This window comes from Rhizobium sp. R693, from assembly GCF_002211315.1.
Classification (GTDB): domain Bacteria; phylum Pseudomonadota; class Alphaproteobacteria; order Rhizobiales; family Rhizobiaceae; genus Rhizobium.
This window is the reverse complement of sequence record NZ_LOKY01000007.1, coordinates 1-56,229: the sequence shown is the minus strand read 5'-3', so window position 1 is coordinate 56,229 and position 56,229 is coordinate 1. Positions and strand designations below refer to the sequence as shown.

The 56,229-nt window shown below is 59.7% G+C and carries 50 protein-coding genes and 7 pseudogenes (1 of these 57 only partly in view); 34 read left to right on the top strand and 23 right to left on the bottom strand.

Annotation, left to right across the window (positions count from 1 at the left end; all coding sequences use genetic code 11):
• Nucleotides 1-140: the 3' portion of a hypothetical protein gene (locus tag ATY79_RS08530; RefSeq protein ID WP_088703489.1), read on the top strand. It extends 82 nt beyond the left edge of the window; 140 of the gene's 222 nt are visible here — the last part of the coding sequence; its start codon lies off the left edge, out of view; its stop codon occupies nucleotides 138-140.
• A gap of 67 nt (nucleotides 141-207) precedes the next feature.
• Here ATY79_RS08530 and ATY79_RS30795 read toward each other — a convergent pair whose 3' ends face one another.
• Nucleotides 208-378: a hypothetical protein gene (locus ATY79_RS30795; protein ID WP_189637980.1), complete on the bottom strand. Its 171-nt coding sequence runs from the start codon at nucleotides 376-378 to the stop codon at nucleotides 208-210.
• Between the two features lie 220 nt (nucleotides 379-598).
• On the opposite strand from ATY79_RS30795, the gene ATY79_RS08525 reads away from it, so the two are divergent.
• Both ATY79_RS08525 and ATY79_RS08520 read left to right on the top strand, forming a co-directional pair.
• Nucleotides 599-949 (top strand): lactoylglutathione lyase, encoded by a 351-nt coding sequence (locus ATY79_RS08525; RefSeq protein WP_088703488.1) that lies wholly within the window; start codon nucleotides 599-601, stop codon nucleotides 947-949.
• Between the two features lie 28 nt (nucleotides 950-977).
• Entirely contained in the window at nucleotides 978-1,682 is a 705-nt protein-coding gene (locus tag ATY79_RS08520; RefSeq protein WP_088703487.1) for a DUF899 family protein, read from the top strand.
• A 282-nt stretch (nucleotides 1,683-1,964) separates the two neighbouring features.
• On the opposite strand, the gene ATY79_RS08515 is transcribed toward ATY79_RS08520, so the two are convergent.
• Complete coding sequence (locus ATY79_RS08515) at nucleotides 1,965-2,828, bottom strand: class I SAM-dependent methyltransferase (protein WP_088703486.1); 864 nt, start codon at nucleotides 2,826-2,828, stop codon at nucleotides 1,965-1,967.
• A 32-nt stretch (nucleotides 2,829-2,860) separates the two neighbouring features.
• Entirely contained in the window at nucleotides 2,861-3,508 is a 648-nt protein-coding gene (locus tag ATY79_RS08510) for a TetR/AcrR family transcriptional regulator (protein WP_210421399.1), read from the bottom strand.
• A 204-nt stretch (nucleotides 3,509-3,712) separates the two neighbouring features.
• Between ATY79_RS08510 and ATY79_RS08505 the strand changes: the two genes are divergently transcribed.
• A complete protein-coding gene (locus ATY79_RS08505) occupies nucleotides 3,713-4,606 on the top strand; it encodes an NAD(P)/FAD-dependent oxidoreductase (RefSeq protein WP_088703484.1) in 894 nt (297 codons plus the stop codon).
• A 21-nt stretch (nucleotides 4,607-4,627) separates the two neighbouring features.
• Nucleotides 4,628-5,101 (top strand): isoprenylcysteine carboxylmethyltransferase family protein, encoded by a 474-nt coding sequence (locus ATY79_RS08500; protein ID WP_088703483.1) that lies wholly within the window; start codon nucleotides 4,628-4,630, stop codon nucleotides 5,099-5,101.
• On the opposite strand, the gene ATY79_RS08495 is transcribed toward ATY79_RS08500, so the two are convergent.
• The gene (locus ATY79_RS08495) at nucleotides 5,102-5,362 is read right to left on the bottom strand and encodes a hypothetical protein (protein ID WP_141105710.1); all 261 of its coding nucleotides are present in this window, start codon (nucleotides 5,360-5,362) and stop codon (nucleotides 5,102-5,104) included. It abuts the gene before it with no gap.
• A 152-nt stretch (nucleotides 5,363-5,514) separates the two neighbouring features.
• Between ATY79_RS08495 and ATY79_RS08490 the strand changes: the two genes are divergently transcribed.
• Nucleotides 5,515-6,504, top strand: a complete 990-nt coding sequence (locus tag ATY79_RS08490; protein ID WP_189637979.1) for an AraC family transcriptional regulator — start codon at nucleotides 5,515-5,517, stop codon at nucleotides 6,502-6,504.
• A 59-nt stretch (nucleotides 6,505-6,563) separates the two neighbouring features.
• Nucleotides 6,564-7,772: an MFS transporter gene (locus ATY79_RS08485; protein ID WP_088703480.1), complete on the top strand. Its 1,209-nt coding sequence runs from the start codon at nucleotides 6,564-6,566 to the stop codon at nucleotides 7,770-7,772.
• 223 nt (nucleotides 7,773-7,995) lie between these two features.
• Here the strand turns inward: ATY79_RS08485 and ATY79_RS08480 are convergent, their stop codons facing one another.
• The 10 genes and pseudogenes from ATY79_RS08480 to ATY79_RS08430 form a co-directional block, all read right to left on the bottom strand.
• Nucleotides 7,996-8,814, bottom strand: coding sequence for an alpha/beta hydrolase (locus tag ATY79_RS08480; protein ID WP_088703479.1), 819 nt, complete (start codon nucleotides 8,812-8,814; stop codon nucleotides 7,996-7,998).
• A gap of 111 nt (nucleotides 8,815-8,925) precedes the next feature.
• Entirely contained in the window at nucleotides 8,926-9,516 is a 591-nt protein-coding gene (locus tag ATY79_RS08475) for a TetR family transcriptional regulator C-terminal domain-containing protein (protein ID WP_088703478.1), read from the bottom strand.
• A gap of 575 nt (nucleotides 9,517-10,091) precedes the next feature.
• Nucleotides 10,092-11,150 carry a GSU2403 family nucleotidyltransferase fold protein gene (locus tag ATY79_RS08465; protein ID WP_245312332.1) on the bottom strand — a complete coding sequence of 353 codons (1,059 nt, stop codon included), beginning with the start codon at nucleotides 11,148-11,150 and terminating at the stop codon, nucleotides 10,092-10,094.
• Nucleotides 11,151-11,796: 646 nt separating this feature from the next.
• Nucleotides 11,797-12,594 carry a hypothetical protein gene (locus tag ATY79_RS08460; RefSeq protein ID WP_088703580.1) on the bottom strand — a complete coding sequence of 266 codons (798 nt, stop codon included), beginning with the start codon at nucleotides 12,592-12,594 and terminating at the stop codon, nucleotides 11,797-11,799.
• 66 nt (nucleotides 12,595-12,660) lie between these two features.
• A pseudogene (locus ATY79_RS30440) lies at nucleotides 12,661-12,810 on the bottom strand (DUF1214 domain-containing protein); the annotation flags it as partial.
• A gap of 151 nt (nucleotides 12,811-12,961) precedes the next feature.
• Nucleotides 12,962-14,071 (bottom strand): sulfite oxidase, encoded by a 1,110-nt coding sequence (locus tag ATY79_RS08450; RefSeq protein WP_280950873.1) that lies wholly within the window; start codon nucleotides 14,069-14,071, stop codon nucleotides 12,962-12,964.
• 209 nt (nucleotides 14,072-14,280) lie between these two features.
• Nucleotides 14,281-14,952: a DUF938 domain-containing protein gene (locus tag ATY79_RS08445; protein ID WP_088703473.1), complete on the bottom strand. Its 672-nt coding sequence runs from the start codon at nucleotides 14,950-14,952 to the stop codon at nucleotides 14,281-14,283.
• Between the two features lie 474 nt (nucleotides 14,953-15,426).
• Nucleotides 15,427-17,646: a xanthine dehydrogenase family protein molybdopterin-binding subunit gene (locus tag ATY79_RS08440; protein ID WP_088703472.1), complete on the bottom strand. Its 2,220-nt coding sequence runs from the start codon at nucleotides 17,644-17,646 to the stop codon at nucleotides 15,427-15,429.
• 3 nt (nucleotides 17,647-17,649) lie between these two features.
• The gene (locus ATY79_RS08435; RefSeq protein ID WP_088703471.1) at nucleotides 17,650-18,108 is read right to left on the bottom strand and encodes a (2Fe-2S)-binding protein; all 459 of its coding nucleotides are present in this window, start codon (nucleotides 18,106-18,108) and stop codon (nucleotides 17,650-17,652) included.
• A 221-nt stretch (nucleotides 18,109-18,329) separates the two neighbouring features.
• A complete protein-coding gene (locus ATY79_RS08430; protein ID WP_189637983.1) occupies nucleotides 18,330-19,277 on the bottom strand; it encodes an AraC family transcriptional regulator in 948 nt (315 codons plus the stop codon).
• Between the two features lie 182 nt (nucleotides 19,278-19,459).
• On the opposite strand from ATY79_RS08430, the gene ATY79_RS30790 reads away from it, so the two are divergent.
• From ATY79_RS30790 to ATY79_RS31340, 4 genes and pseudogenes are all read left to right on the top strand, one after another.
• Nucleotides 19,460-19,621 carry a hypothetical protein gene (locus ATY79_RS30790; RefSeq protein WP_189637978.1) on the top strand — a complete coding sequence of 54 codons (162 nt, stop codon included), beginning with the start codon at nucleotides 19,460-19,462 and terminating at the stop codon, nucleotides 19,619-19,621.
• Between the two features lie 47 nt (nucleotides 19,622-19,668).
• A pseudogene (locus tag ATY79_RS08420) lies at nucleotides 19,669-20,106 on the top strand (transposase); the annotation flags it as partial.
• 260 nt (nucleotides 20,107-20,366) lie between these two features.
• A complete protein-coding gene (locus ATY79_RS08415) occupies nucleotides 20,367-21,173 on the top strand; it encodes a DUF2092 domain-containing protein (RefSeq protein WP_088703468.1) in 807 nt (268 codons plus the stop codon).
• A complete protein-coding gene (locus tag ATY79_RS31340; protein WP_088703467.1) occupies nucleotides 21,170-21,382 on the top strand; it encodes a hypothetical protein in 213 nt (70 codons plus the stop codon). The genes ATY79_RS08415 and ATY79_RS31340 overlap by 4 nt, the downstream gene beginning before the upstream one ends.
• 210 nt (nucleotides 21,383-21,592) lie before the next feature.
• Here ATY79_RS31340 and ATY79_RS08405 read toward each other — a convergent pair.
• A pseudogene (locus tag ATY79_RS08405) lies at nucleotides 21,593-22,009 on the bottom strand (transposase); the annotation flags it as partial.
• A gap of 489 nt (nucleotides 22,010-22,498) precedes the next feature.
• Nucleotides 22,499-23,893, bottom strand: coding sequence for a hypothetical protein (locus tag ATY79_RS30785; RefSeq protein ID WP_189637977.1), 1,395 nt, complete (start codon nucleotides 23,891-23,893; stop codon nucleotides 22,499-22,501).
• A gap of 314 nt (nucleotides 23,894-24,207) precedes the next feature.
• Between ATY79_RS30785 and ATY79_RS08385 the strand changes: the two genes are divergently transcribed.
• The 4 genes and pseudogenes from ATY79_RS08385 to ATY79_RS08365 form a co-directional block, all read left to right on the top strand.
• Nucleotides 24,208-24,498 carry a type II toxin-antitoxin system prevent-host-death family antitoxin gene (locus ATY79_RS08385; protein WP_088703463.1) on the top strand — a complete coding sequence of 97 codons (291 nt, stop codon included), beginning with the start codon at nucleotides 24,208-24,210 and terminating at the stop codon, nucleotides 24,496-24,498.
• Nucleotides 24,495-24,872: a type II toxin-antitoxin system VapC family toxin gene (locus ATY79_RS08380; RefSeq protein WP_088703462.1), complete on the top strand. Its 378-nt coding sequence runs from the start codon at nucleotides 24,495-24,497 to the stop codon at nucleotides 24,870-24,872. The genes ATY79_RS08385 and ATY79_RS08380 overlap by 4 nt, the downstream gene beginning before the upstream one ends.
• A 254-nt stretch (nucleotides 24,873-25,126) precedes the next feature.
• A pseudogene (locus tag ATY79_RS08370) lies at nucleotides 25,127-26,272 on the top strand (tyrosine-type recombinase/integrase).
• Between the two features lie 330 nt (nucleotides 26,273-26,602).
• Nucleotides 26,603-26,839 (top strand): annotated as a pseudogene (locus ATY79_RS08365) (integrase core domain-containing protein); the annotation flags it as partial.
• Nucleotides 26,840-26,874: 35 nt separating this feature from the next.
• Here ATY79_RS08365 and ATY79_RS08360 read toward each other — a convergent pair.
• Nucleotides 26,875-28,170 (bottom strand): MFS transporter, encoded by a 1,296-nt coding sequence (locus ATY79_RS08360; protein ID WP_088703460.1) that lies wholly within the window; start codon nucleotides 28,168-28,170, stop codon nucleotides 26,875-26,877.
• A gap of 310 nt (nucleotides 28,171-28,480) precedes the next feature.
• Here ATY79_RS08360 and ATY79_RS08355 point away from each other — a divergent pair, with 310 nt between their 5' ends.
• Genes ATY79_RS08355 through ATY79_RS08330 form a run of 6 tightly spaced genes read left to right on the top strand, consistent with a single transcriptional unit; the run spans nucleotide 28,481 to nucleotide 33,124 of the window.
• Nucleotides 28,481-28,675, top strand: coding sequence for a nitrate reductase (locus ATY79_RS08355; RefSeq protein ID WP_088703459.1), 195 nt, complete (start codon nucleotides 28,481-28,483; stop codon nucleotides 28,673-28,675).
• Between the two features lie 7 nt (nucleotides 28,676-28,682).
• On the top strand, nucleotides 28,683-29,180 hold the full coding sequence (locus ATY79_RS08350; RefSeq protein ID WP_088703458.1) for a ferredoxin-type protein NapF: 498 nt from the start codon (nucleotides 28,683-28,685) through the stop codon (nucleotides 29,178-29,180).
• Nucleotides 29,173-29,457: a chaperone NapD gene (locus ATY79_RS08345; RefSeq protein WP_088703457.1), complete on the top strand. Its 285-nt coding sequence runs from the start codon at nucleotides 29,173-29,175 to the stop codon at nucleotides 29,455-29,457. Before ATY79_RS08350 ends, ATY79_RS08345 begins: the two co-directional genes overlap by 8 nt.
• Complete coding sequence (gene napA / locus ATY79_RS08340; RefSeq protein WP_088703456.1) at nucleotides 29,432-31,939, top strand: periplasmic nitrate reductase subunit alpha; 2,508 nt, start codon at nucleotides 29,432-29,434, stop codon at nucleotides 31,937-31,939. Before ATY79_RS08345 ends, napA begins: the two co-directional genes overlap by 26 nt.
• A complete protein-coding gene (locus tag ATY79_RS08335) occupies nucleotides 31,906-32,409 on the top strand; it encodes a nitrate reductase cytochrome c-type subunit (RefSeq protein ID WP_088703455.1) in 504 nt (167 codons plus the stop codon). The genes napA and ATY79_RS08335 overlap by 34 nt, the downstream gene beginning before the upstream one ends.
• A gap of 7 nt (nucleotides 32,410-32,416) precedes the next feature.
• The gene (locus tag ATY79_RS08330; RefSeq protein ID WP_088703579.1) at nucleotides 32,417-33,124 is read left to right on the top strand and encodes a NapC/NirT family cytochrome c; all 708 of its coding nucleotides are present in this window, start codon (nucleotides 32,417-32,419) and stop codon (nucleotides 33,122-33,124) included.
• A 319-nt stretch (nucleotides 33,125-33,443) separates the two neighbouring features.
• On the opposite strand, the gene ATY79_RS08325 is transcribed toward ATY79_RS08330, so the two are convergent.
• On the bottom strand, nucleotides 33,444-37,691 hold the full coding sequence (locus tag ATY79_RS08325; RefSeq protein WP_245312328.1) for a hypothetical protein: 4,248 nt from the start codon (nucleotides 37,689-37,691) through the stop codon (nucleotides 33,444-33,446).
• A 793-nt stretch (nucleotides 37,692-38,484) separates the two neighbouring features.
• On the opposite strand from ATY79_RS08325, the gene ATY79_RS08320 reads away from it, so the two are divergent.
• Genes ATY79_RS08320 through glf form a run of 3 tightly spaced genes read left to right on the top strand, consistent with a single transcriptional unit; the run spans nucleotide 38,485 to nucleotide 43,026 of the window.
• Nucleotides 38,485-40,539 carry a hypothetical protein gene (locus tag ATY79_RS08320; RefSeq protein ID WP_088703454.1) on the top strand — a complete coding sequence of 685 codons (2,055 nt, stop codon included), beginning with the start codon at nucleotides 38,485-38,487 and terminating at the stop codon, nucleotides 40,537-40,539.
• A gap of 30 nt (nucleotides 40,540-40,569) precedes the next feature.
• A complete protein-coding gene (locus tag ATY79_RS08315; protein WP_088703453.1) occupies nucleotides 40,570-41,823 on the top strand; it encodes a hypothetical protein in 1,254 nt (417 codons plus the stop codon).
• Nucleotides 41,824-41,868: 45 nt separating this feature from the next.
• Nucleotides 41,869-43,026, top strand: coding sequence for a UDP-galactopyranose mutase (gene glf, locus ATY79_RS08310; protein ID WP_088703452.1), 1,158 nt, complete (start codon nucleotides 41,869-41,871; stop codon nucleotides 43,024-43,026).
• A gap of 345 nt (nucleotides 43,027-43,371) precedes the next feature.
• Here glf and ATY79_RS08305 read toward each other — a convergent pair whose 3' ends face one another.
• On the bottom strand, nucleotides 43,372-43,572 hold the full coding sequence (locus tag ATY79_RS08305) for a hypothetical protein (RefSeq protein WP_088703451.1): 201 nt from the start codon (nucleotides 43,570-43,572) through the stop codon (nucleotides 43,372-43,374).
• 110 nt (nucleotides 43,573-43,682) lie between these two features.
• On the opposite strand from ATY79_RS08305, the pseudogene ATY79_RS08300 reads away from it, so the two are divergent.
• Nucleotides 43,683-43,967 (top strand): annotated as a pseudogene (locus tag ATY79_RS08300) (substrate-binding domain-containing protein); the annotation flags it as partial.
• A 139-nt stretch (nucleotides 43,968-44,106) separates the two neighbouring features.
• On the opposite strand, the gene ATY79_RS08295 reads toward ATY79_RS08300, so the two are convergent.
• A complete protein-coding gene (locus ATY79_RS08295) occupies nucleotides 44,107-44,388 on the bottom strand; it encodes a hypothetical protein (RefSeq protein WP_088703578.1) in 282 nt (93 codons plus the stop codon).
• 318 nt (nucleotides 44,389-44,706) lie between these two features.
• Between ATY79_RS08295 and ATY79_RS08290 the strand changes: the two genes are divergently transcribed.
• From ATY79_RS08290 to ATY79_RS08250, 9 genes are all read left to right on the top strand, one after another.
• Nucleotides 44,707-44,982, top strand: coding sequence for an acylphosphatase (locus tag ATY79_RS08290; protein WP_088703450.1), 276 nt, complete (start codon nucleotides 44,707-44,709; stop codon nucleotides 44,980-44,982).
• A gap of 153 nt (nucleotides 44,983-45,135) precedes the next feature.
• Nucleotides 45,136-45,786, top strand: coding sequence for a Rieske (2Fe-2S) protein (locus ATY79_RS08285; RefSeq protein WP_088703449.1), 651 nt, complete (start codon nucleotides 45,136-45,138; stop codon nucleotides 45,784-45,786).
• Complete coding sequence (locus tag ATY79_RS08280; protein ID WP_088703448.1) at nucleotides 45,786-46,631, top strand: aromatic ring-hydroxylating dioxygenase subunit alpha; 846 nt, start codon at nucleotides 45,786-45,788, stop codon at nucleotides 46,629-46,631. Before ATY79_RS08285 ends, ATY79_RS08280 begins: the two co-directional genes overlap by 1 nt.
• Nucleotides 46,628-47,287 (top strand): glutathione S-transferase family protein, encoded by a 660-nt coding sequence (locus ATY79_RS08275; RefSeq protein ID WP_088703447.1) that lies wholly within the window; start codon nucleotides 46,628-46,630, stop codon nucleotides 47,285-47,287. Before ATY79_RS08280 ends, ATY79_RS08275 begins: the two co-directional genes overlap by 4 nt.
• The gene (locus tag ATY79_RS08270; RefSeq protein WP_088703446.1) at nucleotides 47,288-48,667 is read left to right on the top strand and encodes an amidohydrolase; all 1,380 of its coding nucleotides are present in this window, start codon (nucleotides 47,288-47,290) and stop codon (nucleotides 48,665-48,667) included.
• A 24-nt stretch (nucleotides 48,668-48,691) separates the two neighbouring features.
• Nucleotides 48,692-49,789 (top strand): BMP family ABC transporter substrate-binding protein, encoded by a 1,098-nt coding sequence (locus ATY79_RS08265; RefSeq protein WP_088703445.1) that lies wholly within the window; start codon nucleotides 48,692-48,694, stop codon nucleotides 49,787-49,789.
• A gap of 4 nt (nucleotides 49,790-49,793) precedes the next feature.
• Nucleotides 49,794-51,314 carry an ABC transporter ATP-binding protein gene (locus ATY79_RS08260; protein WP_088703444.1) on the top strand — a complete coding sequence of 507 codons (1,521 nt, stop codon included), beginning with the start codon at nucleotides 49,794-49,796 and terminating at the stop codon, nucleotides 51,312-51,314.
• Nucleotides 51,311-52,408 carry an ABC transporter permease gene (locus tag ATY79_RS08255; protein ID WP_088703443.1) on the top strand — a complete coding sequence of 366 codons (1,098 nt, stop codon included), beginning with the start codon at nucleotides 51,311-51,313 and terminating at the stop codon, nucleotides 52,406-52,408. Before ATY79_RS08260 ends, ATY79_RS08255 begins: the two co-directional genes overlap by 4 nt.
• Nucleotides 52,405-53,322: an ABC transporter permease gene (locus ATY79_RS08250; RefSeq protein ID WP_088703442.1), complete on the top strand. Its 918-nt coding sequence runs from the start codon at nucleotides 52,405-52,407 to the stop codon at nucleotides 53,320-53,322. Before ATY79_RS08255 ends, ATY79_RS08250 begins: the two co-directional genes overlap by 4 nt.
• 92 nt (nucleotides 53,323-53,414) lie before the next feature.
• Here ATY79_RS08250 and ATY79_RS08245 read toward each other — a convergent pair whose 3' ends face one another.
• The 3 genes and pseudogenes from ATY79_RS08245 to ATY79_RS08235 form a co-directional block, all read right to left on the bottom strand.
• Nucleotides 53,415-55,046: a DUF1254 domain-containing protein gene (locus ATY79_RS08245; RefSeq protein WP_088703441.1), complete on the bottom strand. Its 1,632-nt coding sequence runs from the start codon at nucleotides 55,044-55,046 to the stop codon at nucleotides 53,415-53,417.
• Between the two features lie 287 nt (nucleotides 55,047-55,333).
• Nucleotides 55,334-55,822: an ion channel gene (locus ATY79_RS08240; RefSeq protein WP_088703440.1), complete on the bottom strand. Its 489-nt coding sequence runs from the start codon at nucleotides 55,820-55,822 to the stop codon at nucleotides 55,334-55,336.
• Between the two features lie 93 nt (nucleotides 55,823-55,915).
• Nucleotides 55,916-56,229: pseudogene (locus ATY79_RS08235) on the bottom strand (hypothetical protein); the annotation flags it as partial.

The following is a 56,229-nucleotide window of genomic DNA, read 5'->3' as shown; positions in this document are numbered from 1 at the left end:
CCACGATCTTTGGCGAATCCCCTGAGTTCTGGACACTAACGGTTCCGGGATCTGACCAGCATCACATGATCGGCGATTTCGAGATCATCGCCCCGGTTGAGCCGCTCGAAGCCTACCCCTTACGTCACGCCGCAGAATAGCGACCGATTTGCCGGCCATTGATCGTCTGGCGCTCGCGCCTGCAAAAACTGTCAATCGGAAGGTTGATCAGGGAGACAGGCACTCCTCACAGAGCCCGCAGCAATCTTCCTCAATGACGGCGCGACGCCCACAGCAGTCGCATGACGACATCTCAACTCCGCCACAGGTCTTCCGTTCCGGCGGCAGGATTTCCATCATGTCGTCGTCGAAAACGGTCGTGAGAATGAGTTCGTTCATACCGAGGCTCCGGGGGAATTCAAACTCAAGATGGTGATTCCGGCGTTGGAGACAAGATGGGTGTCTTGACGGTTCGAATGCGGACGACATTTCAGTCGTTGCGGATGCTGCACCGGAAGCCTGTGTGAGCTGCCTCCGGATTGCGAAAAAAGTTCTTTCGCCATGTCGGGAACGATCTTCGTCAGACGTCTTTTAAGCGTTGAGGACGAGGAGAGCCGACATGACGACGTCCGTTCAAGGGATTTACGCTGCGGTCGCGATACGCGGCCTTGAGTCTGCACTCGAATGGTATGCAACGTTCATGGGCCGCCCAGCCGACGACCATCCGTTGCCGCACATGGCGCAGTGGCGGGACATGGGGACAGCGGGGCTCCAGCTGTGGGGCGACGACGAACGGGCGGGAAGCGGGATCATGACGATCGTCGTACCCAATCTTGCCGCGGAAAAAGAAAGACTGGCCACCCACGGAATCTCGCCGGCTACCGAGGCAAGTGGAGCGTTCGGCGCGGTCGCAAACTTCTTCGACCGGGAAAACAATCGCATCATCATCGCTGAGCCGCCGAAAGGCTGATCAGCTTGCCGTTCAAGGGAGCGAAGACATGGACATTACCAATCCCAAACCCGCCGTGGATCTGGCCGCGATGCGGTCGTCGAGGTTCAAGAACGAAACCCAGGAATATGCGCAGGCCAGGACGGCCCTACTTGCGGAGGAAATCGAGGCGCGGCGGCATCTCACCCGCCTGGCCGAGCAGCGCCGTCGCCTTCCGCCAGGTCCGGTCGTGGAGAAGGACTATCGCTTCAAGGACGAGAACGGAAGCGAGCTCGGTCTTGCCGATCTGTTCGGTAGGCACGACACACTCGTGACCTACTTCTGGATGTTCGGACCGCAGCGCGAGCGACCCTGCCCGATGTGCACCAACTTCCTCGGTGGCGCAAACGGCAACGGTGCTGACGTCAAGCAACGCGTCGCCTTCAAGATCATCGGACGCAGCCCCGTCGAGCGGCAGCGCGCCTTCGCCATGGAGCGCGGCTGGCGCGATCTCGATTTCGTGCAGACCGTCGGCGACGACTATGCTCGCGATCTCGGGCTTCTGGACGACAAGGGCTATGAGTATCCGGGACTGACCGTCTATCAGAAGGACGGCAGCAAGGTCCGGGTCTTCTACAATGCCGAGATGCCGGTCGCAGCGGCGGATCCGGGACAGGACCCAAGAGGTGCAGTTGACGTCGCGCCGCTCTGGAACATTCTCGATCTGACGCCGGCGGGACGTGGCACGGACTGGTATCCGAAGCTCAACTACTAGGGGCTCTGTGGGCATTACTGCACTAATACCCGCTAAGGGAAATTGATTTGTTTGGATTGAAGTGGTTAGCGCGGATTGGCCTGAATCGTTCGAGGGGTCGGCCAATTTCGTTCCAGAGGTAGTCGCCGATTAGCCAGATATAAACCAATGGCAGCGGTGCAACCTGGGACAAAAGCCCGCCGCCCTACCTCCTCTGCGTTCCGGCCGCAAGCGGTGCGGGTCGATCGCGTCACGGCCGACGCCGAGCCATCGAGACGGGGCGTCTCCCCCTGTTAATCCCTGTCAGCTTGCCGGATTGCGCGCGGTGACGATCCACGCCGCGCCATCGAACAACACCGACCGCTCGCCGGGGCAGCCCGCGAAGGCGGCACGAACCGCGGCCGAGGCGCGGGCGCGGATGTCGTCGGGCTGATCAGCGAGCGCGCGCGACAGCGGGCCGACCTCGAGCGCCATCTCCACCGCGTCGTCGATCGCCGCGTCCCGCGTCCCGCCCTCGCCGAACGGGATGGAGGCATCGAATGGCGCGATAGCGATATCGGTGAAGCCAGCCGCCGTCAGGATACGCGCCACCCGCCCCTGGTCGCCGAACGAGAATGGGCCGGGCGCTTCGGGATCGGGCGGCGCCGTCGGCGGGACGATGCCCTTGATCGCGCCCATCGGCAAGCGCACCCAATCGTTCTCGACCATGCCGCGCCAGCAGACGAAAGCGACCCGCGCGCCCGGCTTGAGCGCACGGCGCATATGAGCGAACGCCGCCGCCGGATCGTCAAAGAACATCACCCCGAAGCGCGAGAACAGGATGTCGAACGCGCCCTCGGGCAACTCGGTGCTGCTGGCGTCGGCCACCTGGAACAGGGTCGGCGTATCCTGCGGCGCTAGAGCGCGCGCTCTGCCGATCAACGGTTCGGATATGTCCACGCCTAGCACATGGCCCCCCGCGCCGACGCGAGCGGCCAGATCCAGACTAGACGCCCCCGCGCCGCAGCCGACGTCCAGCACGCGTTCGCCCGTGGCGGGCGCGGCGGCTTCGATCGCGGCCTCGCCGAACACCGCCATCATGGCATCGAGCCGGACCTGGTAAGCGACCCAGCGCTCCCCGGTTTGGCCATTCCAGTCGGCTACCTGATAAACATTTTTCTCTGCCATGCCATTCCTGTTCTGATCCGTTCTTAACTCGGCTATCCGCCCGCCTGGTCGCTGCCACCGTGCGCGGCGATGAACATGGCGACGGCCGACCGGCAATAGGATTCAATTTCGTTGTCGTCCTCTGCTCGCGCCTCATCGAAGCGTGCGATAATCAGGAGATCGGATCCTTTGAAAAGCGCGGCAAACAAGCGAGCGGACTGGAGAGGATCGGGCACGTTCAGAGCCGCCTTCGCGTGCAACTGACACAACAGGGCCTCGATTTGGGCGATGACATGGGCGGGGCCGGCTTCGTAATGGAGCTTGCTTAACGACTTTTGATTCGTCTTGTCGGCCATAACCATGGCTTCGACACTGCGGACGTCCGGGCTCAACAGCGTGCGAAGGAGGGATGACCCCACCGCCATGAGCTGATCTTCGGCCGAACCGTAGACGCCTTCAAAAAGGGCTTGTGGTGCAAACTGATGGCAGCGGGCGGCGACGGCCGCGCTGAACAGCGCCTCCTTGTTCTCGAAGTGCCGATAGATGCTGAGCTTGGATATCTTCGCTCGCTGGGTGACCTTGTCCAATGTCGTCGCTTGAAAACCCAATTCCACAAAGAGTTCGTATGCTGCGTCGACTATCGTTTGGCCAAGCGCCTCGTTGGCTGGCCGGCCGCGTCGGCCTCGACTATTTTCGGTCACGAGCATTAAGATCCTTGACAGTATCATTATTCATGCTTTACGATACCATGCAGTATCAGAAATATGCAAGCCAAAGAATGGATTTTATCCTGTCCCCCAAATCGAGTTTCTCTAAGCCGCTTGGCCATATCGATGCGTATCGGTGGACGAGACGCGCCAAGGCTCAGCCAATCACATTCCCTCAACAGCACGGAGCTTATCACCATGGATGACGTCATCATCATCGGCGGCAGCTTTGCCGGTCTCGCCGCCGCGCTGCAGCTCGGCCGTGCCCGCCGCAGGGTCACCGTTTTCGATACCAGCCTGCCACGCAATCGCTTCGCCGGCCACTCGCATGGCCTGCTCGGCCACGATCACAAGCCACCGCTGGAGATCCTGGCCGAGGCGCGGAAGCAACTGGCACGCTATCCCACGGTCAGGCTGGTTAATGCCCGGGCCGACAGTATCTCCGGCGCCATCGATGATTTCTCCGTCCTCACTGGCGATGGCGAAAGCCTTGGGGCGCGCCGCCTCATCCTAAGCTATGGCGTCGCCGATCAGATGCCTGATGTTCCCGGCTTTGCCGAAAGCTGGGGCACCTCCATCGTGCCCTGCCCCTATTGCGATGGCTTTGAAGTCGCCGACCAGCATTGGGGCCTCGTCTGGTCCGGCCCGCCGTCGCACAATTATGTCAGGCTGTACCACGACTGGACCGACACCTTGACGGTCTTCGCTGATGGTCACGACATTTCACCCGATATACGCACCGATCTGGCGCGCCGCAACATACCTGTCGTCGATGGCCGGATCGCCGAAATCGCCCATCACCGGGGCCATATCACCACCGTTAATCTCGAAAGCGGCCGCAATGCCGGGGTCGATATCCTGTTCGCGCATCCGCGCAACAAGCCGTCCGCAAGCCTGCATGGGCCACTGGGCCTCGCAACGGTCAATACACCCTTCGGCATCGCCCTCAAGGTCGACGAGCGCCGCGAAACCAGTATGCCCGGAATCTACGCCGCCGGCGATCTCGCAAACCCGGCCATGAACTCGGTCACCACGGCAATATCGCAGGGCGCGACGGCAGGTATCTCCGCCCAGCAGTCGATGCTGGCTTGAGAGCACAGACTGGAGATGAGCATGGCCGTCGAACCGGACAGCGCGGGTGTACGCTTTCGTCCGCCCTTCGTCTATCTGGGAGCGCTGCTGTTGGGGCTGGCGGCGGAGCGATTCGTCACCCTGCGCTCTTTCGGCATCGACTGGCGGTTGCTGGTCGCGACGGGCGCGCTGCTGGTCGTTGCCGGTGCGGCGATGATGCTTGCGGCGGCGGGGTTGTTTCGGCGGCTGGGCACCAACGTTCCGCCATCGCGGCCAACGACCCTCATCGCAACGACCGGCCCTTATCGGTGGACCCGCAATCCAATGTATCTCGGCCTGGCGCTTATCTATGCCGGCCTTGCGATCGGCTTCGACGGGCCGATCGCCTTCGCCTTGCTCCCGTTGGTGCTGATCGCGATCCAGACGCAGGTGATCGCCCGCGAGGAGCGCTATCTCGAAGCGAAGTTCGGCGACGACTACCGCCGCTACAAGACCGAGGTTCGCCGCTGGCTCTGACTATTCCGCTGCTGCCGCCTGCGGGGCCTTCTGATAAACCAGCACCGGCTCCTTGCCGCGAGCTATCATATTCTGAAGGTTGCGGGCCGGTGTCACGGAAAACCGACTGGCCGGCTGACCCCGCAGTACAACCAGCGCCTGACGAGCGCACATATCCAAAACCAGAGACACCGAAGCCAGCATCAGCATCTCTCGTCCGACCGCTCTTGGAGAAGCCTGACACACATGGAGTTCGAACACGTCACCTTCGACCTGCCACACGGCACTTCCACGCGCTGCAGCGTGGATTGGCCGACAGGCATGCGATAGGCCGTTCTGGCTGCGCCAAGCTTGAAATCACGAACGATACGCAAATCAACCGCTTGGCGGGCCATCCTGCTTGAATGCCGGACGTTTGACACCAAATAAGCGAAATGTTCGACCATTCGTCTCGACCGCTGTCACCGGCAAATATCCCAATGGACGCGCTGAGCGAAGTCCTGCAAGACTTTCGCTTGAGTGGAGTCAACTATGGCCGCTGCGAACTCAGACATCCATGGAGCATCGCCTTTCCGCAACAACAGCTGCTTCGTTTTCACTTCGTCAGCCAGGGTCCGTGCTGGATCCATACCGAAGCTCAAGGGTGGCAGGAGTTGAACGATGGAGATCTGGTACTGCTGCCGCAAGGCCTCCCACATCGACTGGCGAGCGCGCCAGATGTTGAGGGCGACTCGTTAAAAAATTGTCAGATCACGAAGTTGGGAAGCAACGTCTGCGACGTGGTGCGCGAAGGAACGGGTGCGAACAGCACCCTTTTTTGCGGGTCCATGACTTTAGGTGCGCATGCGCTTAACCCCTTGATCGCTCTGATGCCACCAATCATCAAGGGCTGCGATGTGGCGGGCAATGACCCGATCGTTGGGCCCCTGCTTGCTGCGATGTCGGCGGAGGCGACACAGCCCCAAATGGGTAGCGCAACCGTGTTGTCGCGAATGGCGGACTTGCTCGCAGCGCGGCTAATCCGCTGTTGGGTCAATTGCAGCGGAGCCTCGACCACCGGGTGGCTCGCCGCCATCCGCGACCCCCACATCGGTCGTGTGTTGGCAGCCATGCACCGAGACCCTGGCCATAACTGGACCCTTGAACGCCTCGCCGGCGTGGCAGGCCAGTCGCGCTCGATTTTTGCCGAGCGCTTCAGCGCTGTCTTGGGAGAAGGCGCGGCACATTATCTCGGCCGTCTTCGAATGCAGCTTGCCCGGGAATTGCTGGGGCAAGGCGGCATGTCGGTTGCCGAAGTCGCTTCCCGCCTCGGTTACGAGTCGGAGGCATCCTTCGCCCGCGCCTTCAAGCGCATCACCAACCTCTCACCAGGTGTTGTGCGTCGCACAAATCCCGGACGAATGGACATGGATTTCGGATTCTAAGAGACATATTGTCCTAAAAAGTTCGTCTATGAAGGTCTCCAAACGTAGGAGATACATCAATGACGGACACAACATCACAGCTTGACGGAACCGCAATTGGCCTGGAGCGGGCAGAGATGTCCACGTGGACCGCGCCGACCTGGTTTGCCGTTCTTTCGATGGCAGCCACGAGCTTCGCTCTGGTCTCGGCTGAGTTCCTGCCGACGGGCCTATTGACGCCAATGGCGCGCGATCTCGGGATCAGCGAGGGGACAGCCGGACAGGTTGTCACCGCTACCGCTTCCGTGGGCGCCGTAACGGCCCTATTGAGCAATGTTCTCATTGGCAGACTGAACCGCAAGGCGGTGCTCGTCAGTCTCAGTGCGTTGGCGGTCGGCTCCAATATTCTTGCATCCTTAGCAACCGATTTTTGGCTGTTGTTGCTGGGCAGGGCTGGGTTGGGCGTCGCGCTTAGTGGCTTCTGGGCACTTTCAGTTGCTGTCGTGGCGAGGCTGGTGGGAGCCAATGCAACTGGTCGAGGCATGGCGATCGTTACACTCGGAGTCTCGCTCGCTACGATCGCTGCACCATCGATGGGTGCTTTGATCAGCGACTGGCTGGGATGGCGCATCGCCATGGCCATGACAGCGGGGCTTGCCGCGCTTGCCATGCTGCTGCAGGTAACCAGCTTGCCAACTTTGCCTGCAAGCACAAGCAACAGTCTCGCCGATGTTTTCGGGCTTACGCGACGGCGTGGCGTGCAACTTGGGATGCTTGCCATCTTTTTGCTGATGACCGGGCATTTTGCTGGATCGGTTTATGTGCGTCCCTTCCTTGAACAAGTGACGCTCCTTGAAACCAGATCGATCGCACTAGCGCTGCTTGGGTTTGGCATCGCTTCTGTGATCGGCAACATTGCTGGTGGCCGAATGGCCGATGCCAGTATCCGCAGAGCACTCGCTGTCACCGCGGCGCTGATGGCCTTCGCGGCGCTCGCCTTGCTGCTTTGGGGCGCTCATTTCGGCATTGCCTTCGCGCTCGTTACGCTATGGGGCTTCGCGTTCGGCATGGCGCCGGTGGTGCTGCCGACCAATCTTTCCCGCGAGGCGTCCGATGCTCTGGAGGCGGCAGGCAGTCTGATGGTCGTCTCTTTCCAGGTCGCCATCAGTATTGGCGCGGTTTTCGGCGGTTATGTCGTCGACAACTACGGCGCTGCAGGGCCCTTGACCCTTACTGCCGTCCTAGCTGCAGCGACGGTCTGCTTGGCGCTGCTGCAACCGCGCAGCTGATCTTTTTTCGGCTTGACAGAACAGGCTGTGGGGCCGCTGCGCAGGTGTAAAGAGGTGGCTCGGTTTGTTTGAACACTGTGGTGCCGATTTCTAAGTGGTTTCCGGGGCTATCGAGGAGGGTTTGAGCTTCTTGTTCGTCCGTCGTCACGACGACGAAACCCGAACCCTCCTCAATTTACAACCCGAAATGTTCACCATGGAAGACGATGGATGAGAGATGTCGTCAAGACCTTATGAACGAGAGCAAGTCGGGGTTGAGGACATCCGCATGTGTGGTTAGCATGCCATGGGGGTAGCCGGGATAAGTCTTCAGCGACCCGTTCTTGAGCAAGTTGACCGCACGCGGCACGGAACTTGCGAACGGGACGACTTGATCAGCCTCGCCATGCATCACCAGCACCGGCACGGTGATTTTCTTGAGGTCCTCGGTGTAATCTTCAAGCCAGGAGGCGACGGTCGCGTAGTGAGCGAGAGCGCCGCCGGCCATGCCTTGGCGCCACCAGTTCGCGATGATTGCCTCCGAAGGCTTGGCCCCATCGACGTTGTAGCCATAGAACGGATTCTCAGGAACGAAACGGTAGAACTCCGACCGGTTGCCCAGCAGGCCTGCCCGGATCGCTTCGAACCACTCCGGCGGTTGACCGGACGGGTTGTCCTCGCTCCGGTACATGTTCGGCGTCAGTGAGGCGACCAGCACCGCCTTCGAGACCCGCTCCTGGTGGCGAGCGACATAGCGAGCCACCTCGCCGCCACCTGTCGAGTGCCCGATATGGATCGCGTCGCGCAGGTTGAGGTGTTCCGTCAGGGCCGCGAGGTCGGCAACCCAGTGGTCCATGTCGTTGCCGTTGCTGGGCTGGTCGGACCGGCCGTGGCCGCGCCGGTCGTGGGCGATCACCCGATACCCGTGATGGAGAAAGAATGTCATCTGGGCATCCCAGTCGTCCGCTGTCAGTGGCCAACCGTGGCTGAAAACGATCGGCTGACCTGATCCCCAGTCCTTGTAGAAGATGTTTACACCGTCTTTAGTTGTGATCGTGGGCATTGTTCAGTTCCTTATGTTAGCCGCGGATTGACGTCATCACTCACTGGCGCGGCGTTCCAGCGAAAAGCTTGCAGAATATATGACCGGTCGTCTATTAACTGGTCAAATTGTTTAGGTCACGAGGGCGGGCAAAACGAAACCCTCGAAGCTGTCGAACGGCGACCGGTTACGTTCGACCTTGGCACGCGTCACCGCCCCTTCGAACGCGTCGATCAACGCCACGGCCACCTGTTCCGGATCCTTCCCAGCCGGCAATTCACCCTGGGCCTGGGCCTCCTGCAGGCATTCGGTGAGCGAGGCCGCCCATTGGCGATAGATCGCCGCCAGCTTCATGCGTACGAGCTCGCTCGATGGCGTGACCTCGAGCGCCATATTCCCGATCAGGCAGCCAACCGCGTAACGGCGGCGCTCGTGAAACTCTGCCAAGCCCGCGAAATAGCGCGTGATACGCGCGAGCGGCGCCATGTCGTGATCGGCCAAGATCGAGCCGTAGGTAGCAACGACCGAATCCCAATACTCGGTCAGTACTTCGGCAGCGAAAGCCTCCTTGCTTTCGAAATAATTGTAAAACGACCCCTTGGGCACACCTGCCACCGCCGTAATCTCCTGCACGCCGGTGGCATTGAAGCCGAGGGTGCTGACCAGGTCTCCCCCCTTTTCCAGGAGACGCGATCGAGTTTCCGGATTGGCTGGTCTAGGCATTATCAGGCTTTCGCGATTGATATGTAAGTTTCAATGATTTATATATGACCAGTCGTCTTTTAATTGTCAAGCGATGAATGCGATTTGCGTGACATTGTTCCAGCGTAGCGCTGCGCTCTTGCGCATGGTGAAAACGACCGTGTTCCGGGTGTCAGTGACAGAAAAGGAAATCCGTGCTGCTAAAGCCCAGCTACACGTCCGGAAATAGTGAGCTGAAATCAAATGTTCGGAAATCGCTGAGCCTCGCCAACGTTCTCGGTCTTGAAGGGATGCGAACCCCCGCCGCGCTTTTTGCTACGAGTAATTAGTTTTATCGCGTTGTATTTTAACGCCAATTGATCGTGCGAAGGTAGAAGAGGAGCGAAAGGCTCAAGGTCGAAATCCGAATGTTCCCGCTCGACCTGTCTCCAGCTGGAAACAGACTGTCGGAACCGTCGAGGTGGCAGAGCAAAAGCGGAAACTGCAGCAGGAGCAAGATGGTAAGTGCGAGGAGGACCAGAAGCCGAAGGGGCCGACACTTTAGCCCGCTCCCCTCCGAAACGAATGAGGCCCGCCTTTTCGAGCGGGCCAACTCTTTATTTCTTGAGAATGCCAACCATCCGATTGACAGCGCCCCAATAATCCTTGTGCATGGTTTCGGCTGCCTTCGAGATCGCCAGCTTCCAGGCAGGCCCGCGATCCCATGCCTCTTCCAGGGAGTCAGCCAGTGAAGACCCATGACCTGTGACCGGCAAGGCGTCGAATAGCATTCCTGCCTGCCTCAGGTCTTTATCCCGTTTGGCCTGGCCACCAGCGTCATTTTGGCGGCGACCGGCAATGATGAGCTTATGCACTGCATACCTGGAAGGATCAGGGATGACCACCGAGACACCGGCACCATGTAGCAGGATCGAACGAACGGGATCACGGATCAAGAAATCCATGAATCTTAGCGGTTCGGCCGACGCGCCACCGAGAGCGGGCATGTTGGCGGGTTTGTCCGAATATTCTTCGGCTCCCCTGTTCGTCGTCACGAATTCGACCCGATAGCCGGTTTGATTCCGGAAGGCATGAGATCGAGAGCTACCGCTGATGTGCGGCACGGCCCGGAACGTTGGATCAAGCCCTTTCAGGAGATCGATGATCGGCGGCAGTGAATCCGCCACTTCGGCGGAGATCGCGAAATCCTGGGCTAGATCTGCATCACCTGTTAGGATCGCCGCTGAGGGCAGACGGATGCCGAGATATGCCGAGTAGCATTGAAAAGCGACCGTGCCGATGAGAACACCGCGCAGTCGGAAGAGACCGGCCTTGGCAAGCGCTTGTACGACATCGCCGGTAAAGCGATCAGCAGCGATCAAACCGGCTTCCCGCGTCAGCGTGGAAACGAACTTGCGGCGGGCCTTATAGTCCGACTTCTCGCCCTTAAAGGTTTCGACCCGTTCCGAAATCATGGGATCGTCGGCAGGCCCGACATACCGCCGCTTCTGCCCGCCCTCACCGTCGGGTTGGTCGAAATACCAATAACGCCGACCATCGACAGCCACCGGCACGAATCTACCCGCCGGGGGGAAGTCTTCCGCCCAATCGTCATCGAATGCCCGTTGCTGAAGTTCCGCGACCATGGTCCGGAACATGAGATCTATCTGCTTGATCATGGCGGCCCTATATCGTTTCCGCAAATCTAGTATAGGTATGCTCTTTGAGCAAGCCGTGGTTGCTCACACACCCTATGGGCACTGCCCAGCCTCTACTCCTCTAACGCCAATCAATACCAAAAGGCATCATTATATTGTTTTCACGAATCTAGTATAGCTCCATCAATCAAATCGCACGCCTTGAAGGGATGCGAACCAGCGACCCGCTTTCTGCGATAAATTCTAGTGAAAATTCCGAGCCTTCACCTTCAGTGTATCGATATGAAGATCACGGACTTATCCCGAGCCCGACACTATTCCGAGCCCATTTCCTAAAGCCCGAGATTTCCGGTAATCTAGGATTGAAAGTTCGGCATAATTCGAACGCGTTGGAAGACAGGGTTCGGCCATAGGATAAATCGAACTGATGACTTTGAGCAACAAAGAACTTGCCTCACCAATCGATACTCTGAATAACTGCTTTTCGCTTCACACCGTTGTCATCTACGCGGCTTAGCCCTCCGCCCATACTTTTTCATTGAGTGAGGCTCTGGTAGCAAAGACCACCAAAATCGGCTTATTGAATTGAATCAAAGGAGTATTCCGGCAGTATTTTCGTCGCCAAAACATGCCACAGCCGTTGCCGCCCGCCGGAAACAAAGCCCTATTTCGGAAACAGGAAGGTTAGGACAACACGGAAGCCCCAGCCATCCGGGCCGCCTTCAGGAGACTCGACCCAGTAGCGCGCGCCAGCAGCAAGGCTGACTGGTTGTTCGCCAAATTTCAGGACCTTCGAAACTTGGAAGTTGACGGGGACGGACCATTCGTTGTGCTCCCAGTCGTACGTACTCTCGGTGTTCAGCGTGAAGGTCCAGGCTTCCGGAGTCGTGTAGGCGACGAACGGTTGCAGGAATGTGGAACTGATGTCGTCCCTGTTGCTCTGGCCCGCAAACGACCAGATATGGTTTGCGAGCATTCCGTAGGTCCATGGGCCCTCCTGCTTGAGGGCAACGGCCGTCGGACCGGCACCCCACTTGCCGCTGCCCAAAAACTCATCGGTGGCCGTTGGCAGCAGGAAGACCGGGCCCGCACCCCAGATAAGACCGTCGGGACCGGGTTGCTTGGGCGAGAAGAACAGGCTCTGCGTAATGTCGCCAAGCCCGAACTGATGCCCTGAATCGCCCGCAATGTCGTTTTGCCAGATGACCGGCGCGATCGTGCGGGAAATCAGGTTCCAGTCCTCGTTCAGGGAGAACGGGATCACGGGCTGGATGTTCAGGACTTCGTGGTTGCCATCCGCAGGCCCATAGCCGCTGTCGTAGTTGAACTGGAAGGGCACGCTGACCAACGAGGCGATGGGGTTGTTCAGCTTCTTCGCAAGGTCCACACTGGACTCCTGCGCCAATGCGGTATGCCCCGAACACAAAACAGTCACGATCGATGCGACCGAGGCGGTCGCCATTGCAAAAACCTTCATGCCCTATCCCCTCTGGCACCACAGTGCATAGTGAACCTGGTGACCTTAGGACTACTGCACCTTAGTGATCGGCGGGCCCTTCCATGTGCCGTTTAGAGCAGCTTCCTTCGGCCAATAGAGTCGCATTGGTATCCAGAATGCACCTTTTGGCGCAGGAATCCAGTTGGATTCCTTGTCAGCCCCAGGAGATTCGTTCTTCAATCGAGGCGCTGCAGCCGTGGATCAAGCGCTTGTTAGAATGGCAATTGGTGCAAAGCGCTGGGCGAACCCAAGCGACCGGCTATTTTGTCGATCCAGCTCTGTTGCGCCGCCATGATTTCATAGGCGGAACGACTCCGCCCCATGCGGGTGATTAGATCACGAATTCCTCCTCGCACGTCTGTGGCTCGGGAACGACCGTAACCTCCACCGGAACGATCCAATTGGCCGCGTAGCTCTCGCAGTCGGAACGCGGGAGATCGGGCTGCACGCACCCCGACCCATCGATCGCGCGACATCGCAGTATATATCGCCCCACTTCTTCAGGGGTCCACATGTACTCCCACAAGCGCCATGCAAAGGGACGTTCTGTTTCGAGGAGCCTTCCCTCGCGCCAGCCCCTGCCATCTCCGGTGCAGATCTGCACCTGCCGGATAACAGCCTCTCCGCTCCAGGCGGCTCCGAAAATCCGGTACGGTCGGCCGGCGATGAGCCGCGCCCCCTGTACGGGACGCGCGATCTGCGCTTTGACCTCCATCTCCGCAAGGGGGACCAGCCTGGGTTCCCCGAGGCTGCGCTCCCAACGGAAATAGTCGCGCGCCTGCCAGTAGCCAAGGAACGGTTGCTCCACAACCGTGATATGCGTAATCCACTTGACCCAAGCCATGCCGAACCAACCACCCACGACCGCGCGTAGCGGGTAGCCGTGATCGCGCGTCAACGGCTCCTCGTTCATCGAATAGGCAAGGATCGTGCTGTCAGCGATGGCCTTCTCAAGCGGTAAACTGCGCGCAAAAGCGATGGGGCCGGGAGAAGCCGTTTTCTTGTTCGTGTCGACGACACCGCTGTCTGCGCCTACGAGCAGAACCTCATGTGCGGTTCGCTTAACGCCCGCCATTTCTAGAATCTCGCGCAGAAGAACACCTGTCCACACGGCATTGCCGACGGCTCCATTCTGCCACTGCAACCCCTCCTTCGGCGGCACATAGTAGACGCGCCCGTTCCCTGCGCACTCGACGACGGCGTTGAAAGTCGTGCTCCGCATCGCCTTGATGCTGTCGAGGTCAAGTTCGATCGGCCGCTCTACCGCCCCGCCAACGCGCAATCTCCAGTCTCGCGCATCGAGGTCCGGCGATGGGAAATGGTTTCGCACGAAAAAAAGTTCGGTTGGGATCAGCCAATCGGAGAGTGACGCAAACGGAAACTCGATGTTCTGTGGGGATTTCTGTCGAACTATTAGACTGGGTTGCTCTGGTGTCGGCATCGTCCTCGTCTCCCCTTCCAAGAGCACAATGTTGGCACTCGGTCGCGCGAATTCCGGTGCGATCACACCGCCCCTCGCAGTGCGTCTGTCGCGTTCCGTCTTCGGCCCCATTCTAGCACATACCGCACGTTCCTCGGATCGGCCTCGAACGGCAGCAAAGGGACCGAATGCTGCTATAGGCCCACGTCTCTTTCGCGCCCGCTTGTCGTTCAGGCACTACCGCTGGAGAAGACCAGCAACATATTGTTGGTAGGCATCTCGATCGTCTCGCGGAGATTAAGTCCAGCGGCCTCACCCACTTGCTCAAGATCAGCGATATCACGCACACCCCAGGATGGGTTGCGCTCCTTTAGAGCCGCGTCGAATGCAGCGTTCGAGGGGGCGTTGTGTGCCCCGTCGCGCATGAACGGGCCGTAGAGAAGAAGAAGCCCACCAGGGTGAAGCAAACGGCCAGCTCCTGCGAACAATCCTAAGCTTGCCGCCCATGGCGCGATATGGATCATATTGATCGACACGATGGCGTCAAAATGCCCCGTCTGTTCGACGCCCCACTGTCCTGAGCACACATCAATATCCCGCGGTGCCAGCACATTCTTCAGCCCTGCGAATTTGATCCAGCTAGACGTGCTGGTGCGGGCGTCGGCATCCGGATCGCTCGGCTGCCAGGTGAGGTTGGGCATTGCTCCCGCAAAACACACGGCGTGCTCGCCGGTCCCGCATCCAATCTCCAGCACGGCGCCACGTGTTGGAAGGAGACGTTTTAGGACCGCGAGGATCGGCGCCGAATTTCGCGCAACGGAAGGTGAGAACAAGCGCTGGTCGGCGCTTATGTCGCGCTGTTCCAGCGCAACAGGCGAACGGTCCTTCTTCTCTGGGGGCATTGGCCTTGAATCCCCTTTGGGCGATGTCTCCCACCCTATAGCTGAAATGATGGGACTGAAACCAAGGATTTCGGACTTACGAAGGGGGTCGTCGGCGCGTGCGTTCGGCCGAGGGCGACCGAACGTCCACTTCGCGTCAGATCACACCCCCGCCAGGCTCAAGGTCTACTTTCGAAAATTGGAGCCCGGAAGCCGACCGACGGCTTTCGTGAAGAGTTTCGGGCGCCGGCAGGCGTACGAAAGTCCCCGAGGAAGGAACCCGCGGGGGCGGTTCAGATCAAATCCAGCAACGCGAGCTCTCCATCAGCCTGAGCCGGCCGGAAGCCGGCAACAACATGCCGCTCAGTCCGGATGTCTCCGATCCTTCGCGTTGATGAGATCGGAACCGCAGACCAGGAGAAGATGGCCCTTCTTATTCAGAAGCCCAATGTCGCGAGCGGATTCCCAGCCGCCGTCGCGGCTGGGGACAACAAATCACGTATTTAGTGTCTTAGAGAAGGGCATGGACTGTATCCGCTTGCCCAGCGCCTTGTAGACGGCATTGGCAACGGCAGGGCCGACGGGCGGAACACCCGGCTCGCCGATGCCCGAGGGCGGATTGGCAGAGGCGAGGATATGAACCTCCACCGCCGGCATCGCATCGATCCGTAGAGGCGTGTACATGTCGAAGTTACCCTGATCTACCTTGCCAGACGTCAAGGTGATTTCCTCGCCCAGAATGGCGCCCAGGCCGAAACCAATTCCACCTTCGACTTGCGCGCGGACCTGATCCGGATTGACCGCCAGGCCGCAATCGACGGCTGCGATGACGCGTTCGACCTTGATGCCGCCGCTTCCGTCGGTCGAAACCTCCGCAATCTGCGCGACGACCGACCCGAAGCTCTCCGCAACCGCAACACCGCGGAAACGACCTTTCGGCAGCGGCTTGCTCCATTCGGCCTTCTCCGCGGCGAGCTTGAGCACGATCGCATGACGCGACTGCGGCTCGAGCATCGAAAGACGGTACTCGATCGGATCACGCCCCGCCGTCTCGGCAATCTGGTCGATGAAAGCTTCGGCGGCGAAGGCGGTATGGGTCGACCCTACGGACCGCCACCAGAGGACGGGCACCCCGACATCCGTGGTCGTCAGACCAACCGTCTGATTGGGAATGGCATAGGGCAGGTTGCTCGCCCCTTCAACCGATGTCGGGTCGACCCCGTTCTGAACCATGCCCTCGAAAGCAGTCTTCGCCATGATGGATTGACCGACGATATGGTCGCTCCAGGCAACGAGCTTTCCGTCGCCATCGATCCCGGCCTTGAGCTTGTGCACATAGGAGGGGCGATAGCGGCCCGCCCGCATGTCGTCCTCGCGGGTCCACTGCACCTTCACCGGCGCCCGGAATCCGATTGCCTTGGCGACATAGACGGATTCGACGACCACATCGCCATCGAACACGGCGCGGCGGCCGAAGCTGCCACCGGATTTCATGACGTGCAGTTGCACCTTGTCGGGCGTAATGCCGACGATCTGCCCGGCGAGCATCTGGTAGACATCGGGGAACTGATGTCCGCCCCAGATTTCCAGTGTCCCGTCCTCGTTCCGGCGGGCGACCGCATTGAGCGGTTCCATCGCCGAATGCGCCAGGTAAGGAAACTCGAAGGTTGCCTCGATGACCTTGGTCGCAGCCGCAAAGCCGACTTCGACATCGCCGTCCTTGCGCGCGAGGGCCACCGGCGCCTTTTCCGCAAGGTCCCGGTACATCGCCATGAGTTCGGGCGTGCTCCGCTTTTCGGCCGCCGCATCGTCCCACACGACATTGACGGCTTCGCGGCCCTTGATCGCAGCCCACATATGCTCGCCGACAACGGCAATGCCGCGGGGCGTCTCGACGACATCGACGACCCCCTTCACGGCTCTTGCCGCGGCGGCATCGAAAGACTTGACCTTGGCACCGAACATGGGCGGGTGGATCATCACCGCCGTCAGCATGCCGGGCAGTTTGACGTCAATCGTGTATTGCTCTGTTCCATTCGCCTTGCGGGCGCTATCGAACCGCTTCAGCTTGGCATTGCCGATCAGTTTCCAATCAGCAGGCTGCTTGAGCTTCACGTCGGCGGGCACCGGCACGGCTGCAGCCTTGGTCGCGAATACCCCGAAGCCGGCCGTCTTGCCGGAGGGGTGCGCCAGCACACCGTTTTCGACCGTGATCTCCGACGGTTGAACGCCCCATTCCGTTGCAGCAGCAGCCACAAGCATGGCACGCGCCGCAGCGCCCGCCTTGCGGTAACGCTCCCAGGAAGTCACCATCGACGTGGAGCCACCTGTTCCCTGGATGGCGCCGCCGAAGGCGACATTGCCATAGGCCTTCACGTTGCCGGCAACTCCGCGGACATCGATGGCCTGCCAATCGGCGTCGAGCTCTTCCGCGACGAGCGTGGCAAGGCCGTTATAGGATCCCTGCCCCATTTCGAACTGCGACGATAGCACCATGACCTGGCCGTTCTCGTCTATCGTCAGATAGGGTGTGAAGGCCGCCGCCTTGTGGCCGTCCGCCGCCGTTTCGCTTGCGACCGCAGAGGATGCGGAAAGGATATGATAGCCCACGGCGATGCCGCCGCCGGCGGCCAGCGCGCCGAGCATGAACTGCCGACGGGAGGCCTGCCTCTTCGCCACAGGAAGCGAGAGGGATTGCATCAGTTTCGGGATCATCGTTCAGGCCTCCAAACGCTTGGCAGCTTCGTGAATGCCGGCACGAATGCGATGATAGGTGGCGCAACGACAGAGATTGCCGGTCATCGCAGCGTCGATATCATCATCGGTGGGCTTCGAATTGTTCGTGAGCAGATCGGTCGCCGACATGATCTGGCCGGACTGACAATAACCGCATTGCGGCACGTCGAGATCGGCCCAGACCGTCTGCACGGTTTGCGCCACCTTGCCCGAGAGCCCCTCGATAGTCGTCACCTTTGCCTCGCCGACATCACCGACGAATGTCTGGCAGGAACGCACCGCCGCGCCGTCGAGCAGCACGGTGCAGGCGCCACATTGCGCCATGCCGCAACCGAATTTCGTTCCAGTCAGGCCAACGAGGTCCCGGATTACCCAGAGAAGCGGCATATCCGGCTCCGCCTCGACCTTGTATTCGTTGTCGTTTATCGTCAAAGTCACCATGGTCTTCTCCTCGCGTTGTGGCGCACGCTTACGGAACATCGGCCCTGGCCCAGCCGGTCCGGACTCCTTTGAAGTCGTCATCTGCCGGGTAAACCTATAAGACCATCCCGAGGCCCGATAGGTTCGATCCTGTCTGATTATTGCCTGATCCTGTCACAAAGCTCACAATGGGCCAATTCCGACCTCAAGCTTTCCCGCGGCCACTCCAGCCACCAACTGCGCTAGCCGACCGAGCCCCGGCTTGCTGAATCGCCTGAATTGAGGATCGCCTTGACGTCGCGCAGGGGTGGATGGCCGAACATGCGGCGATATTCGCGGCTGAACTGGGTGGGACTTTCGTAGCCGACCCTGAGCGCCGCCGTCGCCGCATCGAGCGATCCGGAAAGCATCAGTTCCCGCGCATGGTGCAGCCGAAGATGCTTCTGGAATTGCAGCGGACTCATCGTTGTCATCGCGCGGAAATGATGGTGCAGCGTGGAGACGCCCATATTTGCCATGTCTGCCAGGGCCTCGACACGAAGCGGCATCGTGTAGTTCTCCTTCAGCCAGGCAACCGCCTTTGCCACGCGGTTGCTGTTGGTTCCGGCGAACGCAAATCGGCGCAGCCGTGCGCCCTGCTCGCCGGTGAGAAGGCGGTAATAGATCTCATTCTGAATATGATTTGCCATGAACGGTATGTCGTTCGGCGAATTCACCAGCGAAATCAGTCGCCAGAAAGCATCGTACAGTTCCGGCGTAACCGTACCGACTACGACGCCGCGGTCGCGATCGGACATATCCGTCGGATGCAGATCGTGGCTGGCAATAAATCGCCGAAGCGCTTCGAGATCCAGCCGCAGCCTTGCGGCGACATAGGGCTCTGTCTTGCTCGCCTCGCAGATCTGGCCGGTCATCGGCAGCCCTATCGTTGTCAGGAAGAAGCGAGTTTCATCATAGACGAGTGTTTCGTCTCCGATACGGACGCGCTTGCTGCCGCCGATGATCAACGAGAGGCTGGGTTCATACAGATGGAAGAAAGGCCCAGCGGGTTCGACGACCCGATAGAGCGAAAGCCCCGGTATGTCGTGCCTGAAGCTCACGCCGTCCCACGGCAATTGCGACAGAACGCCGAGAATCCGCGAGCGGGTTGCCGCAGTCTGAGCCTTGAGATCCTCTTCGTCAGACAAAATTTCCTCCTTTGAGCCTTCCCATCCAATTGTCGCCTATCTCGCGATCGCTCTCCAGTGTTATCGCATTATTTTGATTTCCAGAGTATTGGGCAAGAATTCAGCAGGAACACGCTACCGCCTTGCGGCCGCGGGCGCTACGTCTTTCGCTCCCGACACAAGGGCGCTACCGCGTTCTGAAGGTCATGAAAATCGCATCGATTTCCATTCTCACCGGTCTGGCGATCTGCCCGTCCCGCGCTGCGGCCGATGGCGACGTGACCCATGGCGAGACGCTCGTCGCCCTTTGCGGCTCGCCGCCGCGTGCCACGGCAAGGGAAAAGCGCTTAAACGAAAACTGTAGTTAGTCGCGGAAGTCGTGCTCTGAGCCGAGCCGCCTCCGGATATGGATGTTTCAGAACCCGTCCGCGATCCCGATACGGGCCATATGATCTCGTCCGTAGTGGCTGCAGCTTTGTGCATAAAACCGCGCGGCCTGCTGACAGATCGTCAGGCCAGAAAGGTCAATGCATTGAAGCAGGGCTCTCGAGCGTTCGCCATCATGCGTGGCTTGGCCATGCGCTTCAACGGCATCTTGCGCAGCAGGCGCTCGCAAGCACTGGATGAATGGATCGACGATGCCATCGACACCGTGTTCACGGCAATCATGCTTTTCGCCAGCGTTTTGCGCCGGGATATTGATGCCGTAAAAAATGCAATCGAACTCCCGTGGAGCAACGGCCAAGCCGAAGGGCAGATCAACCGCCTCAAGATGCTGAAGCGAGCAATGTACGGTCGCGCCGGCCCAGAAATGATGAGGGCGAGAATGCTGCCGCTGAATCACAGAAAGTGAGGATGAACCAAACTTCCAGCCTGGCGACCGGGCGAGGCCCATCGCCGATCTAAGGAAGGCGGGCCCGCCGGCGTCACACGAAGTACGAGCATCGATGCTGCTGCCGCTTCAGTTCGTCCGTGCTTGTGCCACGTTGACCGGCGTACGGCCAGTGTCTGGGGCCGTAACCGCATAGATGCTACCAGATGTTACGGGCGTTTTCCGTCGCCCGACTGTAGAGTTCGCCGATTGCAACAATCCACTCAGGAGGGCATGCGTCGATGACCAGACCATCAGGAAGATCCCAGCATTGTTTCGCTGCGGCTTTCGCGGCCGGGGCGTTCGCCTTGATCGCTTCGGGATTCTTGTCGGCAACCCATGCCGACGAAGCTGACGCCAGGCAGTTGCTCAAGGCGATGTCTGACTACTTGACGGCGCAGCAGTCGATCTCGTTCGGCTACGACACGAATCTCGAATTCGTTACCGCCGACCATCAGAAGCTCCTGCTTGCCAGCACCGGGACCGTTGCACTCAAGCGGCCTGACAAGCTTCGCGCGACGCGGGAAGGCGGGTTCGCGAGCATCGAAATGATCTTCAACGGAAAAACGTTGACGGTGGTCCGCAAGGATACCAACCTTTACACGGAGGTTGAAGCGCCCGGTACGCTGGATAATCTCATCGACGAGCTACGAAACAAGTACCACAGACCGGTTCCCGGCGCAGATTTGCTCTCGTCAACTGTCTACGACGCTCTGATGACTGACGTGGTCGACGTGAAGGACCTTGGCAGCGGAGTAATCGGTGGCGCCGAATGCGACCATCTGGCGTTTCGCAACAAAGACGTCGACTGGCAGATATGGATCGCGCAAGGCGAGCGCCCCTATCCATGTCGTTATGTCATCACCTCCAAGGAGGTCGATCAGGCGCCGCAATACAGCGTCCAGGTCAGGGACTGGAAAACCGGCAGCGAAGTTGCCGCGGACGATTTTGGCTTCAAGAACGAGGGCGGTGCGAAGAAAGTCGATGTGAGGGAACTTACCGATACCGATGAATTGCCGGATCACATTGCCAAAGGAGGCGCGCAATGACCGTGTCGAGGAAACTGAAAATAGCGCTGCTTGTTTGCAGCGTCGGATTTCTGGGGTTGCAAGCGACGGAACAACTCTTACCCCCGAGTTCGTACGGCCTGATCTCGCCGGCCGAGGCGAGGGTCGGACGCCCGTTTACACCGGTCAGCGCGGCCGGAGTGGCGCGGCGCTCGGTGCGGCGCTGCGCGGCCGGAATCTACTACTGTTAGCGCCTTGCGTAGCGGCGTAGCTAGTTTCCGTCCATAAACGCGCATATTTTGTAGCGTTTGCCATCGCTTATCTTCGGTTGGCATCGCCTGGGGGACCTGGACGGGATTATTGGCGGTGGTTTTCGTCAGAGCGGCGTTGCAGGGTGGTGGCGGGGGCGCCACGAGGGCCGGCATGGGCCGGTGCGAGGCAGTTGCGATGCCCGGTCGGCATCAGGTCGGTTTGAGGCGGGTGAGGAGGACGAGGTTGTAGGCCACGACCGAGGACCAGACGTAACTCTTGAAGTGATCGAGGCCGCGCCAGGTGCAGCGTGCCAGGCCGTAAGCGCGTTTCAAGCACGATATTCCGGCTTCGATGCCGGCGCGGAAGTTGCGCAGCTTGCGATAGATCCACTTGCTTTTGACCATGTCCTCGATCCTGAGGCCGGCCTTTTTGTGGAAGGCCATGTCGCGAACGCCCCAGGCCTTCGCTGTGGTCAAGTTGTTACGCGTGGCATAGCCGCCATCGGCCGCCGCCTGCCGTGGCGCGTGGCCATAGAAAGCGATGTGGCGCTCCAGCATTGGCAGCAAGCGATCGCTGTCGGCCGGATTGCCTGCTTCGATCACCAGATCGAGGATCATGCCGCTCCTAATGGCATTAACTTCCGCTGCTCATGATGCTTTCGGGTTGCGTTTCTCACTTCCGATAAGCAATGCTTATCGGAAGTGATTGATTTGTGCTCGCAAATCACTGAGAATCATACTGTGAGGCCCTTGGAACCTCACAGTTTGATTGGCCAGAGGTCATATCAGGCGAGGACCCGAATGCGTATCTCGACGAATGTTGATAAGGCTGCCGGACACTCCGAGGAGTTGATTGAGCTTGTCGTCCTGCATTCTGCTACCCGAAGCAATGGAACAATCGCGCCACCGATCGGTGCAACAGGCGTCAAGCGACTATAACGACCCGACACGGCGCAACGGTCGGGCGGTATACTCTGAGCCATCGCCAAAACCTCTTACATTCCAGCCGGTCAATACAGGTCGCTCAACGGATCTGGGTAGGCTTCAAGAAGCGTATCCTTATGCAGGTTGTCGATTACGCAACGTTTGTCGGTATGCGGGCATTGCGCTTCTAAGCTATGCAGCTTTTATCGGTCCACCTGCTTGCGAGATAAAGGCCTCGAACAGATGGCGCCAGTCATCCATCGAATGTGGAGAGTTTTTCATTGCCGAGAGCAATGTCTTATGTCGCTCCAGCACGCCACGGCTAGGAAATACCTTCCCGGACAGACTCTGGCACGCTTCCAGGATCTTCTCATCTGACCAGTATCCATGCGAAGCCTTTTTCAAGGTATAGTCGAGTTCCTCAGCGAGTACTTCTCGAGGATATTGGTTCAAGGCCTTCTTGGCACTGCCGATGTCGTGATCTTGCAGTTCGCGGAAGCTGGGAAAATGTCCGAGTTCGGCCGCGAGTGCTTCCACTTCCTTTCGAACATTTTCCGGCGACCAGTATCCGTGCTCCCGCATGCTGCGACCGGACCCATTGAACGTTACCTCTGTACCAAGTTTGGCCGCGATAGCAGAGATTAATTCCGCTCTTCGATCTGCGTTTACCACCTCGTGAGGACGGATTTCGACAGCTTGGAAGCCCGCGTCGAGATACATCGCGATTTTAGCTCTAAGCCTTTTGAAATATTCGATGCTTCGTCGCGATTCATTTTCGCGGGCATACATAACGACCTCAACCACGACGCTTCGTATGATGAAGTCGGGAAAAGCCCGCCCACCAGCATGACAAAATTCGTGATGGATGAGTATCTCTTCTGGTTCTACACCCAGATGCAGCAAGATACCCTCATAGGCAGCGACCTCGCGGAAAGAGTCCAGGGCAATCCCATTTGCCGTGACAGGCTTTTCCTTAAAATTCATGCTCGGATATCTGGCACGGATCGCTGTTTCAAACTGGTGGAACCCCCCGTATTTGCGCTCGATCATCGCTTTCAATGCGCCCTCGCCCATCTGACGCAATTCGAATGGTCGCGGACCGAAGTCGAAGTCCGCAAACTTCCGGAGATAGGCTTCCGCTACAGTTTCCTGCGTCCAATACCCGGCGGGCATGCGCTTCCTATTTGGCTGCAAATCTGCCTCTCGGCCAATGCGGTCGATGTCGGCCGCCTTGAGGAGAGTGACTGCCCTGTCATAGCCGTGGTCGCGAAGATCTTGATGCGTCGGTCGTCGATTGAGCTTCCTCCACACGTCTTGCACGGCCTGTTCGCAGCGTGACTTTGTCCAGGTGACCCGGGCCTGAGGCTCGGGAAGAGCGGGGTTCCCGCATATTTCTCGGATCTGCCGGGCACTCAGTTTTCCGGCAAGAGCGCCGCAATCATTTTCTCTTAGGTCCGCATGGCTCGGTCGACGGCCCAGTTTCGTCGCAACAGCGCGGATCGTGGTTTCTATAAGCTTGGCGGCTTGCGACCCTTCCCTGAGCATCTCGTCCGTATATTTGAAGTTCTTTCGACGTGAACCTGTCATAGCGTTCCCCCAGCGTATAGTTCGCGGGTCAGTTTAAAACGATCGACCGTTGAGATTCTGTGCCAGTACTGATGAGAATTGTAATCTTCTACTTTTCGGCGAAGAAGAAGACGAGCGCTTAGCGAGATCGCAGAGGAGATACAGCGTGGGTCCTACGAAGTTCCAACTACAATCAAAAGGAAACCATCAACGAAAAGGCGCAGGCAAGGGGACGCAGATAGGGCGGTTCTTATCGGAAGTGAGATGTACATCGCCTTTGTACGTTCGCTGATACGGTGCTATAAAGCCGCCAGGAACCAATATCGGAGGCGTCGATGCCGCAGACCCGCTACAAGATCAGCGAAGCGCGGAAAAATTTCGCCGAGGTGCTCGAACGCGCCAACCAGGGCGAGGAAATCGTCATCATGCGCGGCAATGAGGTCTATGCCCGCATCGGCCCGGCCGACGGTGGCAAGCGCCCGTTCGGCCTGTTGCGCCAGCGGGACCTGCCCGATGACCTGTTCGACGAAGATGATGCCGAACAGGCCGCGATCGACGCCGGCGACTGGAACGACGATGTCGGCGTCTGGCAGGGCGGGGCTACCGGTCCCAAGACCAGGGCATGAAGGTTCTGCTCGATAGTCACGCGGTCTACTGGTGGACGATCGGCAGCGACCGGCTTTCCGTGAAGGCGCGGTCGCTGATCGAGAACAAGGGCAACACCGTTCTCGTCAGCGCCGTTTCCTTCTACGAGCTGGACAACAAGATGCGCCTGCGAAAGCTCGACCTGAAGCCGCAGGAATTGCGGGCGGCAGTGGCTGCCAGCGGACTGCAGACGCTCGCCATCAGTGATCTGCACGCCGAACTGGCAGCGGCCTTCGACTGGGACCATCGCGATCCCTGGGACCGGATCCTGGCGGCGCAGGCGCGCCTGGAACATTGCGACTTCGTCTCCACCGATGTCGCATTCGACGCGATTTTGCATGAGCGCGTCTGGTAGAGGGCAATAGCGAAAATTTGCGTCGAGATTGCCGAGGCGGCGGAGCGACTGGATGAACTGATCGACCTTGCCCTGCGCGACGATGAGGTTGTCATCTGTTCTGACGGGCACCCCGTCGCTGTCATCGAGGCAATGCTTGGGAGGGGTCACGGCACGATCGATTCCGTTTTGACACCGGCAGCCGGGGGTCGCCCGACGATCACTGGCCAGACCGCAGACCACGATGCCATCCAGGGCGAGAACGGACCGTCAAGATGAGCAAGGCGTCTTCAGCTTCGATCGAGAAGCGCGCCGGGGAGCTCGACACGATCGCCGCGGTGCTGCCGATCGAGCGCCGCGACGAGCTGGCCGAACTGCCGACCGACCAGGACGTGGAGACGCTGCGGCATCTGGTCAATGCCGGCATGGGCGACAATACGCTGCGGGCGCTGACCTCCGACCTCGCCTATCTGCAGGCCTGGTCGCTGGCGGCGACCGGCAGCCCCCTCCCCTGGCCGGCACCGGAAGCGCTGCTTTTGAAGTTCGTGGCGCATCATCTTTGGGACCCGGAAAAACGTCACACTGATCCGGACCACGGCATGCCGGCCAAGGTCCAATACAGTCTTCGTGACCAGGGTTATCTGAGAGCCAGCGGCCCGCATGCGCCCGACACGGTGCGCCGGCGCCTCGCCACCTGGTCGACGCTGACGAAATGGCGTGGCCTTGACGGCGCCTTCGCCTCCCCGTGCCCTCAAATCGGCGATCCGCCTGGCGGTCCGCGCCAGCAGCAGGCCGCGTCGCCGCAAAAGCGCGAAAGCGGTGACATCAGATGTGTTGGCAAAGTTGCTGGCCACCTGCAACAGCGGCAGCCTGCGCGACATCAGAGACCGGGCGATCCTGATGGTCGCCTTCGCCTCCGGCGGCCGCCGGCGCAGCGAAGCGGCCGGCCTGCGCAAGGAGCAGCTCACGGTAGAACCCGCAATCGAGGTCGAAGACGGCCCTCCCCTGCCCTCACTTGCCATCCATCTCGGCCGTACCAAGACGTCCGGTGCCGACCAGGAGGAGGTGGTCTATCTGACCGGCCGGCCGGTGGAGGCGCTGTACGCCTGGCTGGCCGCCGCTAAGATCGATAGCGGCAGTGTGTTTCGGGCGATTGATCGCTGGGGCAACGTCTCCCGCCGGGCGCTCGATCCGAAAGCGGTCAATGACATCGTCAAGCAGCGCGTGAGAATGGCGGGTCTCGAGCCGGGGGAGTTTTCGGCGCACGGGCTGCGATCGGGCTATCTCACGGAAGCGGCCAAACGCGGGATACCGCTCCCTGAGAGGCAATGGAACAGTCGCGCCATCGATCGGTCCAGCAGGCATCCAGCTACTACAGCAACGCGACGCGGAGAAGCGGAAAGGCAGCTCGATTGCTGTGAAGGCCTGACGCAGTCACGCCCTTAGCGAGGCGTCGCCATTGAACTGAATAACCTTGCGTCAGACCAACACCGGGATGAAAAGCCACTTTGTGGTCAATGAGGTTCGCACGTTCGGCACTGTCTTAGGATTTGGTGCCCGATTTTGGACAAGTTACGTGACGACATGCATCACCAATTATGTCGGTGCGACTATGTAGAATGACGCAGAGCATGCCGTATCAAAGACGGGTCTCGTCTTTTGGGCTCATGCCGCCGCAAGCGGGATATTGGTGCTGTCATCCAACCGGTAACCGTATGTGAGCTTGATCAGGCTCGATCGACCGAGCCACCCATCCCTGGACCAATGGTCAGGTCGAACGGATGAACCGCACGACCAAGAACGCGACGGTAAAGCGCTTTCATTACGACGACCATGATCAGCTACGCTGGCATATGAGCGACTTTATTGACGCCTACGATTTTCGGCCGTCGGCTGAAAGCGCTGCGGGGTCTAAAACCCTACGAACTCGTCTCAAAATCTGGACAACAGAGCCGCAAAGATTCACGACCGATCCTATCCATCAAATGCCGGAGGCGACGCAGACAAACCTCTTTGAGCTTTTCTACACGGTAGCCTTGGAATCGAGAGCCGTGGCCGGCCGGCCCAATATCTGCCCAACGATCAGGACGAGAACCGCAGCCAATGCGAGACAAAAGGCAAGGAAGAACATCGGCGCAATTGTGCTGCCGGTTGTATCCTTGATCCAAGGGACAACATTTTGTGCTATGAAGCCTCCGAGATTCCCCACCGAGTTGATGGCGGCAAGTCCGGCCGCTGCCCCCGCACCCCGGAGGAACCGTGAGGGAAGGCTCCAAAACACCGGCTGCCCCGCGAAAATTCCAGCCGCTGCCATACATAGAAACAGGAATTGCATCGTGTGATTAGGAATGATTGCCGACAATACAAGGCAAATGGCCCCCACGAGCGCGGGAATGACGATATAGGGGGTCTTCGACGCTGCTCGGTCGGCAGCGGCAGGCACGGCATAAAGAGCAACGGCGACCAGAACCCAGGGTATGATATTTAACAGACCATTGGTCGTGTTGCTGACGCCAAAGCCCTTGACGATCGTTGGGAGCCAATAGCTCAAACCGTAGGCTGCGAGGGGAAACCCGACGTAGCATAGCGACATCAACAGGACGCGCGGGTTGATCAGCGCTTTGAACCCGTCGCCAGATGACGCTTCCATGCCGGCATTTTCCTTGGCGAGACGGTCTTTCAGCCAAGTCTTTTCCGCATGGCTGAGGAACGGCGCATCGTCGGGTCTGTCTGCCAGGTAAAGCAGGGTAACAACGCCCGCAATAACAGCCGGTATTCCCGTTGCAATGAAGACCCATTGCCATCCCGCAATCCCATAAAGCCCGTCCAGATCCAGCAACACACCGCCCAACGGTGCGCCGAGCGCATTGGCGATGGCACTGAAGATCATAAACAGACCAACCATGGTGCCGCGATAGGCCGACGGATACCACAGTGTCAGCAGATAGAGGACGCCAGGAAAGAACCCTGCCTCGCACGCCCCAAGCAGGAAGCGAAGAATGTAAAACATCGTCGCATTCTGCGTGTAGGCGAGAGCAATCGTGACCGCGCCCCACGAAACAAGAATGCGGGCAAACCACTTGCTGGCGCCAAATTTGTCGAGAAGCAGATTGCTCGGGACCTCGAATATGAAATATCCAACAAAGAACAGAGATGCGCCCAGCCCATAGGCGTATTCGCTCATTCCAAGAGCCCCGACCATATCGAGCTTGGCAAAGCTCACATTCTGGCGGTCGATGTAGGCAATCAGATATAAAATACCAAGGAACGGCATGAGCCGCCACGTTATCTTGGAAATGAGTTGCTTCTCAACAATCACGCAGCTTCCTCCTTTTTTCAACGAGTGACATAGCGAAGATAGAGCGCTAGCACGTTAATCAACCCAAAAGTGCGTCCAGCGGACAACATTCGAGGACGCCACAACCTTATGGAGATGCTGCGCTGCTATTTTTACCCTCGGATTTCAGCGCCTATGATCGTGCGGTTTCGCAGGGCTGACGACCACCGAGGGCGGCGCTTTGCGACAGGCTCGGCGCAACGCAGACGGTTCCTCATGGAACGACGCAAACACAAGCTGTGCTACCCATGACGGGATTGCTGTGTTATCGTCGGTTGTGAGGGAGGCAGCCATGCCTGAGCTTCTACAAAGAGCCCCAACAACTGACGGCCCGCCTTCGCGGCGGCGGCTGGAGTTTTTGACTTTCCTGATATTGGCGTTCGGAATCTGGCCGTTGGTCGCGGTCGGAGTCGTGGGCGGCTACGGCTTCATCGTGTGGATGATCCAAGTTGTATTCGGCCCCCCTGGTCCACCGGCGGCGCACTGAGGCGGCCATGAGCAAAATCTCGAGACGTCAATTCCTTTCTGGCAGCCCGGCGACGGCAAATGTCGGCCCTTTTCCACCCGGTGCATCAGCCGCAACGATTGCAGACGTCTGTACGGGTTGTGGCAGATGCATGGAGCGATGTCCGACCGGGATAATACGAATGGCAGGCGGTCTGCCATCCCTCGATTTCTCGCAAGGCGAATGTACATTTTGCGGAGAATGCGCCCAGGCATGTCCAGAACCGGTTTTCTTGGCCGAGCGCGTATTCCGGCTTCCTGTCGTCGCGGCAATAAGCGATGATTGCCTCGCGCAACGACGGATCGCATGCCAGTCGTGCGCCGACGCATGCTCCGAACAAGCCATTCGTTTCCGTCCTCGCATGGGCGGCCCCTTCGTGCCGGAGCTCGACGGTGCAAAGTGCACTGGATGCGGCGCATGCCTCAACATCTGTCCGGCGGACGCGATTTCATTGCGGGCGCGCACCGTGGAGGCGGCGGATGTCTGACGGGCGGTCCCATTATCACGTATCAAGTGCTGTCGTTGCCACTGTGCCACCCAGCACCGAGCGTGTGCTTGCCGCGCTCGGCAAGATGGAGAACGTGGAAATCTACGCCCATTCCGGCGGCAAGATCATCATCGTCATCGAAGGAACGAGTACTGGCCAACTGGGTGCGTGTCTGTCGCAAATCTCTCTCTTGGACGGAGTGATCGCGGCGAACATGGTGTTCGAGCATGTCGAGGAGGAGATGCAGTGCAATGACGGGAGAATTGACAAGGCGTGACATTCTGAAAGCTCAGGCTGCGGCCGTGGCTGCTGCTGCAGCGGGCATTGCGCTTCCTGCTTCCGCCCAGCCAGTGCCTGGCGGCGTCAGCGCTCTGCAGATCAAATGGTCCAAGGCCCCATGCCGTTTCTGTGGGACTGGCTGCGGCGTCATGGTTGGCGTCAAGAATGGCCAGGTGGTCGCCACCCATGGCGACATGCAGGCGGAGGTCAACCGCGGCCTGAACTGCATCAAGGGCTACTTCCTGTCGAAGATCATGTACGGCGAGGACCGGCTGAAAACGCCGCTTCTGCGCAAACGCAACGGTGTCTATGCCAAGGACGGCGAGTTCGAACCAGTGAGTTGGGACGAAGCCTTCGACGTGATGGCCGCACAGTGCAAGAAGGTGTTGAAGGAAAAGGGCCCGACGGCCGTCGGCATGTTTGGCTCGGGCCAGTGGACGATCTTCGAGGGTTACGCGGCCACAAAGCTCGTGCGGGCGGGGTTCCGTTCCAACAACCTCGACCCCAATGCACGGCACTGCATGGCGTCGGCCGCCTATGCCTTCATGCGCACTTTCGGCATGGACGAGCCGATGGGCGTGTATGACGATTTCGAGAATGCCGATGCTTTCGTGCTTTGGGGTTCGAACATGGCGGAGATGCACCCGATCCTTTGGACACGCGTCGCCGACCGCCGGCTCGGGCAGCCGCATGTCCGCGTCGCGGTGCTTTCCACCTTCACCCATCGCAGCATGGATCTCGCGGACATCCCGATCATCATCAAGCCGGGGACTGATCTTGCAATCCTCAACTACATCGCCAATCACATCATCCAGACCGGCCGCGTCAACCAGGACTTCGTAGAGCGGCATACGCGGTTCGTGCGCGGCGTTACTGACATCGGCTATGGCTTGAGGCCAGATAACCCGTTGGAAGTGGCCGCTGCCGGCGCGGCCGATCCGACGAAGGTGGAGCCGATCGACTTTGACGCCTTCAAGACCTTCGTTTCCGAATACACCCTGGATAAGACGTCGAAACTGACCGGCGTCGATTCCGGCTTCCTCGAGCAGTTGGCGGAACTCTATGCGGATCCCAGCCGCAAGGTCATGTCGCTCTGGACCATGGGCTTCAACCAGCATGTACGTGGTGTCTGGGCCAATCAGATGGTCTACAACATTCACCTTTTGACGGGAAAGATATCCGAGCCAGGCAACAGCCCGTTCTCCCTGACTGGCCAGCCGTCCGCCTGCGGCACCGCACGCGAAGTCGGAACGTTTGCACATCGTCTTCCAGCGGACATGACCGTCACCAATCCCGAACATCGCAAGCGGGCAGAAGAGATCTGGCGCATCCCGAACGGCATCATCCCCGACAAGCCGGGCTACCACGCCGTGCAGCAGGACCGGATGCTCAATGACGGCAAACTCAATTTCTATTGGGTGCAGACCACCAACAACGTTCAGGCCGCCCCCAACACAAGCAACGAGACCTGGAAGGGCTATAGAAACCCGGACAACTTTATCGTCGTCTCCGATGCCTATCCGACGATCACTGCGATGAGCGCCGACCTCATCTTGCCGGCGGCCATGTGGGTGGAAAAGGAGGGGGGCTTCGGCAATGCGGAACGCCGCACCCAACTCTGGCGCCAGCTTGTCCAGGCGCCCGGAGAGGCACGCTCTGACCTTTGGCAAATCGCGGAATTCTCCAAGCGCTTCACGACCGACGAGGTCTGGCCCGCAGACATTCTCGACGCAAACCCGGACTATCGCGGCAAGACGCTTTACGATGTGATCTTCCGCAACGGCGAGGTGGATCGCTTTGCACTCAGCGACACCGATCCCGGCTATGACAACAACGAAGCAAAGGCCTTCGGCTTCTACATCCAGAAGGGCCTGTTCGAGGAATACGCCACGTTCGGGCGCGGACACGGCCACGACCTTGCGCCCTTCAACATGTACCACGAAGTGCGCGGACTGCGCTGGCCGGTGGTCAACGGAAAGGAGACGCTCTGGCGTTATCGCGAGGGCTTCGATCCATTTGTGAAGGAGGGCGAGGGCGTGAATTTCTACGGTCAGCCGGACGGCAAGGCGGTCATCATCGCCGTGCCCTACGAGCCACCGGCCGAATCGCCGGACGACGAGTTCGACTTCTGGCTCGTCACCGGCCGCGTGCTCGAGCACTGGCATTCCGGGTCGATGACGATGCGTGTACCAGAGCTCTTCAAGGCCTTCCCTGGCGCGCGTGTCTTCATGAACGCCGATGACGCACGCAAGCGCGGCATCAACCAGGGGGCGGAAGTCCGCATCATCTCACGCCGTGGCGAGATCCGCTCGCGCGTCGAAACCCGTGGTCGCAACCGTATGCCGTCCGGCGTCATCTTCGTTCCCTGGTTCGATGCCAGCCAGCTCATCAACAAGGTTACCCTCGACGCCACCGATCCCATCTCCAAACAGACGGATTTCAAGAAATGCGCGGTCAAGATTGTTCCCGTGGCCGTGTGAGGCGGCCTGAATGGATGGCCGTTGCGGCAGGTTTGCTGCTTTTCGTCGCGACGGCCGCGATTGCTCAAGTGATATCCACAACGACGCCCCAGCTGGTCGGACGGACGCCCTCGATGGCGGTTGGCCCGGCAGCGCCCTTGCCGAAGTGGATCGTTGACGACCAGCGCCGGATGCGCGCCTATCCCGACCAGCCGCCGATAATCCCTCATTCGATCGAGGGCTACGAGTTGTCGGTGAACGCCAACCGATGCATGTCCTGCCACAAGCGCGAATTCACGCAGGAGTCCGGCGCGCCAATGATCAGCGTGACGCACTACATGACGCGTGACGGCCAGATGCTCGCCGACGTTTCGCCACGGCGCTATTTCTGCACCGCATGTCACGTGCCGCAGGCGGATGTGCGGCCACTTGTGAACAACCTCTTCCGGGACATGAGTGAGATGGGCGTCAAGCCCACTGGAAGCGAGTGACGTCATGATCGGGTGGATCTGGAAAGTCTTGCTCGAGGCGTGGCGGATCATGACCACGCCAGCTGCCACTCTCGGTCTCGGCGTGCTCACGCTCGGCGGGTTCATCGGCGGCGTCATGTTCTGGGGAGCATTCAACACTGCGCTAGAACTTACCAACACGGAGACGTTCTGCGTCTCGTGCCATGAGATGCATGACAACGTCTATCAGGAGCTTTCGCGCACCATCCATTTTTCCAACCGCTCTGGGGTGCGCGCGACCTGTCCCGACTGCCACGTACCGCACCAATGGACGGACAAGATCGCGCGAAAGATGCAGGCGTCAAAGGAAGTCTGGGGCAAGATATTCGGCACGATCAATACGCGGCCGAAGTTCCTGGAGAAGCGTCTGGAACTCGCCCAGCACGAGTGGGCCCGCATGAAGGCCAATGACAGCCTTGAATGCCGCAACTGCCATTCCTCGGTGGCGATGGACTTGCAGAAGCAAACGCAACGTGCAGCGCAAATACACACTCAATATCTTCTGTCCGGTCGAGCGACATGCATAGATTGCCACAAGGGCATCGCCCACGAGCTACCAAACATGGAAGGGATCGATCCTGGCTGGAAAATGCCGAAGGAACTTGAAGGCAACAAAATGGTAAATTCTACACCGATCGACGATCTACAGGACGCAATTGCGAGAGCCCATAATTCCTCGGCTGTGGTCTTTGAGTAACATGGTCAAGATGGGTATTCACGTAGATGCGATTGCACTGACGCTTCGGTAGGCACTCGAAGCGTGGTCGTCGAATACTCCGTGCTGGTGGGAGCTGTTAAACAGCTGCATGGTTAGCGAGGGCAGCCAAGGCAAGGCCGGTCTTGTATGTCGTAGCGCAGCTTGTCCTTCGATCCATGGCGAGACGGCCGAAGAACGGGACCTTACTGCAGCTGCTTTCGCATGCTCCCAGGTGCGGCGCAGGCAATAGAGCCGCAGACAGATGCCAAACGAGATGAGCGGGGCGATCATGACCATGATCGCCCCGCTCCGCCATATCTTAGATAGCGTGGTATGCCGCGATAATCGCTTCCACCTGAGAGGTGTTAAGTGCTGACACCTGCGCCGTGGTGACGGCCAGTAGCTGGTCGCTGGACAGATGCGCGATGTCGTCTGTGGAAAGACCGGGCATTGCGGTCGACTTGATCGCCGCAATATCGGCGGTCGAGAAGGTCGCAATATCATCGGTGGACAAGGCGGCGATCTGTGCCGAGCCGAGCGCAGCGACCTGTCCGGTGGTCAGGGCCTCGGCCTGAGCCGTGCTCAGAGCACCGATCTGAGTGGTCGTCAGCGAACCGACAGACCTGGTGTTCAGCGCGGCGATCTGATCGGTCGACAGGGCTGCGAGATCGTCCGTGCTCAGTACCGACACCTGGGCGCCGGACAGAGCATTGATCTGCGACGAACTCAAGGCACCGATCTGAGCGGTGGTGAGCGCGGCGATCTGGGCGGTCTTCAGTGCGGCAACCTGGGTGGTCTTCAGCGCCGCAGCCTGATCGGTCGACAGGGCTGCGAGGTTGTCAGTCGAGAGCCCCGCAAGCGCAGTGGCTGTGATTGCAGCAACATCGCCCGTCGAGAAGGTGGCGATGTCTGCGGAAGACAGCGCCGCGATCTGTGCCGATCCGAGGGCAGCGACCTGACCGGTGGTCAGGGCCTCAGCCTGGGCCGTGCTCAGCGCACCGATCTGAGTGGTCGTCAGCGAACCGATGGCCTTGGTGTTCAGCGCGGCGACCTGATCAGTCGACAGGGCTGCAAGATCATCCGTGCTCAGGGCCGCGAGCTGCGTGCCGGACAGAGCATTGATCTGCGACGAACTCAGGACGCCGACCTGGGCGGTCGTCAGCGCCGCAACCTGGGCCGTCTTCAGCGCGGCAATCTGCGTGGTCTTCAGCGCTGCAGCCTGATCGGTCGACAGGGCTGCGAGGTTGTCGGTGGAAAGACCTGCCAGGGCAGTCGCGGTGATCGCCGCAATGTCGGCGGTCGAGAAGGTGGCGATGTCTGCGGAAGACAGCGCCGCGATCTGTGCCGATCCGAGGGCAGCCACCTGACCGGTGGTCAGGGCCTCGGCCTGGGCCGTGCTCAGAGCGCCGATCTGAGTGGTCGTCAGCGAACCGACAGACTTGGTGTTCAGCGCGGCGACCTGATCGGTGGAGAGTGCGGCAAGGTCGTCGGTGCTCAGGGCCGCGAGCTGCGTGCCGGACAGAGCACTGATCTGCGACGAGCTCAGGACGCCGACTTGAGCGGTCGTCAGAGCCGCAACCTGGGCCGTCTTCAATGCGGCAATCTGGGTGGTCTTCAATGCTGCAGCCTGATCGGTCGACAGCGCTGCAAGATTGTCGGTGGAAAGGCCCGGCAGGGCAGCCACCGAGATCGCCGCAATATCGGCGGTCGAGAAGGTGGCAATGTCAGCGGTAGACAGAGCGGCGACTTGCGCCTGGGTCAAGGCGGCGACCTGTGTCGAGGTGAGAGCCTCGACCTGAGCGGTGCTCAGGGCGCCGATCTGAGTGGTCGTCAGCGAGGCCAGGGATCTGGTGTTCAGCGCGGTGACCTGGTCTGTCGACAAGGCTGCGAGATCGTCGGTGCTCAGGGCCGCGAGCTGCGTGCCGGACAAGGCACTGATCTGCGACGAGGTCAGGACGCCGACCTGCGCTGTCGTTAGCGCCGCAACCTGGGCCGTCTTCAGTGCGGCAATCTGGGTGGTCTTCAGCGCTGCGGCCTGATCCGTCGACAGGGCTGCGAGATTGTCGGTGGAAAGACCCGCCAGGGCACCAGCCGAGATCGCTGCAATATCGGCCGTCGAGAAGGTGGCGATGTCTGCCGAAGACAGGGCCGCGATCTGGACAGAGCTCAGTGCTCCGACAAGGCCAGAGGTCAGGGCCTCAGCCTGGGCCGTGCTCAGCGCACCGATCTGAGTGGTCGTCAGCGAACCGATGGCCTTGGTGTTCAGCGCGGCGACCTGATCAGTCGACAGGGCTGCAAGATCATCCGTGCTCAGGGCCGCGAGCTGCGTGCCGGACAGAGCATTGATCTGCGACGAACTCAGGACGCCGACCTGGGCGGTCGTCAGCGCCGCAACCTGGGCCGTCTTCAGCGCGGCAATCTGCGTGGTCTTCAGCGCTGCAGCCTGATCGGTCGACAGGGCTGCGAGGTTGTCGGTGGAAAGACCTGCCAGGGCAGTCGCGGTGATCGCCGCAATGTCGGCGGTCGAGAAGGTGGCGATGTCTGCGGAAGACAGCGCCGCGATCTGTGCCGATCCGAGGGCAGCCACCTGACCGGTGGTCAGGGCCTCGGCCTGGGCCGTGCTCAGAGCGCCGATCTGAGTGGTCGTCAGCGAACCGACAGACTTGGTGTTCAGCGCGGCGACCTGATCGGTGGAGAGTGCGGCAAGGTCGTCGGTGCTCAGGGCCGCGAGCTGCGTGCCGGACAGAGCACTGATCTGCGACGAGCTCAGGACGCCGACTTGAGCGGTCGTCAGCGCCGCAACCTGGGCCGTCTTCAGTGCGGCAATCTGCGTGGTCTTCAATGCTGCAGCCTGATCCGTCGACAGGGCTGCGAGATTGCCGGTGGAAAGGCCTGCCAGGGCAGTCGCGGTGATCGCCGCAATATCGGCCGTCGAGAAGGTGGCGATGTCTGCCGAAGACAGCGCCGCGATCTGTGCCGAGCCGAGCGCAGCCACCTGGGCGGTCGACAAGGCTTCAGCCTGGGCCGTGCTCAGAGCACCGATCTGGGCGGTCGTCAGCGAGCCGATGGCCTTGGAACTCAGCGCGGCGACCTGATCGGTGGAGAGTGCGGCAAGATCGTCGGTGCTCAGGGCCGCGAGCTGCGTGCCGGACAGAGCACTGATCTGCGACGAGGTCAGGACGCCGACCTGGGCGGTCGTCAGCGCCGCAACCTGGGCCGTCTTCAGTGCCGCAATCTGGGTGGTCTTCAGCGCTGCGGCCTGATCGGTCGACAGGGCTGCGAGATTGCCGGTGGAAAGGCCTGCCAGGGCAGCAGCGGAGATCGCCGCAATGTCGGCCGTCGAGAAGGTGGCGATGTCTGCCGAAGACAGCGCCGCGATCTGTGCCGATCCGAGGGCAGCCACCTGACCGGAGGTCAGGGCCTCGGCCTGGGCCGTGCTCAGAGCGCCGATCTGAGTGGTCGTCAGCGAGCCGATGGCCTTGGTGTTCAGCGCGGCGACCTGGTCGGTGGAGAGCGCGGCAAGATCATCCGTGCTCAGTGCCGCCACCTGCGTGCCGGACAGAGCATTGATCTGCGACGAGCTCAGGACGCCGACCTGGGCGGTCGTCAGCGCCGCAACCTGGGCCGTCTTCAGCGCGGCAATCTGCGTGGTCTTCAGCGCTGCAGCCTGATCCGTCGACAGGGCTGCGAGGTTGTCGGTAGAAAGACCCGCCAGGGCAGTCGCCGAGATCGACGCAATGTCGGCGGTCGAGAAGGTCGCGATGTCTGCGGAAGACAGCGCCGCGATCTGGACGGAGCTCAGTGCGCCGACAAGGGCAGAGGTCAGGGCCTCGGCCTGAGCCGTGCTCAGGGCACCGATCTGGGTGGTCGTCAACGAGCCGATGGCCTTGGAACTCAGCGCGGCGACCTGATCGGTGGAGAGTGCGGCAAGATCGTCGGTGCTCAGGGCCGCCACCTGCGTGCCGGATAGAGCATTGATCTGCGACGAGCTCAGGACGCCGATCTGCGCAGTCGTCAGAGCCGCTACCTGGGCCGTCTTCAGTGCGGCAATCTGGGTGGTCTTGAGGGCCGCAACCTGATCGGTCGACAGGGCTGCGAGGTTGCCGGTGGAAAGGCCTGCCAGCGCAGCAGCGGAGATCGCAGCAACATCGGCGGTCGAGAAAGTCACAACGTCATCAGTGGACAGGGCCGAGATCTGCGCCGAGGTCATGGCACCGACCTGCGAAGAGGTCAACGCTTCGACTTGGGATGACGTCAACGCGGCAACTTGTGTTGAATTCAGTGCCGCGACCTGAGTCGACGCCAGGCTTTCGATCTTCGAGGTGTCGAGAGCTGCAAGCTGGCTCAGGGTCAAGCCAGCGACCGAGGTGGCCGCAATGGCGCTCATCTGCCCGGTGGAGAAGGCCGCGATATCGTCGGTGCTGAGCGCCGCGATTTGGGCCGAGGAGAGAGCCTTGACCTGAGTGGTCGTCATCACTGCGATGTCGCTGGTGGTCAGCGAGGCGATCGTGATGGTCGAAAGGGACTTGATCTGATTGGCGCTAAGGGAGCTGATGATGGAAGTCATGGACGCGAGCCTTCGAGGTTAATCGTTTGTGGACATCACCGGTGCTGCCGACCACGAGACAAACGCGGCGACCCCTCGTCCGAGGCTCAGCTACGTAATGCGCGTGCCATATGCGGCGCCCGCTCATCTCGACGCGAAAACTTCGATCGCTAAAGCGTCCCGATGAACGGAAATGTCGGATTGAGGACATGGCTCGCGGGAGCCCTAGCGCAGGAAGGCTTCATGCAGACAGGACAAAAGCATCCTGCTTCCTACGCCCACGAATGAGGTCCCCTCCTGAAAGGATTGGTCCATTCATTTTGCCGAAGTCTCACCCAGTTGCGAACTGTGGACTTCTGAGAGAAGAGGTAGCGGCCAAGGTTAAATTTTGAGTTAACGGGCCGAATCCAAGGACAAATTTGTCTCAGACTTGGACAATGCAAATTCTGTTGGATCGAGAAGGTTCAAGCAAAGGCTTGCTTCCGACACGAAGCTAAGCCGCTGACCCGATTTGGCAACATATCGGCGAGATGCAGGCGTCGAAAGTCTTCAGCAGGACCCGAAATGCATGCATTACGTGCCTCTTCGAGAGCCAATAATACAGATAAAACAACTTTGTAGGATCTGAGTCTTCGCGAGACGAAGACTTCCTATGTTCTTTTCGGAAGATCGGCAATGCGAATGATGCCGGTTCCAGACGGAATAGCAGAGGCAAACCGAGCAAACAATGAAAGCACAAGCCCAAAGCAAGCTAACGCGACTATGACGCTTCAAAACATGTTCTCAGTGTCGGCCGCCTGTCATCGGAATTTCTATGAACATCAACACAAATCTTGCCTCAGCGCCTCCTTCGCCACTCCCGGTTCTACTTGAACGCGCACGACAACAGCAACTTTCGGTGACGGGGCTGTTTCAGTGTGCCGAGAGCTTGAATTCCGCCGGACAAAGAGAGCAAGCCGGGGAACTTTACAGGTCTTGGATTGCGTACAACGATTCCAACCCCCTACTGCATCTGGTCTACTTCAATTATTCCGTTACGCTGCGGCAGCTGGGTGATCTGAGCGGCTCGATCAATGCGTTGCGCGCTGCCTTGAAGATCGAGCCGCGATTCGGCCAGGGCCATATCAATCTTGGCCGCGCCCTTGAGGATGCCGGTCTGACCGGACAGGCGATCCAGCAATGGCAGGCCTTTGCGGAGATGACGGCCGAGATCACACCCGAACGCGTTACACATCGCCTGATGATTCTCCAGCATATCGGTCGAGTGCTCGAGAACGCAGGGCTTATGGAAGAGGCGGAAAAGACCCTTTGGCAGGCAATGGAGTTGCGGCCCGATAAGATTGAATCAGGTCAGCATTGGACCTCTTTGCGGCAACGCCAGTGCAAATGGCCGACATTGGTCCCTTCGGAACACGTCTCCGCGCGACAACTCTTGGACGCGTTGTCGCCCCTGACCCTCGCCTGCTATGCCGACGATCCCATTTTCCAGCTTGCCAAGGCCTATCGCTATTGCACGTCGCTTGTCGGTCGGCCCGACTTGACAGGGTTTGCGCGCATTGCCCCTCGTCAAAAATCCAATACCGCGCAACGGTTGCGTATTGGATATGTGTCGTCTGATCTGCGCGACCACGCGGTCGGCTTTGCGCTCAGCGAGGTCTTCGAGACGCACGATAAGAGCACCCTCGAGATCTACGCCTATTATTGTGGTGAAGCGCGTACAGCCGATGCAACACAATCACGCATAGTGAGTGCCGTCGATTGCTGGCGCGATATTTCGATGATCAGCGACAGCGATGCCGCAAGGCAGATCATCGCAGACGAGATCGACATTCTCATTGATGTCAACGGCTACACGAAACATGCACGCACCAAGATCTTTGCTTATCGGCCGGCGCCGGTGATCGTTGCTTTCTGTGGCTATCCCGGCACCATGGGAAGTCCATTCCACCAATACATCATCGCCGACGAGCATATCATCCCGCCTGGCCACGAGATCTATTATTCGGAAAAAGTGCTCCGGATACCTTGCAACCAACCCGTCGACCGCAAGAGGCAAATCGCGCCTCGGCCGGACCGTGCGGAGGTTGGGCTGCCTGAGGGTGCGTTCATTTTTGCCTGCTTCAACGGCATGCAGAAGATCACCGCTGCCTGCTTTGCTCGTTGGATGACTATTCTCTGCGCAACGCCCGGCAGTGTCCTCTGGTTGCTGAGCGGAGGCGAAGATGTCGATCAGCGGCTTAGGCAAGCCGCCGAGCAACAAGGAGTGGCACCGGAACGCCTGATCTTCGCCTCCAAGGCCCCCAATCCGAAGCATCTGGCACGCATCGGGGTGGCCGATCTCTTTCTAGATACCTTTCCTTATGGAGCGCATTCCACGGCAGGCGATGCGGTCACAATGGGATTGCCTGTCCTGACCTTCCCCGGCAATGGCTTCGCATCACGGTTTTGTGCCAGCATCGTCGCTGCGGCGGGTGTGCCGGAACTGATATGCGACGGGCCAGACGACTACGTTGGTAAAGCCATCGCATTTGCGGAGGATCGTGTGGCCCTGAGTGCCGTAAGGCAGTCCTTGGAGCGCCAGCGCGATGCCAGCGTTCTTCGCGACATTCCGGCTCTCGTTCGCCGTCTCGAGCAATTGTATTGGCAAATGCAGGGCGAGTGCGAGCGCGGCGAAACACCCGTGCCCGATCTGAGAAACCTCGACGTCTACTACGAGGTCGGGGTGGAGATCATGAACGAGAACATCGAGTTCGACGATAGCGCCGCCTACCGGCAGCGATATATCGAGAAGCTGGCAAACTGGCACGCCCTTTCCCCTATCCCGTATGACGACCGTCTGTGGACGGCAGAAATTGCTCCTGCGCAATGAGCGCAACCAACTTGAGGAAAAGAGGTTGAAATGGCTCCAGTTATACTTGTCACCTTTGCGGGCAGACAGAAGAGAATGGAAATCCTGACCCGATATATTCACTCAGCCATGGATGCCGGAATCATAGACGAGTGGCATGTCTGGGATTTCACGCGCTCGCAGGAAGATCACGAATGGGTCACGCGTGAATTTGGGCCGGTTCGTTTCATGGGGGCCGACGCCCCGTATCAATCGAAAGGGTCGGTAGCGCCCAATCAGCCGCTTCGCCTCAGCGCAACGATCACCAACGACCTTCACCTTGCAATCATTCCCAATGACGACGGTGAAGACTATTTCGAGGTGGTAGTGGGCGGCTGGAACAATTCGCACTCCGTCCTGCGGAAGCTGCCGCGTAGCGGGCTGAGTAATTTCGATCGCAACGATATTCCTGCCATCTGGAGCAGAGCAACCCCCGGCATTCTGTCACCAGGCACTCCAAACCAGATCGTGCTTAACGTCGATGCGGCGGGTATCCCCTCGCTCCATGTGAATAATGTGTCGATTGGGAGCTGGAGCGACCTGGATATCTCTGCCGGTGCATCGATCATGGTCCGCGGCGGCTGGGGTGCCTCCCTGGAGCTGGGCGACGTGCGGTCGCGGATACACCGCTTCGTGGGGAACCCGAACGAGCAGATGCCCTATTGGCAAGCCTATAACTTCTACGCGACACGGTTACAGTCCTTTTCGGACTCCATATTTTTGAAGTGCGATGACGACATTGTCTACATGGATCTCGAAAAACTCAGTGATTTCATTGAGTTCCGGAGGACAAACCCAAAATATGTGATTGTTTCGGCCAATGTGGTGAACAACGGCGTCTGTGCTCACTGGCAGCAGGTGGCCGGTTCCATTCCCGATCATGTCGGTCATTTTGAGCGACCTGCGGGTGGGTTTGGAGGAAGCCTGTGGCAAAGCGCAGAGCGTGCGAACGAGCTACACGACTACTTCCTGCAAACCAATGGCAAGCATCTGCCTTTGCCGAACAAAGTAATCGAATGGAAGGAGCGCCAATCGATCAACTTTATTGCCTGGCTTGGCAAGGACCTCGTGCATATGGCACTGCCGAAAGGCGATGACGAGCGAGCGCTGACAGTCGATCTGCCGGAACTCCTCAGCCGACCCACTGCGATTTATTCGGATTTCACGGTGAGCCATCTCAGCTTCGGCCCCCAGGAGCAGGGCCTGGCGCTGGATCGTCTGATCGGTGCTTACGACGAACTGATGCGCAGCTCGATCGCTGCGTAACACCTTTTTCTAGTGTTTCTCAATACGAGACTGGAGCGTTCCGGAATGCGTGCAAATGGAAGAATTGGTATCGTTGGCGCAGGACTGTCCGGTGCGGTCATCGGCCGGGAACTTGCGCTGGCCGGCCATCAGGTCGAGATCTTTGATATGCGCGCCCATATCGCAGGAAACTGCCACACAGAGCGCGACAAGGAAACTGGGGTGATGGTCCATGTGTACGGCCCGCATATTTTCCATACGGATGACGGTGAAGTCTGGGACTATGTGAATAAGTTCCAGACCTTTATGCCCTATAAGAACCGCGTGAAGACAACCTCCAAGGGTCAAGTCTATTCATTGCCTGTCAATCTGCACACGATTAATCAGTTCTTCGGGAAAACTTTCCGGCCCGACGATGCCCGTGCCTTCATCGAGACCCAGGCGGACAAAACGATCGAGGACCCGACAACGTTCGAAGAGCAGGCGCTCCGCTTTGTCGGTAACGATCTCTACGAGGCCTTCTTCAAAGGTTATACGCAGAAGCAGTGGGGTTGCTCGCCGACGGAATTGCCGGCGTCCATTCTAAAGCGGCTTCCCGTACGCTTCAATTATGACGACAATTACTTCGCGCATAAGTACCAGGGGATGCCCGAGAATGGTTACACAGAGATGGTTGACCGGATTCTGGACCATCCCAACATCCGCGTGAACCTCAACGCCCGGTTTCATCGTACGCAAAAGGAAGACTTTGCGCATGTGTTTTATTCCGGCTCGCTCGACGGCTATTTCGATCACGAATTCGGCCCATTGGGATATCGGACACTTGATTTTGAACGCTTCGACTATGATGGCGACTATCAAGGCTGCGCGGTCATGAACTTCGGCGACGTGTCTGTACCCTATACGCGCATCACCGAGCACAAGCACTTCTCGCCCTGGGAAGAACATAAGGGTTCCGTCTGTTATCGGGAATTCTCTCGTATCTGCGGCGATGAGGACATCCCCTATTATCCAATCCGGCTCGTCAAAGACAAAGAACAGCTGACCCAGTATGTGCAACGCGCAAGCGCCGAAACATCCATCACCTTTGTGGGACGGCTCGGAACCTATCGCTATCTTGATATGGATGTGACAATTCGCGAAGCGCTCGATACCGCCCGGGTTTACCTCAGCCGAGTGTCAGAAGGCACGCGGATGCCTGTCTTTAATCACTCGCCGATTTAAGGACATCCGCAGACTGTTGATCACCAGACTGCTCGAGGGGCCACCAGACTTCGAGTCGCTGACCTCGTAGGATCGCCGCGATCCTATGGAGTGGTTGCGCATCCTACAAACATCGCGACGCTCAGATCGCGGTTCCCGAGTTTTCCCGGTTGTGATGAAATCGAGATCCTTGCTCGTCAGTTCGCCGAGAGCGTCGAGATCCTCGTCCATGCCATGATAAAGTTCGGCCCAAATATTGATCGTCTACCCGCCGACAATAATAAGCCTAGAAGGGTTTGAATTTCTTCTGCTGTGAGATGCGGTTCGGCATCTTCGCCGCCATCGACAATCATCTCCGGCACTCCCTTAGGAGTGAGCCAAAGCTTTGCCGCCGATAGCAACCATCTTGTAGCCATGAAAAGGAAGTACAGCAAACGCGGAGTTCTCACGGCGCAACTGAGAGGGGCTTACCGAACCATTGTTCAGGCGCGCCTGATCCCGATCGCGACTCTCTTGCTTTTCGAGAGCGCGTTTGCGCGAATCAAGATGGGCAACCTTGTAGCTCATGCCGTTCTTCCTAACTCAATTTTGTTGACAGCAATTCAACAGCCGTTTCAATGTTCCAGATGCAATGCAACATCTGGCCCGTCGCCGCCTGTTGCGATGGATCGGTAGGTCGCGAGTTCCTTAAAGCGCAAGACCGCCACCGCGCAGTATTCGTCTCGTCGGATCTTGATGCGGTGCCGCTGCTCAACGCGGCTCGAACAAGTGGCGTACGCGTTCCCGAAGACCTCGCCATCATTGGTTACGACAATTCGCCGTTCGCTCTCGTTGGGCTAACCAGCGTCGATCAAAACACCGCTCAATTGGTCGCACGGCTGCAGAAACGCTCTTGAGCCGTATCGACGGCCGCGAAGAGGTTCGGCACCTGCCCGCATGTGGAGATGCGCGGCAGCCTCTAGCAGTCAGCCGCACCTGGCGATCGAGCCGGCGATACACTCTCACAAAAAAAGAACGCGCGCTTTTGTGTGGCTCGCTCCGACGCTGCCCCGCGGGGTGCAATTGGCATCCAAGCCCCCCGGTGGCGATGTCGCCGCACGCCTAATGCAGGGTGCTTCCACCGCGCATCCGGTCCTCGAACGAAGCTACGAGCGAGATCCCTTGCTCGAGGAGAATGGCCGCGGCCCTCAACTCCCGTGGCGAGAGATCGCTGACAAGTCCACGGATCGTGTTCGCAAGACAGGTCGAATTGACAGCATAGCGGATGTCACCGATTTCTTGTGCCTGCCCTGCAGTCTCTTCCAGCGCTTCGGCGACCATCGACATGATGCTCGATCGTTCGCGCAGCGTCATTTCATCAAGTGTCTTGCCAGGTTCCTGCATCGAGAGCTCCCAAACGCGCATGGCCGCGAGGCGACCTTCCAGCCGCTACACAATCTTTCTCATTGGCGGGCACTTTAGGCGACGATCGCCTGGCCCCTAAATGGACACCACGGCGCATTGAGACAAGGCATGGCTTCCATGCAGTTGACGCATGTCAAAACCGCGACAACAGGGAGACCGCAGCCATCGATGCCTGAGCACTGCCAAAGCAGGACCCCGTCTTCACGCGAACCCGCGGGCTTTGGACAAGCGCAGACGGGGCTTTTACCAGCTCATTTAGACGCTATGCTGTCATCAAGGCGAAAGCGCGAGACCTTCATGATGGAACAGCATCAAAGCCACCTGCAGGAGCGGATCACGATCCTTGGCGACCTTGAGGCCGCCTCCTTCATTCCCTGGATTCGCCGTCACGCGGCAAAGCTTGGCCTGTCGCAGGCAATATCTCATACCAGTGCGCACCGGATTGAACTGGAGGTTGCCGGGCCAGCAGAATTGATCGATATGATGGAGATCGGGTGCTCGCTTGGGCCGATTGACGTCTGGGTGGAAACGATACTCCGCACGCCAATCATCACCGACGCAAAACAGGGGTAGCGGTTACCGCTCAACTTTCCGCTGCCTTTTATTTAATCAGCGTTGCCAATGCGAAACTATTATGCAAACGTGATGGCAGCCTGCAACATGCCAATGACCCAGCCGTCGCGCGTGGCGCAGGCAAAATATTGATAATGCTAAGAAAGTCTAGTCATGCGATCCGACACGACGGGCATCTGGACGCCAGTCGCCCTTTCCGCGGATTTGCCGCCAGGAACGGTAATGCCGGCACGCACACCAGCCGGACCCATCGCCCTGTGGAGAAGTGCTTCGGGGCGTCCAGCGGCATCTGCAGATCGCTGTCCTCACCGTGGCATGCGCCTGTCGCATGGCTTTGTCCGCGGCGAGGCTCTGTCCTGCATCTATCACGGCTGGAGTTATGCGCAGGCCGGAAACTGTCTGCGTATTCCGGCCCATCCGGGGCTCGTGCCGCCCGAAACGATCCGCGTCGCAACACAACAAGTCCAGGAAGCCGACGGCGTGATCTGGGTGGCCGTTGGAGAACCGACGGACCAACCGCCACGATTTGAAGGCCTCGTTCCCCTGCGTTCGCTGATGGCAAATGCCGGCATTGCCGCCATTGAAGCGGCAGCCGGCGCAAAGAGCGGCGCCGACGGCCTTCTGCGAACATCCGGCAATTCGACGGAGCTGAGACTGCTGCTTGTTGCACAGGAGCAGGATCAGACGCTGATCCACGTACTTTTGAAGGGCGATGCCCCTGTGTCCCAGCGCATCTTTGCGTCACGGATCGCCGAAGCCTTGCGGCGGGCGGCAGAAGACGTCCAGGCAAAAGGGATCGCGTGATGGAACTGGGAGCGATGCGCAACGAGTGGTATCCGGTCGGCCTTTTCAGCCGGCTCAACGAACGTGCATATGAAACCGCTCTGATGGGCGAGCCGATCGAGGTCTCGGTCAATGCGGATGGCAAGGCCACCGTGACATCTCGCAGCGGCCGCGATCTGCCTGTGCGCGTCCGTTATGGACACGTTTGGTCCTCGCTCGGCACTCCCGACAAGGAGCTGTTTGCAATCCCCGAGGCTGACCAGCCGGGTCGGCGGTTTGTCGATGTCGGCGTCGTGCGGGTGCGCTGCTCGCCGCTTCGCGCGGTCGAGAACTTTCTCGACATTGCGCATTTCCCGTTCGTGCACACAGATATTCTTGGCGCCGAGCCACACACGGAGGTTCAGAATTACAAGGTCGAAATCCGGGACGTCGAGGACGAGGTCTGGGCAACGCAGGTGAAGTTCTATCAGCCGCAGGCGGCAAAGTCGGCAAGCGGCGGGATCACGACGGAATACATGTACCGCGTGCCGGCTCCAACCTGCTCCGTGCTCTACAAGACCTGCCCACCCCGCCCCGCAGAGTGGGATGTGATCACCCTTTTCGTGCAGCCGCTGGCTGAGGATCTATGCGATGTGTGGCCATGGATGGCGCTATTCGACGATGTCACCCCAATGACCGATCTGATCCACTTTCAACAGACGATCTTCCTTCAGGACCGGTCGATCCTTGAAAACCAGATCCCGCGACTTCTGCCGCTTGACCCCGGGATGGAGATACCGACGCGCGCCGACCTGACTTCCGTCGCGTATCGACGCTGGCTGAAACGCCACGACTACACCTATGGCGCACAGCTGGTGGCGCAATGAAGCTCTACGATTACATCCTCTCTCCCAGTTGCTACAAAGTGCGGCTGATGGCGGCTCTTACAGGTGTCGAGCTTGATATCAGGCCGGTGGACTTTCACCCCGGCGGCGAGCATCGCGGGCCCGAGCTCCTGACGCTCAACCCGGCCGGCTCGATCCCGATCCTGGAGGACGCAGATCTCCTGCTGACGGAATCGTCGGCCATGCTCGTCTATCTTGCGGCAAAGAGCGCACCGGAATGGCTTGGCGGCTCGACAGCCGACGAAGCCGCCCGAGTGCAGCAGTGGCTTTCCTTTTCACATCGGCTGACTACCAATCTCGGAGGCGCACGCCTGCATGAGATGCTGCACCGTCCCGGCGATATCGCCCTCCTGCAGACACAAGGGACCGCTGCGCTCCGCGAACTGGAGGCCGGACTTGTCGAACAGAACCTGCACGGCAAGTCGTTCCTCGCCTCAGAGCGTCCGACAGTGGCCGATATCGCCTGCTTCCCTTACGTGGCGCTCGCGCCAGACGGTGGCGTCTCTCTCGATCCCTATCCGGCGATCCGCCTCTGGTCGCGCGCCATCCGCGCGCTCGACGCGTTCATCGAGATGCCGGGCATCCACCGGCTGCACGAATTGAAGCCCGAGCCGCAGATCGCTCCGGACGACGAATAGATGGCCGGCTACCTTCTGAAGAACTGCGCAGCGGCGATCGTCGACGAGGGCAAGGGGCCGACGGTCCGGCGCAATGTCGATGTTCTGACGACCGGTCCGGCGATCCAGGCCATCGGTGAAAACCTCGACCGCGGTGAATTGCCTGTTGGGACCGCAGTTCAAGACGCCACCGGCTGGTTCGTCTATCCGGGGCTCGTCAACACGCACCATCACTTCTTCCAGTGCTTCGTACGCAACCGGGCAGATCTCGACTGGACGAAGCTTTCGGTTATCGAGTGGCTCGACCGTATCTATCCGATCTTCTCGCGGCTGAACGAGGATTGCTTTTATCATTCCTCGGTAACGGCGATGGCCGAGATGATCAAGCATGGCTGCACCACGGCCTTCGACCACCAGTATTGTTTCCCGCGACATGCCGGAAAGCGACTGATCGACCGCCAGTTCGAAGCAGCCGACCTCCTGGGCATGCGCTTTCATGCCGGTCGCGGCGGCAACACGCTGCCAAAGTCCGAAGGCTCGACGATCCCGGATGCGATGCTGGAGACGACCGACGAGTTCATCGGTGATTGTGCGCGCCTGATTGACACCTACCACGATGCCAAGCCTTTCAGCATGCGCCAGGTTGTCGTTTCGCCTTGCCAACCCGTCAACTGCTACCGCGAGACATTCGTCCAATCGGTCGCTTTGGCACGCGATCGCGGCGTCCAGATGCACACGCATGTCGGCGAGGGTGAAAGCCCGGTCATCGAAGCCCGCCATGGAATGCGCACGGTCGACTATTGCGCGGAACTCGGCTTTGCCGGATCCGATACCTTCTACGCCCATTGCTGGGAGCTGACGCATGACGAGCTCCGCAAGATGGCGGCAAGCGGGACCGGCGTCTCGCATTGCCCCGAGCCGGTCTACCTCGTTGGCGCCGAAGTGACCGACATCCCCGCCATGTCCGCCTTTGGCCTGCGGGTCGGGCTCGGCTGTGACGGGGCTGCATCAAATGACAACTCGAACCTGATGCATTGCGTCCACTCGGCCTATATGCTCCAGTGCCTGGCTGCCTCGACGCGCCAGCACGCCGTTCCGCCGCCGGTCGATTTCCTTGGCTATGCGACGACAGGCGGGGCAGCCCTGCTCGGCCGTCACGATATCGGTCGACTTGCACCGGGGCTGGCTGCAGACCTTTTTGCGATCGACACAAGGCGCATGGACTATGTCGGCACGCGACACGACCCGTTGAGCCTGATTGCCAAGGTCGGCATCGGCATGCCGACCGATCTGACCATGATCAACGGCCGCATCGTCTGGCAGAAGGGTGAGTTCGTGGGGCTCGATGAAGCTCGGCTGTTTGCCGAGGCTGAAGCCGCTCTCGCCGCTGCGGAATTTTAACACACCAAGAAGGGGAACCAAGACATGACAAGGATCACGCGCAGAACATTGATGCAGGGAGCCGCGGCTGCGGGCCTCGCTGGTGCCTTTGGGGGGCGTGCGGCACTTTCTGCCGACGCACCACTTGGCATTACACTCGTCGTCCCCTCTCCTATCGGTGACGTGGGCTGGGGCCGCGCGCTGCAGGACGGCCTCGAGCCGGTCAAGGCCGCCTATGGCGACAAGGTGAAGGTCAGCGTGCTTGAAAACATCGCCGAAGGCCCTGACGCCGACCGCATCATGAACAAGTCGGTTGCAGACGGGAACAACTTCCTGATCGCCGGCTCCTTCGGCTACCAGAACGGTGCCCTGCAGATCGCCCGCCGCAATCCGAAGGTCAGCGTGCTGCATGCCTCCGGCTTCCAGGTTGCACCGAACTTCTCGCCCTTTGCCGCGAAAAATTTCGAAGGCACCTACCTGCTCGGCATGGCGGCCGCCGCCATCTCCAAGACCGGCAAGCTCGGCTCGGTATCCGCATTTGCAATCCCGGAACTGATCGCCTCGATCAACGCGTTTACGCTCGGCGCTCAGGCGGTCAACCCGAAGGCCGAAGTCTCCGTTGTCTGGGTGAATTCGTGGTTTGATCCGGCCAAGGAACAGGAGGCGGCCAAGGCTCTGATCGCGCAGAGCTGCGACGTGATCTTTTCCAACGCACAGGATACACCATCAGTCGTTTCTGCCTGCGAGGCAGCCGGCGTCTATTCCTGCAACCTCAACTCCTCGATGAAGAAGTACGCGCCGAAATTCTACCTCGGCTGTGCCGCAACCGACTGGTCGCCCTTCTTCAAGGCTTCGGTCGATGCCCATGTCGCTGGCACGTTCAAGGGCGCCAATGCGTTCCTTGGCATGAAGGAGAAAGTCGTTCATATCGCTGACTGGAGCCCGGACGTCCCGGCCGACACGATGACCAAGATCAAGAGCGTCGAAGCCAAGATCGCCGATGGCAGTGGCTCGCCCTTCCAAGGTCCGGTCACCAAGGCCGATGGCAGCGAAGTCGTCGCCTCCGGCGCGACCATGAGCGATGCCGACATCATTGCCATGGACTGGCACGTCAAGGGCGTGACCACGCCGCTGCCGAAGTAAGCTCGTGACCGCTCCGCTCCTGTCGCTCCGCGGCATTTCGAAGTCCTACGGCCAGATCCATGCCAACCAAGGCATCGATCTGGATGTGGCTCCGTGCTCGATCCATGCAATCCTTGGAGAAAACGGGGCGGGCAAATCGACGCTGATGAAACTCGTCTACGGCGTAGAACAGCCAGATGACGGGACCGTCGTCTGGGAAGGAGAAACGCTTGCCCTTGCCTCCCCTGCCGAGGCAAGGCGTCGGGGCATCGGCATGGTGTTTCAGCATTTCTCACTGTTTGAGACCCTGACGGTGGTGGAAAACATCCTGCTCGTGGTGCCCGGCAAGAAGGCTGATCTCATCGGCCGTATCCGTACGCTCGGGCGCGACTTCGGCCTCGAGGTCGATCCGCTTGCTTATGTGCATGCACTCTCGGTCGGCGAGCGGCAGCGGGTGGAGATCATCCGATGCCTGATGACCAATCCGAAGCTCCTGATCCTTGACGAGCCGACCTCCGTCTTGCCGCCGCAGCTGGTCGACAAGCTCTTCGACACCTTGCGACGTCTGCGCGACGGCGGGGTCTCCATCCTCTTCATTTCCCACAAGCTTGAGGAAATCCGGGCGATCTGCGACCGGGCAACCATCCTGCGCGCGGGGCGCGTCACCGGCAATGTCGACCCGCGCGAACACGACGCCCATGATCTCGCCCGCATGATGATCGGCCGCGACATGCCGGAACCGATGCCGGCCGTGCCCCATGCCGGCGGGGAAATGCGGCTTGAGATCGTTGGTCTCGATCACCAGCCGGACGATCCCTTCGGCGTAGCTCTTTCCGGTATAAGTCTCACAGTGCGCGCCGGCGAGATCCTCGGGATCGCGGGCGTTTCGGGCAACGGCCAGAGCGAGCTCGCGGCACTGATTTCCGGCGAGCAGGTGCTTTCGCGCTCGCGCGAGAAGGTCTTCATGATGGGCCAGGATGTCGGCACGCTCGATGCGGCCGCCCGCCGTCGCCTTGGCTTTGCTTTCGTCCCGGAAGATCGCCTCGGACGCGGCGCCGTGCCGGAAATGTCGCTCGTCCTCAACAGCCTGTTGACGGCGCATCCATTGCATCTCTTACGGCATGGGCTGGTCGACAAGGCGCGGGCAACAGGCTTCACCAACGATTGCATCCGCCAATTTGATGTCCGCACGCCCGGCCCCGATGCCGAGGCCGGATCGCTTTCGGGCGGCAACCTGCAAAAATTCATCGTCGGCCGCGAGATCATGTTGAAGCCGAAGCTGCTGTTCGTCGCTCAGCCAACCTGGGGCGTCGACATCGGTGCCGCCTCTGCGATCCGCCGCAGACTGATTAAATTGCGCAACGAGGGCATGGCCATCCTCGTGATTTCCGAGGAGCTCGAAGAGCTTTTCGAACTGAGTGATTCGATCCAGGTGCTCTACCACGGCACCTTGAGCAAGCCGCTTGTCCCACGAGACACGAAGCCAGAGGAGATCGGCCGATATATGATCGGAGCAAAGGCATCACCAGAGAAGGCACTGGCATGAGCGTTTCGTCCGCAGCATTGCTTCCGGCCCTCGTTAGACGCGAGCGCGCCTCGCTCACCGCCACACTTTTGGCGCCCGCAATTGCACTCATCGTCGCCACCGGTCTCAATCTCGGCCTTTATGTGCTGATGGGCCGCGACCCGGTCTCCGTCATCTATGCGATGCTGCTTGAACCGTTCGTGTCCTTCGCCTCCTTTTCGGAAGTGCTCTTGAAGTTCGGACCACTGCTTCTCATCGCCCAAGGGCTTGCGATCGGCTTTCGTGCCAAGGTCTTCAACATCGGTGCTGAGGGTCAGTTTATCCTCGGGGCAATCTTCGCCTCCGCCATCCCGATTTACTTCCCGCAGGCGACAGGCCAGTGGATCTGGCCGGCGATGCTACTGCTTGGCGCACTCGGCGGCGCGCTGTGGGCGTCCCTCACCGCCTTCTGGCGCGTTCGCTTCAACGCCAACGAGATCCTCGTCTCGCTGATGCTGAGCCTGGTCGCGGCACAATTGCTCTATTACCTGCTCCTTGGCCCATGGAAGGATCCGAACGGGTTCAATTTCCCCCAATCCGTCATGTTCCAGTATGACGCCATGGTACCGCTGCTGATCGAGGGTACACGCGTCAACGTCTCGCTGCTCTTGGCGCTTGCGCTCTCGCTTGCCGCCTTTGTCTTCATGCAAAGAAGCTTCATGGGATACAAGCTGCAGGTGGGTGGTCTCGCACCGCGCGCCGCCGGCTACGCCGGTTTCAGCGAAGGCTCAGCGATCTGGCTTTCCCTTCTCATTGGCGGTTTCGCCGCCGGTCTTGCCGGTGCCGCTGAAGTTGCCGGGCCGCTTGGCCAGTTGCAACGCTCGATTTCCACCGGCTATGGCTACGCCGCCATCATAGTTGCCTATCTCGGCGGGCTGCATCCGATCGGCATCGTCTTCTCCGCGCTGATCATGGCCGCGCTCTATATCGGCGGCGACAATGCCATGGTTTCCGCGAGCCTGCCGATCGCCGCAGTCCGCGTCTTCCAGGGCAGTCTGCTCCTCGCCTATCTCATCGCCATCGCCTTCGTGCGCTATCGCCTTGAGTGGCCGCGCGCACACCGGAGCCCATCATGAGCGCCATCGAGTTCATCCTGGCCGGCATGCTCGCAGCCGCGACGCCGTTCCTGCTTGCCGCCCTCGGTGAGCTGGTGGTCGAGCGCGCTGGAGTCTTGAACTTGGGGGTCGAAGGGCTGATGGCCTTCGGCGCCGTTCTCGCCTTCATCATCGTCTATCACGGCGGCGGCCATTTCCTCGGCTTCGTCGCCGCCGGGGCGGGCGGCGCTATCCTGTCACTGATCTTCGCCTTCGTCGCGCTCGGTTTTCGGGCAAACCAGGTGGCGAGCGGTCTTGCCATCGGTATTCTCGGCCAGGGTCTCTCCGCACTTTTCGGCAAGAGCTACGAGGCGCTGACGGTTCCTGGCATTCAAAAGATTGCCATTCCGGGGCTCTCCAAGATCCCGGTCATCGGCGGCCTGTTCGTCCAGGACATCGTCGTGTGGCTGTCACTGGGCGCCACCCTCGCCGTCTGGGCAATGTTTGCCTATACCAAGACCGGTCTTGTCATTCGTGCAGTCGGGGAAAATCCCAAAGCCGCTCACGCCATCGGATATAGGGTGATCGCAGTGCGCGTCGCAACCGTCGCCTTCGGTGGAGCGATGGCCGGTTTTGCCGGCGCCTACGCCGCTGTGGTCTATACGCCACTCTGGGCCGATGGCATGATCGCCGGCCGTGGCTGGATCGCCATCGCCCTCGTCGTCTTCGGTACCTGGCTCACCGGTCGCATCTTCCTCGGCGCCTGCCTCTTTGGCGCCGTTTCCCTGATGGGACTTGCCGCCCAGGCCGTGGGCGTGAACCTGCCTTCGCAACTTCTCGCCAGCCTTCCCTACCTCGTGACGATTGTCGTGCTTGGGGTCATTTCCGCAGACCGTCGCCTACTCAAGCTGAACGGTGTCGCCTCGCTTGGAGAATCCTTCGAACGCACGCCATAACGCAAAGCGCTCGTGCAATATTGCGCATCTTCATGGGATTAGAACTGCGACCCAAGAAATAGCGGCCCTGCTTATTACCAGGGCCGATATTCTCATTTCACGAGTTCGATCTCACTCGGCCGCCATGACTTGTCGAAGAAAGGCTCGAGCGGGCTGTAAAGGCGTAGAATCGTAAACCAGCCCTTCTTCGGGTCGGTCTGAATCCAGTTGCCGCGCGGAACGCCTTGCGGCTGCTCAGGGGCAAACCAGACCGTGATCGAGCCGTCGGCTCCGGCCTCGGCAGCGGGTGAAGGATAATTCTGGCTGCCCGCGCGAGGATAGCGCTGTGACGTGTCGAGCATCGAGCGGGTCATATTGTCGTACACCGTGAACGACCAGAAATTCGCCTCGGGTATACCCTTCGGCAACGTCACCTTGTAGGTCTTGGCACCGTCGAAGTGGTTTTTGTCGGCATCCGTCATCGCCAGCAGATATTGCGAGCCGATGCCCGGCAGCCGCATCGCCATGGCCGGGGTGATACCGGTCACGCCGTAGAAGAAGTTCGTCCGCGCGTCCATGGTCCGAGAACCGGTCGCGGGAAATGGTTTGACGCCCTCGGCCGTGATCTCCGGGATCGGTGTTTCGAACTCGTAGCCAGTTAGGAAGAGAAAATTGAACCAGGACGAGTTCGGATAATAGAACCAGCTCGGATCACGCGGGGACATGAAAAGACTGCGCGAGGTTGCATTGCCCACCGCGAGCGCGTCGCTCATGATCTTCTTCATGCGTTCATCAGGTGCAAAGGGCTTCCCCTTGACGATGCCAATCGCCGCCAGCGGCCCCATCAACTCCGCGTCGAGCGAGGTGGCCGGCTCCCCCTGAACCACCTCGTTCAGCATCTCGAAGTAGCTCCAGTCGTTGGGGGGGATCGTATTCATCACCTTGCCGCTGCCTTCGTGGAAGACAGTGGGCGGTGGCAGGTCGATCTTGCCCAACTTGGCCTTGCCGGCAAGAAACTCGGCGATGGGGGTACCGACACCACCGGGCTCAAACGGGTAGACCTTGGTGAACTTGCGGATTGTCTCCACCACTGGCTTGGGATCGTCATGGTTCTCGAGGAACGATCGGCCGAACCACAGTATCGTGTTGGTCCTGGCCTGGGCGACATAGTATCCGCCCTCCGGCAGCGGCCCGTCGTAATCCGGAGGCACGATCAGGTACTTGCCGCCTTCTCCGCGGTCAGGCCCCGGCCCACCGAGGTCGATAACCCAGCGGAACCAGGCATCCTGCACGACCCCCAGGAACTTGGGCGGAGCCTCCAGCACCACGGGTCCCTTGGACAGGTCGAGATACCCCATGACGTAGATCGTGTCGGCATTGGCCGTCAAAAACAGCGACTTGGCGTCCATCAGTTCGGAAAAGACGAGAACTTCGTTTTCCTTCATGCCGATATCCTGCATGGCATTGCGCAGCGCATGAATGCTGACGCCGCGCATGTTGTCCATGAAGGCGCGGTAGGCATAGGTGAAGTCGAGATTGTCGTAGAGCCTATCTGCGGTGGACTTGCTCGGCACACCGTCCTTGAACTCGAACTTGCCGATATTGGTATCGACGACATTCGGCGTTGCAATGGATTCGGGGATTGGCGGTGCCTCCGCCAAGGCGGCAATTGTTTGCATGGCCAGGAAAGCGCCTGCCGCGAACGGCGGAATCAATGTGGATAGATAGCCGTGAATTGGTCTCATGGTTCTTCCTTTCGTCTCATCACTTCGGGGCAGCAGGGCGTCAACTCGCACGCTGACGACGTCGGACCCGCTGTCGCCAGACCTGCTAACAAGCTGACTGGTTGTCTCTCGATTTCGAGAGGTTTGGCACTTGAAATTGATCGGAACCGACCGTTGGTTAGGCTCGAGATTGCTGGATCGACGTCGCTCGCCGCGTAGAGGCTGCTCCTCATCTCGCAGCAAGGGTATCGATGAAAGCTGGGGTCGCACGCTTACCTTAAGCAGCAGCGGCGAAAGCGAGAACCGCCTCATGGCGCCTTATCCTCCTCCACACGCTCCCGCCGTGCCTGCAGTCTGTCGAACTTGCCGAAGTCGGTCATGATGCTGACCAGGACGCTCCCCGTCCAGCCGAAGGTGAACAAGCCGGACATTGCTATGATCGGCCCAAGCAGACGCCACCGATCCGGGAGAGTGACGTTGCCCTCCCCCAGCGTCGTATAGCTCTCGAGGACGTAATAGTAGCTGTCGCGCATAGAGGGGATGATATCCCTGACATAGAGAGGAACCGCCCAGATCAGAGTTTCTGCGAAGTGCAGGAGCGCCAGCGCGGCGATCGTCACTGACAGCATCAGGTTCAGGCGCCAGTGAGATGTGACGCTGGTGACGTGCGCCCAGGATTTGCTGAACTGAAGGCCGATGCTCCGGATACCCACGCCGTGCACGAAAATGACGACGATCAGAAATACAGTGCCGACGAAGATTTCGAATACCGGGTTCGGGTTCGCTAGATGGTCCAATCTACCTCCTCAGTCCTGTCGCCTCCGGTGGAAGGCTCTTGCAAACCTCCCACCGGACCGAAACGAGCACGGGCATGTCGCTTGGCCCTGGTGCTAGTAGCAAGGCGGATAGGGGTAATATCCGCACGCCGGATGCTGGTAATAGTAAGGACGCTCGGAAGCGACAGCCGCGCCCAGCGCCGCCCCGGCGACGACGCCGGCGCCGTAGTATGCGCCCGGATGCGCATACCAGCCGCCACGCCAGACCGCCGCACGGCCAATACCCCCGACGGCGACGCCACCGTACGGACCGCGGGCCGCAAACCAGTCGATAAACAGTGATGCCGGACCATCGGCTCCGGCGAGATCACCCTCGAGAACGGCGACCTCGAAGGTCAGGTTTCCGCCATCGAGCTTCGGCGTCTTCA

What these genes read in the sequence shown, in the direction of transcription:
- ATY79_RS30795 (WP_189637980.1), bottom strand. Translation starts at nt 378, where the DNA reads ATGAACGAACTCATTCTCACGACCGTTTTCGACGACGACATGATGGAA.
- ATY79_RS08525 (WP_088703488.1), top strand. Translation starts at nt 599, where the DNA reads ATGACGACGTCCGTTCAAGGGATTTACGCTGCGGTCGCGATACGCGGC.
- ATY79_RS08520 (WP_088703487.1), top strand. Translation starts at nt 978, where the DNA reads ATGGACATTACCAATCCCAAACCCGCCGTGGATCTGGCCGCGATGCGG.
- ATY79_RS08515 (WP_088703486.1), bottom strand. Translation starts at nt 2,828, where the DNA reads ATGGCAGAGAAAAATGTTTATCAGGTAGCCGACTGGAATGGCCAAACC.
- ATY79_RS08505 (WP_088703484.1), top strand. Translation starts at nt 3,713, where the DNA reads ATGGATGACGTCATCATCATCGGCGGCAGCTTTGCCGGTCTCGCCGCC.
- ATY79_RS08500 (WP_088703483.1), top strand. Translation starts at nt 4,628, where the DNA reads ATGGCCGTCGAACCGGACAGCGCGGGTGTACGCTTTCGTCCGCCCTTC.
- ATY79_RS08490 (WP_189637979.1), top strand. Translation starts at nt 5,515, where the DNA reads ATGTTCGACCATTCGTCTCGACCGCTGTCACCGGCAAATATCCCAATG.
- ATY79_RS08485 (WP_088703480.1), top strand. Translation starts at nt 6,564, where the DNA reads ATGACGGACACAACATCACAGCTTGACGGAACCGCAATTGGCCTGGAG.
- ATY79_RS08480 (WP_088703479.1), bottom strand. Translation starts at nt 8,814, where the DNA reads ATGCCCACGATCACAACTAAAGACGGTGTAAACATCTTCTACAAGGAC.
- ATY79_RS08475 (WP_088703478.1), bottom strand. Translation starts at nt 9,516, where the DNA reads ATGCCTAGACCAGCCAATCCGGAAACTCGATCGCGTCTCCTGGAAAAG.
- ATY79_RS08460 (WP_088703580.1), bottom strand. Translation starts at nt 12,594, where the DNA reads ATGGCGACCGCCTCGGTCGCATCGATCGTGACTGTTTTGTGTTCGGGG.
- ATY79_RS08450 (WP_280950873.1), bottom strand. Translation starts at nt 14,071, where the DNA reads ATGCCGACACCAGAGCAACCCAGTCTAATAGTTCGACAGAAATCCCCA.
- ATY79_RS08445 (WP_088703473.1), bottom strand. Translation starts at nt 14,952, where the DNA reads ATGCCCCCAGAGAAGAAGGACCGTTCGCCTGTTGCGCTGGAACAGCGC.
- ATY79_RS08440 (WP_088703472.1), bottom strand. Translation starts at nt 17,646, where the DNA reads ATGATCCCGAAACTGATGCAATCCCTCTCGCTTCCTGTGGCGAAGAGG.
- ATY79_RS08435 (WP_088703471.1), bottom strand. Translation starts at nt 18,108, where the DNA reads ATGGTGACTTTGACGATAAACGACAACGAATACAAGGTCGAGGCGGAG.
- ATY79_RS30790 (WP_189637978.1), top strand. Translation starts at nt 19,460, where the DNA reads ATGAAAATCGCATCGATTTCCATTCTCACCGGTCTGGCGATCTGCCCG.
- ATY79_RS08415 (WP_088703468.1), top strand. Translation starts at nt 20,367, where the DNA reads ATGACCAGACCATCAGGAAGATCCCAGCATTGTTTCGCTGCGGCTTTC.
- ATY79_RS31340 (WP_088703467.1), top strand. Translation starts at nt 21,170, where the DNA reads ATGACCGTGTCGAGGAAACTGAAAATAGCGCTGCTTGTTTGCAGCGTC.
- ATY79_RS30785 (WP_189637977.1), bottom strand. Translation starts at nt 23,893, where the DNA reads ATGACAGGTTCACGTCGAAAGAACTTCAAATATACGGACGAGATGCTC.
- ATY79_RS08385 (WP_088703463.1), top strand. Translation starts at nt 24,208, where the DNA reads ATGCCGCAGACCCGCTACAAGATCAGCGAAGCGCGGAAAAATTTCGCC.
- ATY79_RS08380 (WP_088703462.1), top strand. Translation starts at nt 24,495, where the DNA reads ATGAAGGTTCTGCTCGATAGTCACGCGGTCTACTGGTGGACGATCGGC.
- ATY79_RS08355 (WP_088703459.1), top strand. Translation starts at nt 28,481, where the DNA reads ATGCCTGAGCTTCTACAAAGAGCCCCAACAACTGACGGCCCGCCTTCG.
- ATY79_RS08350 (WP_088703458.1), top strand. Translation starts at nt 28,683, where the DNA reads ATGAGCAAAATCTCGAGACGTCAATTCCTTTCTGGCAGCCCGGCGACG.
- ATY79_RS08345 (WP_088703457.1), top strand. Translation starts at nt 29,173, where the DNA reads ATGTCTGACGGGCGGTCCCATTATCACGTATCAAGTGCTGTCGTTGCC.
- napA (WP_088703456.1), top strand. Translation starts at nt 29,432, where the DNA reads ATGACGGGAGAATTGACAAGGCGTGACATTCTGAAAGCTCAGGCTGCG.
- ATY79_RS08335 (WP_088703455.1), top strand. Translation starts at nt 31,906, where the DNA reads ATGCGCGGTCAAGATTGTTCCCGTGGCCGTGTGAGGCGGCCTGAATGG.
- ATY79_RS08325 (WP_245312328.1), bottom strand. Translation starts at nt 37,691, where the DNA reads ATGACTTCCATCATCAGCTCCCTTAGCGCCAATCAGATCAAGTCCCTT.
- ATY79_RS08320 (WP_088703454.1), top strand. Translation starts at nt 38,485, where the DNA reads ATGAACATCAACACAAATCTTGCCTCAGCGCCTCCTTCGCCACTCCCG.
- ATY79_RS08315 (WP_088703453.1), top strand. Translation starts at nt 40,570, where the DNA reads ATGGCTCCAGTTATACTTGTCACCTTTGCGGGCAGACAGAAGAGAATG.
- glf (WP_088703452.1), top strand. Translation starts at nt 41,869, where the DNA reads ATGCGTGCAAATGGAAGAATTGGTATCGTTGGCGCAGGACTGTCCGGT.
- ATY79_RS08305 (WP_088703451.1), bottom strand. Translation starts at nt 43,572, where the DNA reads ATGAGCTACAAGGTTGCCCATCTTGATTCGCGCAAACGCGCTCTCGAA.
- ATY79_RS08295 (WP_088703578.1), bottom strand. Translation starts at nt 44,388, where the DNA reads ATGCAGGAACCTGGCAAGACACTTGATGAAATGACGCTGCGCGAACGA.
- ATY79_RS08290 (WP_088703450.1), top strand. Translation starts at nt 44,707, where the DNA reads ATGATGGAACAGCATCAAAGCCACCTGCAGGAGCGGATCACGATCCTT.
- ATY79_RS08285 (WP_088703449.1), top strand. Translation starts at nt 45,136, where the DNA reads ATGCGATCCGACACGACGGGCATCTGGACGCCAGTCGCCCTTTCCGCG.
- ATY79_RS08280 (WP_088703448.1), top strand. Translation starts at nt 45,786, where the DNA reads ATGGAACTGGGAGCGATGCGCAACGAGTGGTATCCGGTCGGCCTTTTC.
- ATY79_RS08275 (WP_088703447.1), top strand. Translation starts at nt 46,628, where the DNA reads ATGAAGCTCTACGATTACATCCTCTCTCCCAGTTGCTACAAAGTGCGG.
- ATY79_RS08270 (WP_088703446.1), top strand. Translation starts at nt 47,288, where the DNA reads ATGGCCGGCTACCTTCTGAAGAACTGCGCAGCGGCGATCGTCGACGAG.
- ATY79_RS08265 (WP_088703445.1), top strand. Translation starts at nt 48,692, where the DNA reads ATGACAAGGATCACGCGCAGAACATTGATGCAGGGAGCCGCGGCTGCG.
- ATY79_RS08255 (WP_088703443.1), top strand. Translation starts at nt 51,311, where the DNA reads ATGAGCGTTTCGTCCGCAGCATTGCTTCCGGCCCTCGTTAGACGCGAG.
- ATY79_RS08250 (WP_088703442.1), top strand. Translation starts at nt 52,405, where the DNA reads ATGAGCGCCATCGAGTTCATCCTGGCCGGCATGCTCGCAGCCGCGACG.
- ATY79_RS08245 (WP_088703441.1), bottom strand. Translation starts at nt 55,046, where the DNA reads ATGAGACCAATTCACGGCTATCTATCCACATTGATTCCGCCGTTCGCG.